56 protein-coding genes, 1 tRNA gene, 1 pseudogene and 3 riboswitches (1 of these 61 cut by a window edge) are annotated in these 56170 nt (G+C 71.7%); of the genes and pseudogenes, 32 read left to right on the top strand and 26 right to left on the bottom strand.

The annotated features are described in order from the left end of the window. The coding region (locus ACYVGD_RS02500; protein ID WP_460741399.1) for a hypothetical protein at window positions 1-399 on the bottom strand (399 nt) is incomplete at its 3' end. Between the two features lie 183 nt (window positions 400-582). Here ACYVGD_RS02500 and ACYVGD_RS02505 point away from each other — a divergent pair. After that, on the top strand, window positions 583-2472 hold the full coding sequence (locus ACYVGD_RS02505) for an acetate--CoA ligase (protein ID WP_460741400.1): 1890 nt from the start codon (window positions 583-585) through the stop codon (window positions 2470-2472). 54 nt (window positions 2473-2526) lie between these two features. On the opposite strand, the gene ACYVGD_RS02510 is transcribed toward ACYVGD_RS02505, so the two are convergent. The 3 genes from ACYVGD_RS02510 to ACYVGD_RS02520 form a co-directional block, all read right to left on the bottom strand. After that, complete coding sequence (locus ACYVGD_RS02510; RefSeq protein WP_460741402.1) at window positions 2527-3087, bottom strand: hypothetical protein; 561 nt, start codon at window positions 3085-3087, stop codon at window positions 2527-2529. A gap of 110 nt (window positions 3088-3197) precedes the next feature. Next, window positions 3198-3803, bottom strand: a complete 606-nt coding sequence (locus ACYVGD_RS02515) for a hypothetical protein (protein WP_460741403.1) — start codon at window positions 3801-3803, stop codon at window positions 3198-3200. An 83-nt stretch (window positions 3804-3886) separates the two neighbouring features. After that, a complete protein-coding gene (locus tag ACYVGD_RS02520) occupies window positions 3887-5500 on the bottom strand; it encodes an HNH endonuclease signature motif containing protein (protein WP_460741404.1) in 1614 nt (537 codons plus the stop codon). Window positions 5501-5702: 202 nt separating this feature from the next. Here ACYVGD_RS02520 and ACYVGD_RS02525 point away from each other — a divergent pair, with 202 nt between their 5' ends. Then, on the top strand, window positions 5703-6425 hold the full coding sequence (locus ACYVGD_RS02525; protein WP_460741405.1) for a DNA alkylation repair protein: 723 nt from the start codon (window positions 5703-5705) through the stop codon (window positions 6423-6425). A gap of 1 nt (window position 6426) precedes the next feature. On the opposite strand, the gene ACYVGD_RS02530 is transcribed toward ACYVGD_RS02525, so the two are convergent. Further along, the gene (locus ACYVGD_RS02530; RefSeq protein WP_460741406.1) at window positions 6427-7902 is read right to left on the bottom strand and encodes a DUF7059 domain-containing protein; all 1476 of its coding nucleotides are present in this window, start codon (window positions 7900-7902) and stop codon (window positions 6427-6429) included. A gap of 81 nt (window positions 7903-7983) precedes the next feature. Between ACYVGD_RS02530 and topA the strand changes: the two genes are divergently transcribed. The 9 genes from topA (at window position 7984) to ACYVGD_RS02575 (ending at window position 18361) form a co-directional block, all read left to right on the top strand. Beyond that, on the top strand, window positions 7984-10734 hold the full coding sequence (gene topA, locus ACYVGD_RS02535; protein ID WP_460741407.1) for a type I DNA topoisomerase: 2751 nt from the start codon (window positions 7984-7986) through the stop codon (window positions 10732-10734). 6 nt (window positions 10735-10740) lie between these two features. Continuing rightward, the gene (locus ACYVGD_RS02540) at window positions 10741-12147 is read left to right on the top strand and encodes a CYTH domain-containing protein (protein ID WP_460741408.1); all 1407 of its coding nucleotides are present in this window, start codon (window positions 10741-10743) and stop codon (window positions 12145-12147) included. Beyond that, window positions 12144-12794, top strand: coding sequence for a dTMP kinase (gene tmk, locus ACYVGD_RS02545; protein ID WP_460741409.1), 651 nt, complete (start codon window positions 12144-12146; stop codon window positions 12792-12794). Before ACYVGD_RS02540 ends, tmk begins: the two co-directional genes overlap by 4 nt. After that, on the top strand, window positions 12791-13951 hold the full coding sequence (locus tag ACYVGD_RS02550) for a DNA polymerase III subunit delta' (protein WP_460741411.1): 1161 nt from the start codon (window positions 12791-12793) through the stop codon (window positions 13949-13951). The genes tmk and ACYVGD_RS02550 overlap by 4 nt, the downstream gene beginning before the upstream one ends. A gap of 94 nt (window positions 13952-14045) precedes the next feature. Beyond that, on the top strand, window positions 14046-15062 hold the full coding sequence (locus ACYVGD_RS02555; protein ID WP_460741412.1) for a DoxX family protein: 1017 nt from the start codon (window positions 14046-14048) through the stop codon (window positions 15060-15062). Between the two features lie 136 nt (window positions 15063-15198). Further along, on the top strand, window positions 15199-16062 hold the full coding sequence (locus ACYVGD_RS02560; protein WP_460741413.1) for a PSP1 domain-containing protein: 864 nt from the start codon (window positions 15199-15201) through the stop codon (window positions 16060-16062). Then, on the top strand, window positions 16059-17678 hold the full coding sequence (locus ACYVGD_RS02565) for an alpha/beta hydrolase (RefSeq protein ID WP_460741414.1): 1620 nt from the start codon (window positions 16059-16061) through the stop codon (window positions 17676-17678). Before ACYVGD_RS02560 ends, ACYVGD_RS02565 begins: the two co-directional genes overlap by 4 nt. 59 nt (window positions 17679-17737) lie before the next feature. Then, a tRNA-Thr gene (locus ACYVGD_RS02570) sits at window positions 17738-17810 on the top strand. A gap of 53 nt (window positions 17811-17863) precedes the next feature. Beyond that, window positions 17864-18361, top strand: coding sequence for a copper chaperone PCu(A)C (locus tag ACYVGD_RS02575; protein ID WP_460741415.1), 498 nt, complete (start codon window positions 17864-17866; stop codon window positions 18359-18361). Between the two features lie 3 nt (window positions 18362-18364). Here ACYVGD_RS02575 and ACYVGD_RS02580 read toward each other — a convergent pair whose 3' ends face one another. Genes ACYVGD_RS02580 through ACYVGD_RS02605 form a run of 6 tightly spaced genes read right to left on the bottom strand, consistent with a single transcriptional unit; the run spans window position 18365 to window position 21763 of the window. Then, window positions 18365-18958 (bottom strand): histidine phosphatase family protein, encoded by a 594-nt coding sequence (locus ACYVGD_RS02580; RefSeq protein WP_460741416.1) that lies wholly within the window; start codon window positions 18956-18958, stop codon window positions 18365-18367. Window positions 18959-18976: 18 nt separating this feature from the next. Next, the gene (locus ACYVGD_RS02585) at window positions 18977-19459 is read right to left on the bottom strand and encodes a SixA phosphatase family protein (RefSeq protein WP_460741417.1); all 483 of its coding nucleotides are present in this window, start codon (window positions 19457-19459) and stop codon (window positions 18977-18979) included. Continuing rightward, window positions 19456-20469, bottom strand: coding sequence for a TRM11 family SAM-dependent methyltransferase (locus ACYVGD_RS02590; RefSeq protein ID WP_460741418.1), 1014 nt, complete (start codon window positions 20467-20469; stop codon window positions 19456-19458). The genes ACYVGD_RS02585 and ACYVGD_RS02590 overlap by 4 nt, the downstream gene beginning before the upstream one ends. A 13-nt stretch (window positions 20470-20482) precedes the next feature. Then, window positions 20483-20842 carry a fluoride efflux transporter FluC gene (locus ACYVGD_RS02595; protein ID WP_460741419.1) on the bottom strand — a complete coding sequence of 120 codons (360 nt, stop codon included), beginning with the start codon at window positions 20840-20842 and terminating at the stop codon, window positions 20483-20485. Then, window positions 20839-21216 (bottom strand): FluC/FEX family fluoride channel, encoded by a 378-nt coding sequence (locus ACYVGD_RS02600; RefSeq protein ID WP_460741420.1) that lies wholly within the window; start codon window positions 21214-21216, stop codon window positions 20839-20841. The genes ACYVGD_RS02595 and ACYVGD_RS02600 overlap by 4 nt, the downstream gene beginning before the upstream one ends. A gap of 4 nt (window positions 21217-21220) precedes the next feature. Continuing rightward, window positions 21221-21763: an inorganic diphosphatase gene (locus ACYVGD_RS02605; RefSeq protein ID WP_460741422.1), complete on the bottom strand. Its 543-nt coding sequence runs from the start codon at window positions 21761-21763 to the stop codon at window positions 21221-21223. A 207-nt stretch (window positions 21764-21970) separates the two neighbouring features. Here ACYVGD_RS02605 and dacB point away from each other — a divergent pair, with 207 nt between their 5' ends. The 9 genes from dacB to ACYVGD_RS02650 are packed head-to-tail and all read left to right on the top strand — an operon-like array spanning window position 21971 to window position 29472. Next, entirely contained in the window at window positions 21971-23407 is a 1437-nt protein-coding gene (dacB, locus tag ACYVGD_RS02610) for a D-alanyl-D-alanine carboxypeptidase/D-alanyl-D-alanine endopeptidase (protein ID WP_460741423.1), read from the top strand. Continuing rightward, window positions 23407-24339, top strand: a complete 933-nt coding sequence (gene tilS, locus ACYVGD_RS02615) for a tRNA lysidine(34) synthetase TilS (protein WP_460741424.1) — start codon at window positions 23407-23409, stop codon at window positions 24337-24339. Before dacB ends, tilS begins: the two co-directional genes overlap by 1 nt. Window positions 24340-24349: 10 nt before the next feature. Next, a complete protein-coding gene (hpt, locus tag ACYVGD_RS02620) occupies window positions 24350-24901 on the top strand; it encodes a hypoxanthine phosphoribosyltransferase (protein WP_460741425.1) in 552 nt (183 codons plus the stop codon). Window positions 24902-24923: 22 nt separating this feature from the next. Further along, entirely contained in the window at window positions 24924-25127 is a 204-nt protein-coding gene (locus ACYVGD_RS02625) for a hypothetical protein (RefSeq protein ID WP_460741426.1), read from the top strand. Window positions 25128-25134: 7 nt separating this feature from the next. Next, complete coding sequence (gene ftsH, locus ACYVGD_RS02630; protein ID WP_460741427.1) at window positions 25135-27204, top strand: ATP-dependent zinc metalloprotease FtsH; 2070 nt, start codon at window positions 25135-25137, stop codon at window positions 27202-27204. Between the two features lie 15 nt (window positions 27205-27219). Then, window positions 27220-27621 (top strand): TOBE domain-containing protein, encoded by a 402-nt coding sequence (locus ACYVGD_RS02635; RefSeq protein ID WP_460741428.1) that lies wholly within the window; start codon window positions 27220-27222, stop codon window positions 27619-27621. Then, a complete protein-coding gene (locus tag ACYVGD_RS02640; protein WP_460741429.1) occupies window positions 27618-28343 on the top strand; it encodes a cobalt-precorrin-6A reductase in 726 nt (241 codons plus the stop codon). Before ACYVGD_RS02635 ends, ACYVGD_RS02640 begins: the two co-directional genes overlap by 4 nt. Then, window positions 28340-28954 carry a mismatch-specific DNA-glycosylase gene (locus tag ACYVGD_RS02645; protein ID WP_460741430.1) on the top strand — a complete coding sequence of 205 codons (615 nt, stop codon included), beginning with the start codon at window positions 28340-28342 and terminating at the stop codon, window positions 28952-28954. Before ACYVGD_RS02640 ends, ACYVGD_RS02645 begins: the two co-directional genes overlap by 4 nt. Continuing rightward, window positions 28951-29472: a PadR family transcriptional regulator gene (locus ACYVGD_RS02650; RefSeq protein ID WP_460741432.1), complete on the top strand. Its 522-nt coding sequence runs from the start codon at window positions 28951-28953 to the stop codon at window positions 29470-29472. Before ACYVGD_RS02645 ends, ACYVGD_RS02650 begins: the two co-directional genes overlap by 4 nt. Here ACYVGD_RS02650 and ACYVGD_RS02655 read toward each other — a convergent pair. From ACYVGD_RS02655 to ACYVGD_RS02675, 5 genes and pseudogenes are all read right to left on the bottom strand, one after another. Next, window positions 29444-29818 (bottom strand): hypothetical protein, encoded by a 375-nt coding sequence (locus ACYVGD_RS02655; RefSeq protein WP_460741433.1) that lies wholly within the window; start codon window positions 29816-29818, stop codon window positions 29444-29446. The two genes, ACYVGD_RS02650 and ACYVGD_RS02655, sit on opposite strands and share 29 nt — an antisense overlap. 148 nt (window positions 29819-29966) lie before the next feature. Beyond that, entirely contained in the window at window positions 29967-30410 is a 444-nt protein-coding gene (locus tag ACYVGD_RS02660; RefSeq protein ID WP_460741478.1) for a GNAT family N-acetyltransferase, read from the bottom strand. 129 nt (window positions 30411-30539) lie between these two features. Continuing rightward, window positions 30540-31355: pseudogene (gene cobA / locus ACYVGD_RS02665) on the bottom strand (uroporphyrinogen-III C-methyltransferase); the annotation flags it as partial. Beyond that, the gene (locus ACYVGD_RS02670; protein WP_460741434.1) at window positions 31352-32782 is read right to left on the bottom strand and encodes a cobyrinate a,c-diamide synthase; all 1431 of its coding nucleotides are present in this window, start codon (window positions 32780-32782) and stop codon (window positions 31352-31354) included. The gene ACYVGD_RS02670 and the pseudogene cobA, both read right to left, overlap by 4 nt. Next, a complete protein-coding gene (locus tag ACYVGD_RS02675; protein WP_460741436.1) occupies window positions 32782-34890 on the bottom strand; it encodes a putative cobaltochelatase in 2109 nt (702 codons plus the stop codon). The genes ACYVGD_RS02670 and ACYVGD_RS02675 overlap by 1 nt, the downstream gene beginning before the upstream one ends. Window positions 34891-34932: 42 nt before the next feature. Then, window positions 34933-35019: riboswitch (adenosylcobalamin (AdoCbl) riboswitch) on the bottom strand. Between the two features lie 78 nt (window positions 35020-35097). On the opposite strand from ACYVGD_RS02675, the gene cbiT reads away from it, so the two are divergent. The 4 genes from cbiT to ACYVGD_RS02695 all read left to right on the top strand — a co-directional run bounded on the left by cbiT (window position 35098) and on the right by ACYVGD_RS02695 (window position 39139). Next, window positions 35098-36309 carry a precorrin-6Y C5,15-methyltransferase (decarboxylating) subunit CbiT gene (gene cbiT / locus ACYVGD_RS02680; RefSeq protein WP_460741437.1) on the top strand — a complete coding sequence of 404 codons (1212 nt, stop codon included), beginning with the start codon at window positions 35098-35100 and terminating at the stop codon, window positions 36307-36309. Then, window positions 36306-37082 carry a precorrin-4 C(11)-methyltransferase gene (cobM, locus tag ACYVGD_RS02685; RefSeq protein WP_460741439.1) on the top strand — a complete coding sequence of 259 codons (777 nt, stop codon included), beginning with the start codon at window positions 36306-36308 and terminating at the stop codon, window positions 37080-37082. Before cbiT ends, cobM begins: the two co-directional genes overlap by 4 nt. Window positions 37083-37270: 188 nt before the next feature. Next, the gene (locus tag ACYVGD_RS02690) at window positions 37271-38338 is read left to right on the top strand and encodes a winged helix DNA-binding domain-containing protein (protein ID WP_460741440.1); all 1068 of its coding nucleotides are present in this window, start codon (window positions 37271-37273) and stop codon (window positions 38336-38338) included. A 24-nt stretch (window positions 38339-38362) separates the two neighbouring features. Continuing rightward, entirely contained in the window at window positions 38363-39139 is a 777-nt protein-coding gene (locus tag ACYVGD_RS02695; RefSeq protein ID WP_460741441.1) for a potassium channel family protein, read from the top strand. On the opposite strand, the gene ACYVGD_RS02700 is transcribed toward ACYVGD_RS02695, so the two are convergent. The 8 genes from ACYVGD_RS02700 to ACYVGD_RS02735 form a co-directional block, all read right to left on the bottom strand. Next, window positions 39042-39656: a YdcF family protein gene (locus ACYVGD_RS02700; protein WP_460741443.1), complete on the bottom strand. Its 615-nt coding sequence runs from the start codon at window positions 39654-39656 to the stop codon at window positions 39042-39044. The genes ACYVGD_RS02695 and ACYVGD_RS02700 overlap by 98 nt on opposite strands. 101 nt (window positions 39657-39757) lie before the next feature. Continuing rightward, the gene (locus tag ACYVGD_RS02705; protein ID WP_460741444.1) at window positions 39758-40585 is read right to left on the bottom strand and encodes an energy-coupling factor ABC transporter ATP-binding protein; all 828 of its coding nucleotides are present in this window, start codon (window positions 40583-40585) and stop codon (window positions 39758-39760) included. Beyond that, window positions 40582-41355, bottom strand: a complete 774-nt coding sequence (cbiQ, locus tag ACYVGD_RS02710) for a cobalt ECF transporter T component CbiQ (RefSeq protein ID WP_460741445.1) — start codon at window positions 41353-41355, stop codon at window positions 40582-40584. The genes ACYVGD_RS02705 and cbiQ overlap by 4 nt, the downstream gene beginning before the upstream one ends. Continuing rightward, window positions 41355-41708, bottom strand: a complete 354-nt coding sequence (locus tag ACYVGD_RS02715; protein ID WP_460741446.1) for an energy-coupling factor ABC transporter substrate-binding protein — start codon at window positions 41706-41708, stop codon at window positions 41355-41357. Before ACYVGD_RS02715 ends, cbiQ begins: the two co-directional genes overlap by 1 nt. After that, window positions 41701-42396 (bottom strand): energy-coupling factor ABC transporter permease, encoded by a 696-nt coding sequence (locus tag ACYVGD_RS02720; RefSeq protein ID WP_460741447.1) that lies wholly within the window; start codon window positions 42394-42396, stop codon window positions 41701-41703. The genes ACYVGD_RS02715 and ACYVGD_RS02720 overlap by 8 nt, the downstream gene beginning before the upstream one ends. Before the next feature lie 56 nt (window positions 42397-42452). Then, window positions 42453-42527: riboswitch (cobalamin riboswitch) on the bottom strand. A 61-nt stretch (window positions 42528-42588) separates the two neighbouring features. Continuing rightward, window positions 42589-44112 (bottom strand): precorrin-3B C(17)-methyltransferase, encoded by a 1524-nt coding sequence (cobJ, locus tag ACYVGD_RS02725; RefSeq protein WP_460741448.1) that lies wholly within the window; start codon window positions 44110-44112, stop codon window positions 42589-42591. Then, complete coding sequence (locus tag ACYVGD_RS02730) at window positions 44109-44762, bottom strand: precorrin-8X methylmutase (RefSeq protein WP_460741449.1); 654 nt, start codon at window positions 44760-44762, stop codon at window positions 44109-44111. The genes cobJ and ACYVGD_RS02730 overlap by 4 nt, the downstream gene beginning before the upstream one ends. After that, window positions 44759-45877: a precorrin-3B synthase gene (locus ACYVGD_RS02735; protein WP_460741450.1), complete on the bottom strand. Its 1119-nt coding sequence runs from the start codon at window positions 45875-45877 to the stop codon at window positions 44759-44761. The genes ACYVGD_RS02730 and ACYVGD_RS02735 overlap by 4 nt, the downstream gene beginning before the upstream one ends. 83 nt (window positions 45878-45960) lie before the next feature. Next, window positions 45961-46028: riboswitch (cobalamin riboswitch) on the top strand. A 53-nt stretch (window positions 46029-46081) separates the two neighbouring features. On the opposite strand from ACYVGD_RS02735, the gene cobN reads away from it, so the two are divergent. Beyond that, window positions 46082-49912: a cobaltochelatase subunit CobN gene (gene cobN / locus ACYVGD_RS02740; protein WP_460741452.1), complete on the top strand. Its 3831-nt coding sequence runs from the start codon at window positions 46082-46084 to the stop codon at window positions 49910-49912. 6 nt (window positions 49913-49918) lie between these two features. On the opposite strand, the gene ACYVGD_RS02745 is transcribed toward cobN, so the two are convergent. Continuing rightward, the gene (locus tag ACYVGD_RS02745) at window positions 49919-50515 is read right to left on the bottom strand and encodes a TetR/AcrR family transcriptional regulator (RefSeq protein WP_460741453.1); all 597 of its coding nucleotides are present in this window, start codon (window positions 50513-50515) and stop codon (window positions 49919-49921) included. Between the two features lie 63 nt (window positions 50516-50578). Between ACYVGD_RS02745 and ACYVGD_RS02750 the strand changes: the two genes are divergently transcribed. Continuing rightward, window positions 50579-51712 (top strand): DUF418 domain-containing protein, encoded by a 1134-nt coding sequence (locus ACYVGD_RS02750; protein WP_460741454.1) that lies wholly within the window; start codon window positions 50579-50581, stop codon window positions 51710-51712. Between the two features lie 154 nt (window positions 51713-51866). Here the strand turns inward: ACYVGD_RS02750 and cobF are convergent, their stop codons facing one another. Continuing rightward, window positions 51867-52634, bottom strand: coding sequence for a precorrin-6A synthase (deacetylating) (gene cobF / locus ACYVGD_RS02755; RefSeq protein WP_460741456.1), 768 nt, complete (start codon window positions 52632-52634; stop codon window positions 51867-51869). A gap of 62 nt (window positions 52635-52696) precedes the next feature. On the opposite strand from cobF, the gene folE reads away from it, so the two are divergent. The 6 genes from folE to ACYVGD_RS02785 all read left to right on the top strand — a co-directional run. After that, window positions 52697-53266 (top strand): GTP cyclohydrolase I FolE, encoded by a 570-nt coding sequence (folE, locus tag ACYVGD_RS02760; protein ID WP_460741457.1) that lies wholly within the window; start codon window positions 52697-52699, stop codon window positions 53264-53266. Window positions 53267-53268: 2 nt separating this feature from the next. Continuing rightward, entirely contained in the window at window positions 53269-54108 is an 840-nt protein-coding gene (folP, locus tag ACYVGD_RS02765) for a dihydropteroate synthase (protein ID WP_460741479.1), read from the top strand. Window positions 54109-54167: 59 nt separating this feature from the next. After that, window positions 54168-54530, top strand: a complete 363-nt coding sequence (gene folB, locus ACYVGD_RS02770; protein ID WP_460741458.1) for a dihydroneopterin aldolase — start codon at window positions 54168-54170, stop codon at window positions 54528-54530. Beyond that, the gene (gene folK / locus ACYVGD_RS02775) at window positions 54527-55078 is read left to right on the top strand and encodes a 2-amino-4-hydroxy-6-hydroxymethyldihydropteridine diphosphokinase (protein ID WP_460741459.1); all 552 of its coding nucleotides are present in this window, start codon (window positions 54527-54529) and stop codon (window positions 55076-55078) included. The genes folB and folK overlap by 4 nt, the downstream gene beginning before the upstream one ends. Continuing rightward, complete coding sequence (locus ACYVGD_RS02780; RefSeq protein ID WP_460741461.1) at window positions 55079-55573, top strand: DUF3180 domain-containing protein; 495 nt, start codon at window positions 55079-55081, stop codon at window positions 55571-55573. It abuts the gene before it with no gap. A 67-nt stretch (window positions 55574-55640) separates the two neighbouring features. Further along, window positions 55641-56170, top strand: the 5' portion of a protein-coding gene (locus tag ACYVGD_RS02785; RefSeq protein WP_460741462.1) for a hypothetical protein. It continues 133 nt past the right edge of the window; only the first 530 of its 663 coding nucleotides appear in the window; the start codon lies at window positions 55641-55643; its stop codon lies off the right edge, out of view.

The following is a 56170-nucleotide window of genomic DNA, read 5'->3' on the forward strand; positions in this document are numbered from 1 at the left end:
CTGGACCCAGAGCTTCTCGTCGTTCCAGACGGGGGCGGGCATTTCGACGACCTCGGGGAAGCGGTGCTTCCAGGTCTGGGGGGCGGGGACGGGGTTGCCGTTGGTGCCGCGGGCGACGACGGTCTTGTTCTGGCCGCCGAAGGGGATCGTGTAGGTGTGGGTCCCCGGTGCGGTGACCACGCCGTCGACGACGTACTCCACGCCCAGCACCTCGGGGATCGTGATGGACGACTCGAGGTCGTTCCACGTGGGCTCGAGGACTCCGGCGGCGGCCGCGCGCGGTGCGGGCACGGGCTCCGGTGCCGGGGTGGGGGCAGCGTACGCCGACATCGGCGACACCAGCCACGCGAAGGTCAGGACGAGCGCCATCAACGAGGCCGACCGGTGTTGGATGGACATGTCAACTCCTGAGCAGGGGAAAGTTACGTTCGCACATCCAAACACTTTCCGATCACTTGTGGGAGTGATCCTTGACCCGTGGTTTAGGGTTGGCCGCGGTCAGACGGTTCCCGTAAGCCGGTCTGCGCCGTATCTTGGGCCGCGGAAGAGGCCAACGAGGGTCGCGCAGCGAAGGAGCGCACGATGGGCACCTGGTCGAAGGAGCACGCACGCAGCATCAGCGATCCCGAGGGTTACTGGGGTGAGCAGGCCGAGCGGATCCACTGGTTCCGCAAGCCCGACCGGATCCTCGACGGGGGCGACGCCCCGGCGTACCGCTGGTTCGCCGGCGGGGTGATGAACACCTCATACAACGCGCTCGACCGCCACGTCATCGATGGCCGCGGCGAGCAGCCCGCGCTGATCTTCCACTCCGCGATCACCGAGACCCGCAAGCAGTTCACGTACGCCGAGCTGCTCGACCACGTCGCCCGCCTCGGTGGCGCGCTGCAGGGCCTCGGCGTCGAGAAGGGTGACCGCGTGGTCATCTACATGCCGATGATCCCCGAGGCCGTCGTCGCGATGCTCGCGTGCGCCCGCATCGGCGCCGTCCACTCCGTCGTCTTCGGCGGCTTCGCGCCGGCCGAGCTGGCCGTACGCATCGACGACGCCCGGCCGAAGGTCGTCATCTCCGCCTCGTGCGGCCTCGAAGGCCAGCGCGTCATCGAGTACAAGCCGCTGCTCGACCGCGCCATCGAGCGTGCCGAGCACCAGCCCGAGCACTGCGTGATCGTCCAGCGCGAGCAGGTCACCGCCGAGCTCCAGGAGGGCCGCGACCTCGACTACAAGCAGGTCATGCGCCCCGGCGCGTTCGAACCCGCCACGCCCGTCGAGGTCGAGGCCACCGACCCGCTGTACATCCTCTACACGTCCGGCACCACGGGTAAGCCGAAGGGCATCGTCCGCGACCACGGTGGTCATGCGGTCGCGCTGTGCTTCGCGATGGACGAGATCTACGACGTCGGCCCGGGCGAGGTCATGTTCACCGCCTCCGACGTCGGCTGGGTCGTCGGCCACTCGTTCATCGTGTACGGCCCGCTGCTCGCCGGCGCCACGACCGTGCTGTTCGAGGGCAAGCCCGTGGGCACGCCCGACGCCGGCACGTTCTGGCGCGTCATCGCCGAGCACGGGGTCAAGGCACTGTTCACCGCACCCACCGCCATCCGCGCCATCCGCAAGGTCGACCCCGAGGCGGAGTTCGTCAAGGCGTCCGACCTGTCCAGCCTCAAAACGCTGTTCATGGCCGGCGAGCGGCTCGACCCCGACACCTACAGGTGGGCGAGCGAGAAGCTCGGCGTACCCGTCGTCGACAACTGGTGGCAGACCGAGACCGGCTGGCCGATCGCGGCCAACCTGCGCGGCATGGAGCCCATGCTCATCAAGGCCGGCTCGCCCAGCGTCCCCGTGCCCGGCTACGACGTCCAGGTGCTCGACCCCTCTGGCGAGCAGCTGCCCGCCGAGACCGAGGGTGCCATCGTCATGAAGCTCCCCATGCCGCCAGGCACGCTCGCCGGAATCTGGGGTGACCGTCAGCGTTTCGAGTCGTCCTACCTCAACGCGTTCCCCGGCTACTACCTGACCGGTGACGGCGGCTACCTCGACGGCGACGGCTACGTCTATGTCATGGGCCGCACCGACGACGTCATCAACGTCGCCGGCCACCGACTGTCGACCGGCGCCATGGAGGCCGTACTCGCCGGCCATCCCGCCGTCGCCGAGTGCGCCGTCATCGGTGTCGCCGATCCGCTCAAGGGACAGCTGCCGCGCGGTTTCGTCGTCCTCAAGGAGGGCAAGACCGACAACCCCGAGCAGGTCGTCGCCGAGCTCGTCCAGGCCGTCCGTGACGACATCGGTGCCGTCGCCGCCCTGCGGCAGATCGACGTCGTCGCCGCCCTGCCCAAGACCCGTTCGGGCAAGATCCTGCGCAAGACCATGCGCGAGATCGCCGACGGCCTGCCCGGCACCGTGCCGTCCACCATCGAGGACCCGCAGGTCATCGAAAACCTGCGCGGGGTCCTCAGCGGTCAGGGCTGAGGCGTTCGACGGCATACTCGATCGCCGGGCGCGGGCTCGACAGCACCGGCGCCCTCACGTCGTCGAGCAGGTCTGAGCGGCCGCCATGCTTGTCTGGGCGAGGACGACGACGTCGGCGGCGCGGGCGGCCTCGGCGATGGCTCGGTGGTACGCCGGTTGGTCCCCCTCCTCGAACAGCTGCCACGCGCCGGGGGCCTCGACGAGCTCGATGTGGGCGTCCCGGCCGGCCGACCGTGCCTCCTCACCGAGGAGCGCCTCGGTCGGGGTGAGCGTGGAGGTGACCGCCGCGATCACAGCGATGGCCCGGCCAGTCTCCACCGCGCGGCGCGCCATGGGACGGTCGACGCGGAACACGTCCGGCCCGCCGACGGCCTCGGCCTCGGCGCCGATCGACGAGCACGTGCAGCAGACCAGGTCAGCCCCGGCCTCGCGCAGCCGGTCGAGCGCGGCGACGACTCCGTCACTCGCGGCGTGGGCGCCTGCGACCCGCGCCTGCTCGAGGAGCCCGGGCTCGCTCAGGTGCACGGTGGCGACGAGGGGCCAATGCTCGTGGACGAGCGCGTCGAACGGCGCGACGTGCACGGGCGACGTGTGCAGGAACCCGAGTATCGACATGCGCCCATCCTCGTATCAGCGAACCAGAAGTGCACCCAGCAGCGACTGGAGGCGACGCTGAGTGCCCACGGTTCGTCGGTGTCCTGAGGCCCCCAAGGGATTCTTCTCGCTCACGCGCCGGGTGAGATCCCCATCTCCTCGAGCTCGGGCACGATGTCGTCCCAGTCGTTCTCGGGTGCGAGGACGGCGGCGTACGCCGGGGTCAGCGCCGCACCGCCGAAGATCGCGGCGACCGCCTCCTCCACGTCCGGCGTCACGTCGATCTCGTGGTAGTCGGCGGCGAAGTGCAGGTAGCGCTGCGTCCCCTCGGTCAGGAACGACAGCCACTCCTCGGCCGCAGGGGCGCCGTCGGGCGTGACCTCCCATGCGGTCCACTGCCCGTCGACGGTGTGCAGCCGCACGGTCGAGCCGACGGTCGGGATGGGCTCGACCTCGAAGAACCCGCGGGCCCAGTCGGTCGAGCCGAAGCCGCCCTCGAGCATTCCGTGGTCGGGGGACGCGATGTTGATCGCCGCGTCGCCGGCCCGCACGAGCACGTGCATCTCCTCGCCCGACCCGTCGCGCCCCTGCAACAGCTCCTCCTGGTCGGCCCAGGCCGGGTTCCACGAGAAGCGTCGGTCCTCCCAGTCGGGCGAGAGCGCCGCCTCCAGGGTTGCCAGGGCGATCGCCGTGGCGCGCAGCTCGGCGGGGGACGGCATGGGCAGCGGGGGCGTCATGGGTCCACTGTAGACGTGCGCCGGTCAACGACCAATGGCCGCGAGACCTGTGGTCTCGCGGCTGGGTCGGGTGTGGTGAACGGTCAGAAGGGTGGTGGGGTGTCCGACCCCACGACGGGGAGTCTCGGGTCGAGGCGGCCGGTGAGCACCGCGCCGGGATCGGCCTGCAACGTTGCCCGGCCGACCTCGTCGCGTGCGGCTTCCAGCCGCTCCTGCCGTTGTGCCTCGCGGGCCCGGGTGGTGGCTTGTGTGGTGATGCGGTCGCGGTGGCGGGCGATGATCGCCAGTGCGGTGGTGAGCATGACGGTGGTGGTCTGGTCGGGGTCGTTGGTGCGGGTGCGGTCGGGTGGGGGTTGGGTGTGGGTGCCGTGGGCGTTGGTCCACAGCTGTTGTCCGGTGGGGGTGGTGAGCTTGAGGGTGCCGGGGGTGGTCTGTTCGACCTGGAAACCGGCGTGGGTGATGGCGCGGTGGGCCTTGCGGGACAGCGCGGCGAGGTTGTCGGTGGTGGTCTGGCCGCCTCGGTGCCAGGGGATGGTGTGGTCGAGGTCGATGTGTCGGGATCGTGCGGTGCGGTTGGAGTAGGGGTAGAGCTCTCGTTGGTCGCGTTCGGTGATGATCCAGCGGAGCTCGGGGCTGGGTTTGTACTGGCTGATGGTCACGGGCTGGGTGAGGTCGATGACGGGCCGAACGGTGACCTGTGGCGCGGAGGCCAGGAGCTCGTGGAGGGCTTGGCGGGTGAGTGGGGCGAGGTGGTTGAGGGTGCCTCCGCCGTCGTGTCGGAGGTCGTGGTCGGAGACGCGTACGACGAGCTCGACCCCGTGCGTGCAGGATGTGCCGCTGCCTGGGGTGGTGGTGATCTCTCCGGTGTCGGGGTCGATGGTGACGGGGATGTGCTGCCCGGATGGTGTGGTGTCGAAGGGGAGCCCCTGGTCGAGGATGAGGTGGGCGCGCGTGGGATGGGCGAGCAGCTCCAGCGCCTGGGCGCGCAGGCTGTTCCGCGTGCCTTCGACGCCTCCCACGGCGAGCGTCCGCGCACCGTGGTCGAGGGTCTGGTCGAGGACGACGGCGGCAGCCACGTCGAGCCGGGCATCGACCTGGGCGGTGCCGTCGCTGCCGGTGAACACGTGGGCGTACCGGTGTGAGAGTGCTTCTTCGCGCCGCCTCTCGCGATCGGTGTCGAACAGGATCGCCATCCGGTCGAACTCCGCAAGGGCTTTCGCGTCGGTCATGCCGTCGACCAGCGGGGAGAGGTGCGTGTCGATCGTTCGGGCGACGTCGAGGGGGAGCGCCGCGGTGTTGCGCGCCACGCGGCGGGCGACCCACTCGCGCACGGCTCCCGACAGCGCCTTCTCCCACAGGATCGGCAGCCGGTGCTTGAGGTTGAGGACGTCGCTCACCAGCCCGTAGGCCGAGTCGGGGGAGATGCCGAGGGCCGGCCCGATCTCGAGCGTGGCGAACTCGGCGACCTCGGGGGTGCCCGCGCCGCCCATGGCGACCATGCGTTCGCCGAAGAGGACCGCGGGTTCGGTGCGGGTCTGGGAGTCGAAAGGGGAGTCGTCGACCATCGACCACGCCTCGCACGCCAGCGCGATCGTCGCCAGCCGGGCCGCACCCAGCCGCCGCTCGTCCTCACGCAGCTCGACGAGCGCGGCGACGACCTCGGTGCGGGTCGGGGTGATCTCGCTGGGTGCTCTCATGACGACCTCCTCCTTCACCTCAACTATAGAACAGGTATACGAATAGATGGAAGGTTTGGCGGTGAACATCAGGTGAACGTGGATATGAGGCGCGCGAGCGGAGGGGAGGGGCGGGCAGTCCATGCGGTGACAAGCGTGTCGTCGATCGGCATGGGCCTGGCGGCTCGTACCACCCTCATCCAGCGGTCCCTAGGCTGACGCCATGACCGCGGACGCCATCGCTGCACGCCTCATCGCGCTCGGCAACCCCGACGACGCCATTGCCAAGACCCGCTTCTTCAAGGCCGGTCCCGGCGGCTACGCCGACGGCGACCAGTTCGCCGGTGTCAGCGTCCCGAAGACGCGCGCGCTGGCCAAGCAGGTGCGCGACGACGTCACGCTCGACGACATCGAGGACCTCCTCGACCACCCCGTCCACGAGGTACGCCTCCTCGCGGCCATCCTGCTGGCAGACCTCAGCAAGCCCCGGCGTACCCCGCAGCACACGAAGGACGCCATCGTCGCCCTGGTGATCCGGCGCGCCGACGACCTCGACAACTGGGACCTCGTCGACACCGTCGCGCCGCACACGCTCGGGCCCTGGCTGGTGGTCCAGGACGACGCCACGCGACGCGCGACGCTCGACCCGCTCATCTCCTCGGAGAACCTGTGGCGCCGTCGCCTGGCGATGGTGGCGATGCTCGGCCCGATCCGCGCGGGGGAGAGCGAGCTGCCGCTCGACACTGCCCACCGCCTGCTCGGCGACGAGCACGACCTCATCCACAGGGCCACGGGCTGGATGCTGCGCGAGATCGGCCTGCGCGACCGGGCAGCGCTCGACGACTTCCTCGAGCGGTACGCCGACACCATGCCGCGCACGGCCCTGCGGTACGCGCTCGAGAAGCACACGCCCGACGAGCGCCGGGCGTTCATGGGTCGCCGCTGAGTCAGCGCGTACGCAACATCCCGTCGGCGACGAGCTCGCGGACGCGCGGCAGAACCTCGGTGCGCAGGGAAGCGGCGTCGACCTCCAGCAGGCCGGCGACGACGTCGACGATCACGCCCAGCGGCAGGTCACCGTCGCACGCGCCGAGCACGCCGCCCAGGCCGGTGTCGACCTCGACCGCGCGCCGGAACCCGCGCTGGGAGCGCAGCACGATGTGCGAGGGGTCCTCCGCGCCGGGCGCCCCGATCGTCTCCTGCACGATGTCGTCGGCCAGTGCCCAGGGTGTCGCCCACAGCACGTCGTCGCTGCACCGCGCCGCGGCCACGCCCTCCTGCTGCTCGCGGAACGCGTCACCGACGGGCTGCTCCACCGCATGCGGCCACGACTCGACGCGCAGGTCGGGGTGGGACGAGTCGGTGCGGTGCACCGACAGCCAGCCCATGCCGACGCCGACGATCCCGAGCTGGTCGAAGTAGTCGAGCCACTCGCGATATCGCGCGGCGTACGCGTCCGTCCCGACCAGACCGGCATCGGCCAGCCAGATCTCGATGTACTCGTACGGATCGAGCCGCTCACGCTCCATCACCAGCGCGTCGTGCCCGGCCGGGATCCACGACCGTAGCCGCTCCTCCCAGCCGCCGTCGCGCAGGATCGCCCAGTTGCCGAGCACCTGCAGCGTCCCGCCGGGGTTCAGACGCCCGTCGATGCCGCGGACGACCGCCTCCATGAGCCCGTCGGCGGTGAACGAGCCCTCGCGGTAGGTCAGGCGGTGCTCGTCGGGCGGCGACATGACGTACGGCGGGTTGGTCACGACCAGGTCGAACCGCTCGTCGTCGACGGGCTCGTAGAGGGACCCCAGGCGCTGGTCGACGTCGAGACCGTTCAGCGCGAAGGTCCACGACGCCAACCGGTTGGCGCGCGGGTTGAGGTCGCTCGCGACGACCCGCCCGCAGTGACGGGCCAGGTGGAGGCTCTGCACGCCGCAGCCGGAGCCGAGGTCCAGGGCGCTTCCGAACGGTCGGCGGATGGTCATCTGCGCCAACGACGTGGACGCCGGCGAGACTCCCAGCACGTAGTCCTCGCGCGGCGGCTGCTGCGGTCCGTCGAGCCCGTTGGTCAGGTCGGAGACGATCCAGCCCGACGCCCCGTCGTCGCTGGCGTACGGGCGCACGTCGACCGCGGCACGCGTGTCGCCGACCAGCAGCCCCGCCGCCACCATGGGCCCGACGAGTCCCGGGAGGGCGGCCTCGACCTGCGTACGCGGGACCTCCTGCTGCAGGACGAACAGGCGGACGAGCGTGGCCAACGGGTCGGACGCGACGGCGAGGTGGCGTTCGGCGGCGACGGTCGAGTTGCGCCCGAGGGCACGCTGCCCCTCCTCGCCGATGCGCTCGAGGACGGCGTCGACGGTGTAGTCGGCGTCGTGGAACGCGTCACGGATGCGGTGGGCGAGGTCGAGATCAGCCATGGGGGCCATTCTGTCGGACTGCGCTGGCTAGGATCGGGGGATGTACGCTCCCGGCGTACGCCCCCTGCAAGCTCGTTCGAAGGACCCACGTTGGCCACCAAGACCGCCACCCGCACGCTCGTGATCGTCGAGTCGCCGACCAAGGCGACCAAGATCGCGGGCTATCTCGGTGACGGATATGTCGTCCGCTCCAGCCGCGGGCACGTCCGCGACCTGCCGGAACGCGGCAGCGACGTGCCGGCGAAATACAAGGGTGAGAAGTGGGCGCGCACGGGTGTGAACATCGCCAATGACTTCGAGCCGGTCTACGTCGTTTCAGCCGACAAGCGCGCCACGATCCGCGAGCTGAAGGCCCTGCTGTCCGACGCCGACGAGCTGCTGCTGGCCACCGACGGTGACCGCGAGGGCGAGGCCATCGCGTGGCACCTGCTCGAGGAGCTCAAGCCGAAGGTGCCGGCGAAGCGCATGGTGTTCCACGAGATCACCGAGTCGGCGATCCAGGAGGCGGTCAAGAACACCCGCGAGCTCGACACCGACCTCGTCGACGCCCAGGAAACCCGCCGCATCCTCGACCGCCTGTTCGGCTTCGAGGTCTCTCCGGTCCTGTGGCGCAAGATCATGCAGGGCCTGTCCGCGGGTCGTGTCCAGTCGGTCGCCACGCGTCTGGTCGTCGACCGCGAGAAGGAGCGCATCGCTTTCCGCACCGCCTCCTACTGGGACCTTGACGCGGTCCTCGATGCCGGCTCGAAGGCCGAGCCGCCGAAGTTCCCGGCGCGCCTGACGCAGGTCAACGGCACCGCCATCGCGCAAGGCCGCGACTTCGACTCCCGCGGCAACCCGACGAAGAAGAACCTCGTCCACCTCGACGAGACGACGGCCCAGAAGCTCGCCGTCGAGCTGCGCGAGGCCACGTTCACCGTCGGCAACGTCGAATCGAAGCCCTACACCCGCAAGCCGTACGCGCCGTTCCGCACCACGACGATGCAGCAGGAGGCCGGCCGCAAGCTCGGCTTCTCGGCCCAGCGCGCGATGTCGGTCGCCCAGGACCTCTACGAGCAGGGCCACATCACCTACATGCGTACCGACTCGGTGACGCTGTCGACGTCGGCCATCAAGGCCGCCCGCGACCAGGTGACACAGCTGTTCGGCGCCCAGTTCCTGCCGCCCCAGCCGCGCGTCTACACCTCGAAGGTCAAGAACGCCCAGGAGGCCCACGAGGCGATCCGTCCCGCGGGTGAGACGTTCGCGACGCCCGCCCAGACGGGCCTGCGCGGCGACCACTTCCGCCTCTATGAACTCATCTGGATGCGTACGCTGGCCTCGCAGATGAAGGACGCCGTTGGCGAGTCGATCTCGGTGCGCATCGACGCCCAGCCGAAACAGGGCGACCCGTGCACGTTCGTCGCGTCGGGCCGCACCATCACCTTCCACGGCTTCCTCAAGGCCTATGTCGAGGCCGTCGACGAGTCCTCGGGTGCGACGACCGACGACCAGCAGGCCCGCCTGCCCCAGCTGACGGTCGGCCAGACGCTGAGCGCCGACGAGGTCACCGCCTCCGGCCACACGACCAAGCCCCCGGCCCGCTACACCGAGCCGTCGCTCGTGGCGAAGCTCGAGGAGCTCGAGATCGGTCGCCCGTCGACGTACGCGTCGATCATCCGCACCATCACCTCGCGCGACTACGTGTTCAAGAAGGGCTCGGCGCTCGTGCCGACGTGGCTGGCGTTCGCCGTCACCCGCCTGCTCGAGGAGCACTTCCCGAAGCTCGTCGACTACAAGTTCACCGCCTCCATGGAGGAAGACCTCGACGAGGTCGCCAAGGGGGACCTCGAGCGGCTCGAGGTGCTCAAGCAGTTCTGGTACGGCAACGAGGAGAAGGGGCTGCAGGGTCTGGAACACCTGGTCAACAACTTGGGCGAGATCGATGCCCGTGGCGTGTCCACGTTCCCGATCGGCGACCTCGACTCGGGCCTGAGCGTCCGCGTCGGCCGCTTCGGCACCCGCGTCATGAAGGGCGACGAGGAGGCGTACGCCGCCGTCGACGACGACCTGCCGCCCGACGAGCTCACCGTCGAGAAGGCCCGCGAGCTGCTGGAGAACCCGATCGGCAAGGAGCTCGAGATCGGCGTCGATCCCGAGACCGGTCACCGGGTCGTTGGCAAGACCGGCCGCTACGGCCCCTACGTCACCGAGGTCCTACCCGAGGACGCTCCGAAGTCCCAGAAGCCGCGTACGGGATCGCTGTTCGCGTCCATGGACCTCGACACGCTCACGATCGACGACGCGCTGAAGCTGCTCAGCCTGCCGCGCGTGATCGGCACCGATGCCGACGGCAACGAGATCACCGCCCAGAACGGGCGCTACGGGCCCTACCTGAAGAAGGGGACCGACTCACGCTCGCTGGCCAGCCAGGACCAGATCTTCACGGTCACGCTCGACGAAGCGTTGGCGCTGTACGCCCAGCCCAAGCAGCGTGGCCGGGCTGCGGCCAAGCCGCCGCTGGCCGAGCTCGGCGAAGACCCGAACAGCGGCAAGAAGCTGGTCATCAAGGACGGCCGGTTCGGCCCCTATGTGACCGATGGCGAATACAATGCGACGCTGCGCCGCGGTGACGAGCCCGCCACGATGACCCTCGAGCGCGGTGTCGAGCTCATCGCCGAGAAGCGGGCGAAGGGCCCGGCGAAGAAGGCCGCCAAGAAGACCACGAAGACGACGGCCAAGAAGACGACGGCGAAGAAGTCCACCGCCAAGAAGACGACTACCAAGAAGGCCGCGGCGAAGAAGACGACCACGGCGAAGAAGGCGACCGCCAAGAAGGCGGCGAACAAGACAGAGGGCTGATCGGCGATGGCCAGGCGGAAGGCTCCCCAACCCAAGGTTCGGCGTTTCGAGGTCCCCTTCACCGCCGAGGTCGGCCGGCTCGTCAACGGTGCCATCGGCATCCGCTCCGTGGTCCAGCGTGCGGGGGCGTACGCGCCGTACCGCATGGACGTGACCGTCCTCGACGCGCCCGACCACCGGCTCATCCGCGCCGGGATCTGGCTGGCCCACCGCGTTCTCGACGGTCGCGGCGAGTGGTATCTGGCCGCGCCCCAGTGGTCGCCGTGGCTGCCCCAGGAGCAGGTCGAGCTCATGGGCCACGCCGACGTGCCCGACACGTTCGCCGACCTCTTGCGTCCCTTCCGACGTGGTGCGGCGCTCGGTCCGGTGGCGGCCCTGCGGTGCCGCCGCTCCGAATACCTGCTGCGTGGTGAGGCAGGGGCGGTGCTCGCGGCCATCCGCAACGAGCAGGTCACCGTTCGCAGCGGCGGCATTGTCACCGCCCGCTACCGAGAGGTGACGATCACGTCGGTCGACGACGCGCTCACGCCCGCCCAGTGGGCCTTCCTCGGCGAGGTGCTCGCCGCAGCGGGTGCCACGCGGGTGACCGAGTTCCCCGACCTCGCCCAGCGTCTTGGCGCCCCCGCCACGGGGCTCGCCGACATCCGTCGTCGCCCGGGCGGGGAGCGGCCCGACGTCCTCGAAGAGTATGTCCAGGACCTTGTGGCCCGCCGGCTGCGCCGCATCACCCACGCCGACCTCGCGCTGCGCGGCGGCCTCGAGGGGGCAGCGGGCCAGTTGCGCGGCCACCTGGTCCGCCTGCGCTCCGACCTGCACGGGCTCGTCCCGCTGCTGGACCGCACCTGGGCGACCGAGACCGAGGCCGACCTCGACGCCGCCATCTCCGGCCTCGACGACCACCCCGGGCCGGGCGTACCGCCCGCGCTGAACTCCCAGCGCTACCTGTTCCTGCTCGACCACCTCGTCACCGCCTCACGCGCCCCGCGCCTGGGCGACCACGCGGCGCGCCCGGCGGCCGAGGCGCTGGGTGAGATACTCGCCGAGGGCGTCGCCGACCTGTGCGCCGTGATGGACCACATCTCCGCCGACAGCCGCGACGAGGTGTGGAAGCTCGCCCACGACGCGGCCGCGCGCGTGGTCGCGACCTGCGGCGTCCAGCCCGACCGCACCAAGGCCGTACGCCGGCTGGCGCGCCGCGCCGACACGCTGACGGCCATGCTGACCGCGTGCGTCCAGGTCAACGAGGACGAGCACGTGCGCGACCTCGAGTGCATGGGGCCGCAGGAGGCCTTCGAGCTCGGCCGGTCGTTCGAGCGGGCCTGGTCGGAGCAGCACATCGCCCGTCTGGACGCGGTCGACCACTGGGAGCGCCGGGGCGACCGGCTACGCGGACCCCGCCGGGAGGCCCGATGAGGGGCGTGTTCGTCGTCTTCGAGGGCGGCGACGGTGCCGGCAAGTCGACACAGGTGGGTCGGCTCGCTGCCTGGCTCGAGGAGCAGGGGCACGAGGTCGTCGTCACGCGGCAGCCGGGCGGGTCACCGCTGGGTGACCGCATCCGCACGCTCGTGCTCGATCCTGCCACCGGTGACGTCGACCCCCACGCCGAGGCGCTGCTGTATGCGGCCGACAAGGCCCAGCACGTCCATGAGGTGGTGCTCCCTGCGCTGGAGCGCGGTGCCGTCGTGGTGTGCGACCGCTACGTCGACTCGATGGTCGCCTACCAGGGTGCGGGTCGCGTCCTGGCGGAGGAGGACGTGGATGCCATCGCCGGGTGGGCGACGGGCCACCTGCTGCCAGACGTGACGGTCGTCCTCGACGTCGATCCCGCCGAGGCCGTCCACCGCAAGCACGAGAAGGACCGGCTCGAGGGCGCCGGTGCCGAGTTCCACGAGCGTGTGCGCCGGGGCTTTCTCCGGCTCGCCGGGCGCGACCCCGACCGCTATCTCGTGCTCCCGGGCAGGGACGCGCGCGAGTCGCTGGCCGAGCGCATCCGCGAGCGCGTGGGCGCGCTCCTGGCCGATCGGAAGATGTCGGACGCGGACGGCAGGATGTCCTCGTGAGCGAGACACGTGCCGGGGTGTGGGCCGACCTCATCGGCCAGGACAGGGCGATCGAGACCCTGCGTCGTGCCGTCGACGCCGAGGCCCATGCCATGTCCCACGCATGGCTCGTCACGGGGCCGCCGGGGTCGGGACGCTCCAACGCCGCGCGCGCCTTCGCCGCCGCCCTCCAATGCCCGCGCGGGGGGTGCGGCGAGTGCAACGAGTGCCGCACGTCACTTTCGGGCGCCCATCCCGACGTGACGCTGGTGCGCACCGAGATGCTGTCGATCGGCGTCGACGAGGTCCGCGACCTCGTCCGCCGTGCCGCGATGAGCCCGACCTTGGGCCGTCACCAGGTGCTCGTCGTCGAGGACGCCGACCGCGTCACCGAGCGCGGTGCCGACGCGCTGCTGAAGTCGATCGAGGAGCCCGCGCCCAAGACGGTGTGGATCCTGTGTGCGCCCACCCCCGACGACGTCGTGGCGACGATCCGCTCTCGTTGCCGCCTGCTGCGCCTGGCGACGCCGACGACGGCGGCGGTCACCGAGCTGCTCGAGGTCCGCGACGGCGTCGACCCGTCGATGGCCGCGTTCGCCGCGCGTGCGGCCCAGGGCCACGTGGGTCGCGCCCGTGCGCTGGCCCGCAGCGACGAGGCCCGCAACCTCCGGCGCGACGTGTTGAAGATCCCCGGCCGGCTCACCGATCTAGGCGCCTGCCTGACCGCGGCGGCCAACCTCGTCGATACCAGCCGCGAGGAGGCGAAGGCGGCGATGGCCGAGATCGACGCCAAGGAGCGGGCGGCGCTCGAGGAGGCGCTCGGGTTCGGCACGAAGGGCACGCGACCCAAGAACGCCGCGGGTGCGCTGAAAGACCTTGAGGACCAGCAGAAGGCGCGCGCCAAGCGGCGCGAGCGCGACGGGCTCGACCGGGCGCTCACCGAGCTGACGACCTACTACCGCGACGTGCTGACGGTCCAGACGGGTGCGGGGGCCGAGCTCGTCAACGCCGAGATCGCCGCCGAGATCGAGCGCGCGGCTCGCTCGTCGACGCCCGAGATGACGCTGCGGCGCATCGACGCGATCCTCGCCTGCCGCACCGCCTTGGAGACCAACGTCGCGCCGCTACTGGCGATGGAGGCCATGATGATCGGCCTCGTCCAGGCCGGAAGGGGCTGATCCGCGGCCCGTCGAGTGTCGGTCACACGTTCGAACGCCGATCAGGTGGAGGATGACAGGCGTACCGATGTCGACAAAAGAGGGGTCCCGCCCAATGAGCATGTTCGGAAAGAAGAAGTCCGACGCCGGGGACGCCCGCGCCGAGGAACTCGGCGACGCCGAACCCACGCAGCAGATCGACGCCCCGCGCGACCGCGACGTGGTCGATGCCGACAAGACCCAGCCCATGGACACGGTCGCCGCCGGCAACTCCGGCGACGCCGACCGCACGCGTACCAACCCCGTCTCGAAGCCGTCCGCAGCGACCACCGGCGGCGGATCGTCCTCGGCCGCGTCCGTGCTGGAGGACCCAGACCGCACCGCGACCGCGAAGAAGGTCCCCGCGTCGAAGACCCGCAGCTCCCACGGTGAGGACGACGACGCCGAGCCGACGCGCGTCGAGCCGATCCCGGCCAACCCGCTCGCCGGTGGCACGGGCGCTAAGACAGCTGCCGCGACTGGTGCCGGCACCGCCGCGGCCGCGACGACGACCCGGCGGGACGACGAGCGTGACGGGGCGAGGGTCGACCCCGAGGCCGAGCGCGCCGCAGAGCGTGAGCGCCGCCGTGCCGAACGCGACCAGGCTCTCGGCACGCGCCGCAAGGCCGTCGAGGAGCCGGAGGCCGCAGCGGTCGTCAAGCCCAAGCGCACCACCGACAAGTTCTTCGGCTCGCTCGGCCTGTTCCTGCTGCGCCTCGTGACGGCCGCGATCATGGGCCTCCACGGCCTGTGGAAGGTCATGAACCTCGGCGACGTCGAGACCATGCTCAACCAGACCGTCATCCCCGAGCCCAAGATCATGGCGATGGTCCTCGCCGGCTCCGAGATCGCCATCGCCGTCGCGCTGCTGTTCGGCATGCTGACCCGCTTCGCCGGTCTCGGCGTTGCCCTCATCGGCATCGGCGCGCTGGTGTTCGTCAAGTGGGTCCAGAACCCGTTCAAGGGCTACTCGCTGTCGGGCGAGCTCGAGCTGCTGCTCGGCGCCGTCGGCCTGTTGTTCCTGCTGCTGGGTGGGGGCGGCTGGTCCGTCGACGCGGCCTTCCGCCGCGGTCGCGCCGCCAGCAAGAAGTGAGCTGATCCCCTCGAAGCCCGCCGGTCCGCCGGCGGGCTTCGTCGTTCCCGCCCCTGCGCCCCTCACGACATCTGCGATCCGTGCGACATCTGCGGTCCGCGGCGAGGTGGTTGTCCCGCCGGTTAGGGTTGGCGACATGCGCGTCATGGCAGTCACCTTCACCAAGCACGGGCGGCTGCACCACGTCACGGCCGACGACGGCGCGTACGCAGTTGGGGATGCCGTGCTCGTCGAGACCGACGGTGGCCCCGAGGTCGCGACAGTCATGTGGGCGCCGGAGGAGGCGTACGAGGACCCGGGCGAGATCCCGCGCTGCGTGGGCCTTGCCACCCGGGCCGACCTCGACCGAGATGAGCACAACAGGCGTCGCCGGGCCGAGGCGCGGGTGCTGGCGAACCGGCTGATCCGGCTGCACAGGCTGCCCATGAAGGTCGTCGGTGTCGACTGGCTCGACCGCAGCGACGACTATGACCAGATGGCCGTCATCTACTTCACCGCGCCCGGACGCGTAGACTTCCGGGCGCTCGTCGGCGAGCTCGCGCGCGGGCTGCGGGCCCGCATCGACCTGCGCCACGTGGGTGCCCGCGACGAGACACGCATCAGCGGCGGCATCGGCTCGTGCGGGCGTGACCTGTGCTGCTCGACGTTCCTGCGGGAGTTCGAGCCGATCTCGGCCCGCATGGCCAAGGATCAGGGGCTGCCGACCAACCCGCTGCGCATCGCCGGCGCGTGCGGCAAGCTCATGTGCTGCCTGAAGTATGAGCACCCCCTCTACCAGGAGTTCGCGAAGACCGCGCCGGCCGTGGGGGAGAGAGTCGTCGTCGACGGCGAGGAGGCCACCGTCGTCGGTCACGTCGTCCCCGCCGACGAGGTCGTGCTGCGGATGTCGGCCACCGGTGAGGTCGCCCCGTGCAGCCACGCCGACGCCTGCTCGGCGCGACGCGCGTACGAGACCCGCGGGGAGCGCCGCAAGCCGCGCCACAAGAGGGGCCAGGCGTGAGACGGCTGGTCGCCCTGGCGGGAGTCCTGGCTCTGAGCGCGTGCGACCTGGGTACGCGCGGTCCCGTGGTCTCCCAGGCCCCCAGCCCGCCCGCGACCACGTCGACCGCCACTACCAGCGAGCCGACGGCGGCGCCGAGCCCCTCGCGTACGCCGGTGGACCGATCCAGCCCCGACCGTCCTCGCACGCGGGCACCCGACGTGAAGCCCCCTGGCTTCGTCGACCCGCCCGCGGGAATGGGCCTGCAGCGCTATCTGGGGCAGACCATCGACTGGGGCGACTGCGAACCGGGGCAGGACCGCCCCGAGGGGACGCGCTGCGCCACGATCGCCGCACCGCTAGACCACGGCGACCCGGACGGCCAGGCGATCACGCTCGCCCTGACGCGCGTCCCCGCTACCCGGCAGCCGAGCCGCGGCTCGATCTTCGTCAACCCCGGCGGCCCCGGCGCCGGTGGCCGAGAGCTCGCGTGGCGGTTCGCCCACGGGGGTCTCGAGGACTACGACATCGTCGGCTGGGACCCGCGCGGCACCGCCGGTTCGACCCCCGTGCGCTGTGACGACGGCCCCGGCCTGGACGCCTTCCTCGCGACCGACCAGACCCCTGACGACGAGGCGGAGCGCACCACCTACCTGGAGGTGAGCCGCGCGTTCGGCGCATCGTGCCAGGCCCGCAGCGGGCGTCTCCTCGAGCATGTCTCCACCGTCGACACCGTCCGCGACCTCGACCTGATGCGCCAGCTCGTGGGCGACGAGAAGCTGAACTACCTCGGCTACTCCTACGGCACCGACGTCGGCTCCCGGTACGCGCACATGTTCCCCGGCCGGGTCGGCCACGTCGTCCTCGACTCCAACATCAACCCCGATCCCGACGACCGCTCGATCATCCAGGCGCAGGGCTTCGACCGGGCGCTGGAGGCGTACGCCGACTGGTGCGTCAAGGAGTCGTGCGGGCTGGGCTCCGACCGGAACGCCGTCGTCGGCGCCGTGCTGGGGCTCATCGACGGGCTCGACCGCTTCCCGATCCCGGTCGGGAAGCGCCTGCTGACCCAGTCCCTCGGCGTGACCGGGGTGATCCTGCCGCTATACGGCACGGCCGAGTCGTTCCCCATGCTGACCCGCGCGGTGACCGCCGCACGCGAGGGGAAGGGGGAGTACCTCCTGTCGCTGGCCGACTCCTACAACAACCGCAACCGCGACGGGTCCTACGACCCGATGACCGGCGCGTTCTACGCCATCCGGTGCCTCGACCGCGGTGACGGCGGCGTGGCCGCCGAGGAGCGGGAGACCCAGCAGGAGGCCGCCGCCGCCCCGCTGATGGGCCCACGCTTCGGCGCCGACCTCGTGTGCCCGTTGTGGCCCGTCGCGCCGCGCCCGCCGGAGCCGATGGTGCGCGCCGAGGGGGCCGCACAGATCCTGGTGATCGGCACGACCGGCGACTCGGCGACGCCGTACGAGTACGCCGAACGCATGGCCCGCCAGCTCGCGTCGGGCGTGCTCGTGACCCGCGTCGGGGAGGGACACGCCGCCTACGGCCACGGCAACTCGTGCATCGACGGGGCCGTCGTCGACTACTTCCACGACAGGGTCCCCGCCAACGGGCTGCGCTGCGGCTGACGAGTTGGTCGTGCGCGCTGCGGGCGGCTATAGTCTGTCCTCGGCCGTACCGCGGCCACGCCGCCTTAGCTCAGTTGGTAGAGCAACGCACTCGTAATGCGTAGGTCAGCGGTTCGAATCCGCTAGGCGGCTCTCTTCATGCCCGTGACCGGGAACTCGTCCCGCCCCCGCCGCGTTCACCGATCGTGATCACCCGCCACGTCTCCCCGCCGCTCGCCCTGACCCTCGCGGTCTGTGGGCTGAGCGCGTGCGGTGCGGCACCGCGCAGCGACAGCTCAGCGGCGGCCCCCGCGGCGATCGCGACGCCCGCGACGATGGTCGTCGAGAAGCCGTGGGTGCGCTCGACCGAGGGCTCGGCCGACCCGGCACGCACAGCGGCATACATGAACCTCGCCAACCGCGGTGACGTCGAGGTCGCGGTGGTCGCCGCGGACGCCGACGTGGCCCAGTGCTCCGAGATCCACCTGATGTGGCCCGACAAGAGCATGTATGTCGCACCGGACGGCGTACGCGTCAGGGCCCGCGACGACGTGCACCTCGCGCCCGGCGGACCCCACATCATGCTGATCGGGCTCACGCGACCGCTGCCCGTGGGAGACGAGGTCACGTTCACCGTCCGCTTCTCCGACGGCACCCAGCAGGTGGTCCGGGCGCCGGTGAAGCGGTTCACCGCCGACGGGTGAGGATCACAACTCCACGTCGTTCCAGCGCCGGCACACCCACCCGTCCCCATCGACGTCGACCACCACGCCGCCGGCCACCGGCAGGGGGTTCTCGCGGACGAGGTCGGTGGTGACGTTGCTGCACAGGTGGCGCAGCCCGGTCTGGATGATGCCGCCGTGGCTGACGAGCACGACCACCTCACCACGGTGCAGGTCGGCGGCGTCCTCGCCGACCGTGCGCAGCCGCTCCACGACCTGACGGCCGGTCTCACGGTAGAGCTGGAGGTCGAGCCGCCCGTCCAGCCACCACTGGAACGTCTCGTCGAGCTCGGTCGGCGGCACCGGACAGGTCAGCATCTCCTCCTCCGGTATGAGGAACTCACGCAGACGGTCGTCGTCACGCACCTCGAGCTTCAGCTCGTGACCGATGATCGCCGCGGTCTGGGTGGCTCGAGGCATCGTCGACGACCACAGACCGGCCACGCGGTCGCCACGCAGCCCGTCGGCGATGGCCCCGGACTGACCGCGGCCGGCCAGCGTCAGGGTGCGGGGGAGGTCGTCCCCCGCCTCGCCGTGGCGGACGAAGACGAGCCGGGCGGGGCACTGGAGGTCGGACATGGGTCCAACCTACGGTGCTCAGGCGCCGAGGCGGACGAAAGCGGGCACACCGATCGGCGCGCCCCAGGCGTCGACGGCCAGGCCAACGAGCGAGGCGGTCGGGAACGAGTACGCCAACCGCTGCGCCTCGGGGTGGCCGGACAGGTCGCCGAGGTCGAGAACGGTCTGGTGGATGCCGGGGTTGTGCGCCACCACCAGCAGCGTGCGGGCCTCTTCGGGGGCCTCCGAGATCGCCTGCCGGATCGTGTCGGGGTCGGCGTTGTAGAGCCCGTCGACGTGCTCGACGACATCGCCGAGGGCCAGGTCTGCGGCGGTCTGTCGCGTACGCAGCGCCCCAGACACCAGTGCGTGGTCGACGCGTACGCGCTGCTGGGCGAGGAAGCGTCCCACGGCACGGGCCTGGTCGTGGCCTCGGTCGGTCAGCGGCCGCTCGCGGTCGCCGCGTCCCGGCGCGTAGTCGGCGGCCTGGGCATGACGCATGAGGATCAGCAGGCGGCTCATCGCGGCTTCACCGCCACGAGGATGTCACGGTTGATCGAGGAGTCGACGCGGTGGGCGAGCTCGAGCCACGGGCCCTCCTCACGGACGCCGAGACCGGCGGCCGCGCAGTGGGTGGCGACGTCCTCGCGCGGGACGCCGAGGGTGTTCCACGACAGGCCGAGCGCACCACCGGGTGTCAGCTGGCTGGCCCAGACCTTGATCGACTCGCCCAGCAGGCCGGCGGGCGAGCGGTCGCGCTTGCCGGAGACGCCGCGTACGTCGGTCTGCTGCGAGCCGTGCACCACGCCGTAGGGCGCGTCCGCGACGACGAGCTCGAACTTCCGCTTGCCGTACAGCGCCGCCGACTGGCGCGTGTCGCCGGTGAAGACCGTCGCAGTGAGCTGGCCGCCGTCGGCGAGGTTGACCTTGGCGTCGAACCGCTTGCCGAGCGACTTGCCCTCACGCCGCACCGGAGTCATGGCGGCGGTGTGCTTGAGGCGCTTGCGGCGCAGCCAGGTCTTGTAGAAGGCCGCCATCTGCTCCACGGCCTTCACATCGGCCTCGACGCCTGCGCCGTCGAGACCCAGCAGCCACGCCTGGCCGAGCGTCGTGCCGCGGCCGCACAGCGGGTCGAGCACCGTCCACGCCCGCGAGTCGTCGGCGTCGACCGCCGCGAGCGTCACGTTCAGCAGCAGGCGGGTGAACTGCTCGTTGGTCTTGCCTGGATATTTCGGGATCGTCACCAGGTCGTCGTCGAGGACGTCGACGGTCGGCACCTCGACCGGGCGCAGCACGTCGCCCTCGCGCTGGAACAGGGCGAGGTACGCCGACTGACGCGCGACCGCCGCCAGCAGGTCGTCGCTCGGCTCCGCGGAGAAGCCCAGGTAGTCGACACCGGCGACCGTCACGGGGGCGACGTCGTCGAGCTCCGCGGTGATCGCCAGCTCCGCGGCCGCGAGCCGGGCGGCGTGGCCGGCGTACACGCGGTTGCTGGAGGGGTTGACGAGCATGAGGTGATCCATGGGGGCCATCCTCCCAGAGTCGTCAGGCGCCGAGCACGATCCCGGCCGCCCAGCCCGCGTACGCCGCCGCCGGGCCGACCGCCAGGCTCACCGCGATGTAAGCCAGCCCGCGCTCGGGGCGGCGCCGGAGGAGGCGCACGGCGTCGACGGCGAACGTCGACCAAGTGGTGAGCGCACCACAGAACCCGGTGCCGACGAACGCGAGGCGGGCGTCGTGCCCGAGCAGGGCTACCGCGGCCCCAAGCACGAACGACCCCAGCACGTTGGCGACGACCACACCCCACGGCCAGGCCCCGTCGTCGGCGGGGGCGAGCCACCAGCCCAGCACGAAGCGGGCCGCGCCGCCGAGCGCGCCGCCCAGCGCGACCGCGAGCCAGGTCATCGCCGCCCCCTGCCGGCGAGGGCCCACGCGGCCCACGCGGCGGCGACCGCGCCACCGAGGTCCAGCACGACCCAGCCCGCGCCGGGCCAGCCGTCTTGGACCGCCATGAGGGCGACGGTCGAGAACGTGGTGAGGCCGCCGCAGAAACCGGTGCCGACCAGGGCCTGGAGGTGCTTGGGGGCACGGGCGACGAGCAGCCCGAGCACGAAAGTGCCGACGATGTTGATGATTGCCACGACCGCGTGGGGGTCGCCGGCCCGCAGCGCGGCCTCGCGCGCAAGAGCCCCGGCGGCCGCCCCGATTGCGACGAGCCCGAGCGTGCGCAGCGGGAAGGGCTCCCGTCGGCGCGCACCCGGGCTCGGACGTGTCGTCAATCGCTCAGTAGAGGTTCACGTGCTTGTGCTCGAACGACGTGCCCTTGGCGCGCTCGAACGAGGCCTCGATCTCCTTCTCGGTCTCGTCGCGGCCGACCCAGGTCGCGCCCTCGACCGACTTGCCCGGCTCGAGGTCCTTGTACACGGTGAAGAAGTGCTCGATCTCCATCACGGTGTGGGTGGGGATGTCGTCGAGGTCCTGCAGGTAGTCGAGGCGGTGGTCGTCGGTCGGGACGCAGATGACCTTGTCGTCGCCACCGGCCTCGTCGGTCATGCGGAACATGCCGATGGCGCGGCACTCGATGAGGCAGCCGGGAAACGTCGGCTCGGGCACGAGGCACAGCGCGTCGAGCGGGTCGCCGTCCTGGCCCAGGGTGCCCTCGATAAAGCCGTAGTCCGACGGGTACTGCGTCGACGTGAACAGCGTGCGGTCCAGACGGATGCGGCCCGTCTCGTGGTCCAGCTCGTACTTGTTCTTCGTGCCCTTGGGGATCTCGACGGTGATGTCGAAGTGGATGCCCTTCGGCTCGGCGTTGCTCTCGGTCACCTGTGACTCTCCTCGTTCCGAATGCTCCCGCGCGGACTGGCGCGGTCATCGGGTCGAGCCTACCGCCCACGCCCGGCTGTCGCAGCGCGTCGCGGCGAGGTTCTGACCTGTGGTTCCCACGCGGGCGCGCGGTTCACGGCACGCCTGCCCCCGGCTCCTATGATGGTCGGGGCCCGAGCGGGCCGGGGTTCTGGGATGGGGGAGCAGATGGCGTCACGCCGCACGAGCACGATCATGGAGCTGCTGGTCGTGGTCGCGCTCGTCGTCGCGATCGTCCTGGGCAGCGTCAGCGGCTTGTTCGGCTCGGTGGGCCGCAAAGCCCTGTATGCCACCGGGTTGTGGGTCGATGGCGGGTCGTCGACGTTCGACCCGTCGGTGCTCGACGAGCACGATGCGGCGGCCAGGCCGCTGCCGGCCGCCCCGACGCGCCCGGTCCTCGCTGCGGCCGGCCGTGAAAGCGGTACGCGGGCCCAGACGGTCGCCGACCGCGTACGCGCCGTCGGTCCGCGCGGCGGCCAGTGGTGGGGCCACGTCGTCGATGCGAGCACCGGGGACACCCTGTTCGCCAACAACGAGGCCGGCGACGGCGTACCTGCGTCCACCAACAAGGTGCTGACCTGCCTCTCCGCGCTCGAGGTGTACGGGCCCGACCACCGCTTCGCCACCACCGTGGTCACCGACCCCGCCCAGCCGGGCACGGTCTACGTCGTCGGCGGCGGCGACCCCTACCTCGCGAAGGACGACGCGCCCCGCTACCCTGCGCGCGCGTCCATCCTCCAGCTCGCCGGACAGGCCGTCGAGGCGCTGAAGGAGCAGGGCATCACCGGCCCGGTGAAGGTCGTGGCCGACTCGTCCTACTTCTCCGGCCCGGGCTGGAACAACGACTGGCTGCCCGGCTACCGCGACTACGCGACCGAAACGTCCGCGCTGTGGATCGGCGAGGGCCAGACCGTCGGACCCATCGGCCCGCGCGACCCGCAGCCTGCATTGTCGGCGGCGAAGGCGTTCGGCGACGAGCTGAGGCGACTGGGCGTACCCACCGGCGAGGTCGCGCCGGGCACGGCCCCGCAGGGCGCAACCCAGGTCGCGCGCGTCGAGTCGATGCCGCTGGAGAACATCGTCGAGCAGGTCCTCATCCACTCCGACAACGACGCCGCCGAGGTGCTGTTCCGCCACGTCGGCCGCGACGGCGGCCGCTCCGGCTCGATCGCCGACGCCCAGACCGCCCACCGCGAGGTGCTGCAGAAGCTCGGCGTGTGGACCGACGGGATGCGCATCGTCGACGGCTCCGGGCTGTCGCGCGCCAACCTCGTGTCTCCCCGCTCGCTCACCAAGGCCGTCTTGATCGCGGTCGCCCCCGACAACCAGCGGGAGCGCTCCATCGCGACGGGCATGTCCGTCGCTGGCGTCGAGGGCACGCTGGCCTCGCGGTTCGTCGAGGACGGCACCGAGCCCGGCCGCGGACTCGTGCGCGCGAAGACCGGCACCCTCACCGAGGTCCACTCGCTCGCCGGCTACGTGCGGGACGCCGACGGCGCGCTGCTGGTCTATTCCTTCATCGTCAACGGCGACAAGGACGAGTACGAGACCCGCGTCTGGCTCGACCGTGTGACGTCGACGCTCGCCGGGTGCGGGTGCCGCTGATGAGCAGGAAGGCGTTGGGCCCGGCCACCCTCGCGGTCGTGGCGGCAGTCGAGGCCGCGGTCGCCGTGCGCCCCCTGGTGGTCGGCGTCTCCGGCGGTGCCGACTCGCTCGCGCTCGCCGCCGCCACGGTCGTCGTCGCCGGCCGACGCGGGCTCCTGGCCCGCGGCCTTGTCATCGACCACGGGCTGCAGGACGACTCCGCCGAGGTCGCCGCCAAGGCCGCCAAGCGGGCCGGACGCCTCGGGCTCGAGTGCGACGTCGTGCCGGTCGAGGTCGCACCCGCCGGCGATGGTGTCGAGGCCGCCGCCCGCACCGCCCGCCGCGAGGCGCTCGAGCTCGTCGCCGGCTCGCTCGACGCCGACATCCTGCTCGGCCACACGCTCGACGACCAGGCCGAGTCGGTCCTGCTCGGACTCGCCCGCGGGTCCGGCGCCCGGTCACTGTCCGGCATGCCCGTACGCCGCGGGCGCGTCGTGCGCCCGCTGCTCGGCCTGCGCCGGGCCACCACCGAGGCGGCCTGCGCCGAGCTCGGCACGAAGTTCTGGGCCGACCCCCACAACGCCGACCCGGCGTACGCCCGCTCCCGGGTACGCCACCGGGTGCTGCCCGTGCTGGAGGACGAGCTCGGCCCCGGCATCGCCGAGGCGCTGGCCCGCACCGCTGACCTGCTGCGCGACGACGCCGACCTGCTCGACGACCTCGCCGGCGCCCACACCACCGAGCACGAGCTCGACATCGACGCACTGCCGAAGGAGCGGGCGCTGCGCGGGCGCGTGCTGCGCCGCTGGCTCGTCGACCAGGGTGCGAGCGAGCCGACCATGGGTCACGTCCACGCTGTCGAGGAGCTCGTCACCCGCTGGCACGGCCAGAAATGGGTCGACGTGCCCGGCGTACGCGTCGCCCGGCGTGCGAACCGGCTGTGCGTCCTGTAAGACTGGACCCGTGGACGACGCGCACATCTCCGATGACCTGACCAACGTGCTCTACACCAAGGAGCAGGTGGCCGAGCGGCTGGCCGAGCTCGCGGGGGAGATCGACGCCGAGTATGACGGCAAGGACCTGCTGCTCGTCGGCGTGCTGAACGGCGCCGTCATGGTGATGGCCGACCTGTCCCGAGCCATGCGCATCCACTGCGAGATGGACTGGATGGCCATCTCCTCCTACGGCTCCGGCACGCAGTCCTCCGGCGTCGTCCGCATCCTCAAGGACCTCAACACCGACATCCACCACCGTCACGTGCTGGTCGTCGAGGACATCATCGACACCGGCCTGACGCTGTCCTACCTCATCTCCAACCTGAAGTCGCGCGAGCCCGCGAGCCTCGAGATCATGACGATGTTCCGCAAGCCGGAGGCCGCCCAGAACGCGGTCGACGTGAAGTGGGTCGGCTTCGACATCCCCAACGAGTTCGTCGTCGGCTACGGCCTCGACTACGCGGGCCGTTACCGCAACCTGACGTCCGTCGGCACCCTGGCGCCGCACGTCTACAGCTGACGCACTCCTGACCGGGGATGCCGTGAAGATCCACGACGCCAACCTGTTCGACGGCCGGGACGTCGGCTCCTCCTGCAGCTCGACCCACTCCACGTCGGCAGCCACAGACCGCAGCGGCACCTGGGCGAAGAAGCTGGGATTCGAGGTGTTCGCGGCGGAGACACCCGAGGCCGGAGCGGTGATTGTCCTCGCTGGTAAGGTCGGGTTGCCCACATTCGCTCATTAGGTAGGTCATGAACGCATCCCGCATCTTTCGCGGCCCACTGCTCTGGATCATCCTTGGCCTGTTCATGGCCTTGATCATCTTCGACATGGTAGGCAAGGGGGTCGACGGCTTCGAGGAGAAGCCGACCTCCGAGGTCGTGTCGGTCATCAACGGCAACGACAGGATCAAGTCGGTCGAACTCGTCGAGGGTGAGCAACTCATCAAGGTCACCATCGACGACAAGTCGAAGATCAAGGGCTACTGGGTCGGCAGCCAGTCGGGCGCGATCGCCGATCGCCTGCAGCAGCGCACGGTCGACAAGACCATCGAGAACTGGTCGGTGAAGGTGCCGCAGCCGTCGGTGCTGACCTTCCTGCTGACGTCGCTGCTTCCGTTCCTGCTCATCGGCCTGGTGTTCTTCTTCCTGCTCAACTCGATGCAGGGCGGTGGATCCCGCGTCATGCAGTTCGGCAAGTCCAAGGCGAAGGTCACGTCCAAGGACACCCCGAAAACGACGTTCGGCGACGTGGCCGGCTGCGAGGAGGCCATCGAGGAGCTCCAAGAGATCAAGGAGTTCCTGGCCGAGCCTGCGAAGTTCCAGCAGGTGGGTGCCAAGATCCCCAAGGGTGTGCTCCTCTACGGTCCGCCCGGAACCGGCAAGACACTGCTCGCGCGCGCCGTCGCCGGTGAGGCCGGCGTACCGTTCTTCTCCATCTCCGGCTCCGACTTCGTCGAGATGTTCGTCGGTGTGGGTGCGTCCCGCGTACGCGACCTTTTCGAGCAGGCCAAGGAGAACGCGCCCGCCATCGTCTTCATCGACGAGATCGACGCAGTCGGTCGCCACCGCGGCGCCGGCATGGGCGGCGGTCACGACGAGCGCGAGCAGACCCTGAACCAGCTGCTCGTCGAGATGGACGGCTTCGACGTCCGCGGCGGCGTCATCCTCATCGCCGCGACCAACCGACCCGACGTGCTCGACCCGGCCCTGCTGCGTCCCGGGCGCTTCGACCGTCAGATCGCCGTCGAGGCCCCCGATCTCAAGGGCCGCTTCCAGATCCTCAAGGTCCACGCCCAGGGCAAGCCGATGGGCCCCGACGCCGACCTCGAGTCGGTGGCCCGGCGTACGCCCGGCTTCACCGGCGCCGACCTGGCCAACGTGCTCAACGAGGCCGCGCTGCTCACCGCGCGGTCAGACCAGAAGGTCATCTCGATGGCCTTCCTGGACGAGGCGATCGACCGCGTCATCGCCGGCCCCCAGAAGCGCACGCGCCTGATGAACGAGAAGGAGCGCCTCGTCACCGCCTACCACGAGGGCGGCCACGCGCTCGTCGCCGCGGCCATGCACGGCACCGATCCCGTCCAGAAGATCACGATCCTGCCGCGCGGTCGCGCGCTGGGCTATGCGATGATCATGCCGGACGAGGACAAGTACTCCCAGACCCGTGGCGAGCTGCTCGACCAGATGGCCTACATGATGGGTGGTCGCGCGGCCGAGGAGCTGATCTTCCACGACCCGTCGACCGGAGCTTCGAACGACATCGAGAAGGCCACGAAGGTCGCCCGTGCGATGGTCACCCAGTATGGCCTGTCGCCGCGCATCGGCACCGTCCAGCTCGGCTCGGGCGACTCCGAGCCGTTCCTCGGCATGGCCGCCGGCGGCGGTCGCTCGATCGACTACTCCGACGAGACCGCGAAGATCGTCGACGAGGAGGTCCGCCTGCTCCTCGAGAACGCCCACCAGGAGGCGTTCGACGTGCTCGACGCGAACCGCGAGGTGCTCGACACCCTCGTCCGCGAGCTGTTCGCCAAGGAGACGCTGCTGCGTCACGAGGTCGAGGCCCTGTTCCGGGGCATCGTCCGCGGCCCGATCCGCGGTGCCTACACCGGCTCGGAGCGTCGTCGCCCGTCGGCGATCCCGCCGGTCGACCCGCCGCCCGCGCCGAGCGTCCCCGAGGAGCACCCGGCCGGTGGCTTGCAGCTGCCGCCCGGCCAGACCGGTGGCACCGAGCCCCCGATGCCTCCCCACCGCCCCGGCGACGGCCAGGGCTGGGGTCGCCCCGGCGAGGGTGGCCCGATGGGCCCGGGCATCACCGGCTGACCCCAGGAGGTCTCTGTGCCCCACCTACGCATCAGCGAGGCCGCCATCCTGCTCGGCGTCAGCGACGACACCGTGCGCCGCTGGATCGAGCAGGATCGGCTGAGCGTCGGGACCGACACGTCGGGGCGCAAGGTCGTGGACGGCGCCGAGCTCGCCGGTCTCGCCCAGCACCAGGCCGAGCAGTCGCGCCGCGACGAGCTCGACCGCATGGGCGGACGGTCGGCCCGCAACCACTTCACCGGCCTCGTCACGCGCATCGTCTCCGACACCGTGATGTCGCAGATCGAGCTCCAGGCCGGCCCGTTCCGCGTCGTGTCGCTGATCTCCACCGAGGCCGTCGACGAGCTCGGCCTGGAGGTCGGCTCCATCGCGACTGGCGTGGTGAAGGCCACCAACGTCACCATCGAGCGCGCATGAGCGTCCTCGTCCTCGGCGGTACGCGGGAGGCGCGCGACCTCGCCGCCCGCCTGGCCGACTCCGGCGTACGCGTCGTCTCGTCGCTGGCCGGCCGGGTCTCCAACCCGGCCCTGCCCGTCGGCGAGGTCCGCGTCGGCGGTTTCGGCGGCGTCGAGGGGATGCGTACCTATCTCGAGGCCGAGGGGGTCAGCGCCGTCGCCGACGCGACCCACCCGTTCGCCGCGACCATCTCCGCCAACGCCGTCGCCGCCTGCGGGGAGGCCGGCGTGCCCCTGGTCAGGCTCGTGCGTCCCGGCTGGGAGACCCGCGACGACGCGCGCGACTGGTTGTGGGTCGATGACATCTCGCAGGCGTGCGCGGCGATGGAGATGATGGGGGAGAGGCCCTTCCTCACCTCGGGGCGCCAGGGGCTCGAACACTTCGCCGCCTGGCGCGACCGGTGGGCGCTCGTCCGTGTCGTCGAGCCCCTGCCCGCGGACGCGTGGCCGGCGTGGACCGTGCTCACGACGCGCGGCCCGTTCGACTTCCAGTCGGAGCTGAAGCTCATGCGCGACCACGACATCGAGGTGCTGGTCACGAAGAACTCCGGGGGATCACTCACCGAGCCCAAGCTCGACGCGGCGGCCCGCCTCGGTGTGGGCGTGGTGATGGTACGCCGGCCCGTCGAGACGGCCGACGTGGTGGTGGGCACCGTCGACGAGGCCGTCACGAGGCTCGCGTGACGTTCTCCCGCCGGTCCCCGCTGGGCGGACGCCGCCCCACCCGCGACGAGCTCGCCGACTTCGTCGACGGCGGCATCGACGACGTCATCGCAGACGACGTGAAGCTGCTGGTCGTCGGCATCAACCCCGGCCTGTGGACCGCCGCGGTCAACGCGCCGTTCGCCCACCCCGGCAACCGGTTCTGGCCGTCGCTGGCCATGTCGGGGCTCATGCCCCACCGCGTGGACGCCTCCTGCGGCCTGTCCGACGAGGACCTGGCGGTGTTCACCGGCCGCGGGCTCGGCCTGACCAACCTCGTCGACCGGGCCACCGCCCGCGCCGACGAGCTGTCGGCCGACGAGCTGAGGGATGGGCGTAGGCGCCTCGAAGCCCTCGCCGCCGAGGTGAGGCCGAAGGTCATCGCGATCGTCGGCATCACGGCCTACCGCACGGCGTTCGGTGAGAAGAAGGCCGTGATGGGCAGGCAGGAACGGACGATCGCGGGTGCCGAGGTGTGGGTGCTCCCGCAGCCCAGCGGGCTCAACGCGCATGCGCCGCTGCCGGTGCTCGCCGACTGGTGGCGTCAGGTCGGGCAGGCGGCCGGGATCCCCCTGGAGGAGACCCAGCCGTGATCCACGTCGTCCTGGGGCTGCTGATGGTCCGCCCCATGAGCCAGTACGACCTGTTGAAGGCCTTCGAGCAGACGATCTCGTTGTTCTACAGCGCCAGCCCCGGCAGCATCCGTCGGGCCCTCGACCAGCTCGCCGCCGACGGGGCCATCGAGCCGCACGACGCCGAGGGTGGCCGGGGACGGCGGCCGTGGCGGATCACCGACGTCGGGCGCGCCCGGTTCCATGCGTGGATGTCCGCCGACGTGGGGGACGCGGGCGACCGGGAGGTCCTGGCCCGCCTGTTCTTCCTCGGTCACCTGGCGGCGGGGGAGCGCGCCATGGTCGCCGCCCGGGTCGTCACCGGCCTCGAGCGTGACCTCGCGCGCCTCGAGGCGCTCGCCCGGGAGGCGGATGCGCGCGAGGTCCCCGCCGAGCAGCAGGCGGTCTTCCGGTACCAGCGTGCGACGCTCGAGCTCGGCCTGCGCCAGGCGCGCGAGGCCGTGGCGTACGTCAGCGGTCTCGCCGAGCAGGACGGCTGAGCCACGCACCGAGCGCGATCAGCGCGCAGACCGGTGACCACACCCGCTCCGGCGCCGACGGGCTGATCGCATTCAGCACGGTGCCGCCGGCCATCAGCGCGGCGAGGGCGGTCAGCCCCACTCGGCGTACGCGGTCGCTGCCCACGTCGGTCGCCACGCCCAGGGTGAGCGCTGCGTACACACCTGCCGCTATGCCACTGGCGACGCGGAGGTGGGTGGGGAGGGTGCCGGGATGGGCGCCCCCGTACGAGGCCGCGCCCCACGGGGCGCCAGCCGCCAGGCCGAGCTGGAAGAGGCCGAGAGCGCCGCAGCCGCAGACGGCCGCACCACGCAGGATCGTTCGCATGTCTCAACTGTAGCAAAGACATGTCTATTAGACATATATGGTCGAGGGGGCGTGCTGAATCATCCGCGATCTGGCATCAGCCGACGGATTTCTGCGCCAAGGAGCGATCTGAGGATGATTCGGCACGCATCCCAGGGGTGTCAGCCCTTCAGCCGAGCGACTTCTTCATCCCCACGTGGCTCGGCACCCAGCCCGCACGCTCGTAGAACCGCTGCGCGTCCTCGCGCTGGCGGTCGGTCGTGAGCTGGGCCAGCGTGGCACCGTGCGAGGTGGCGTACTCCTCAGCCCATGCCAGGAACGCGCCACCCAGACCGCCGCCTCGGTGGGAGGCGGCCACGCGTACGCCCTCGATCTGCGCGCGCAGCGCGCCGCCGCGGGACATGTTCGGGATGAGCGAGACCTGCATCGTCGCGACGACCTCGTCGCCGTCGCGGACCACCGCCAGCGTCTGGCCCGGGTCGCGCTCGATGGCGCGGAACGCCCGCTCGTACGGGGCGAGGTCCGCCGACTCACGCCCCGCGCCCAGCGCGTCGTCGGTGAGCAGCGCGACGATCGCCGGGACGTCTTCGGCGGTCGCCTCTTCGACGGGCAGCTCGCGATCGCCGTGGGGGAGGGTGGCGAGTCTTCTGGCTCCTCGTCTCGCTGGCGCTCGCTCGGAGAGCGGGGTGGGGTCGGGCGCTCGCTCGGAGAGTGGGGTGGGGTCGGGCGCTCGCTGGGGGAGCGGGGTGGGGCGCGGGGTGCCGAGGTCGAGGGCGGCGACGGCCCCGATGATCGTCGTCGCGGGCGCCTCGATGCCGGCCTCCGCGCAGCGGTCGGCCAGGTCGGCCAAGGTGCCGCGGACCTCGCGCTGGTCGGGGTGGTCGGCGTTCTCTATGGTGATCGCGGGGGTGGCCGGGTCCATGCCCGCCTCCATCAGACGGGCGCACACCTCGGGCAGGCGCAGCACGCCCATCATGACCACCAACGTGGTCCGCGTACGCGCCAGCGCGTCCCAGTCCAGGTCGCAGCCCGGGTGCCCCGGTGCGAGATGGCCGGACACGACGGTGAAGCCCTGCGACAGGCCGCGGTGGGTGACGGGTACGCCGCCAGCGGCGGCCGCCGCGATCGACGACGAGATGCCGGGGATCTCACGAACCCGTACGCCCGCCTCCGCGCACGCCAGTGCCTCCTCGCCGCCGCGGCCGAAGACGTAGGGGTCGCCGCCCTTGAGCCGGACCACGTGGCGGCCGTGCCGGGCGTGCTCGACGAGCAGTGCGTTGATGGTGTCCTGCGGGGTGAACTCGCCGCGGGGGATCTTGCCGACCTCGATGAGCTCGCAGCCCGGGCGCGCGGCATCCAGCACCGACAGCGGTGCCAGCCGGTCGTAGAGGATCACGTCCGCGCGCCGGATCTCACGGAGCGCCTCGAGCGTGAGCAGTCGCTCGTCGCCCGGGCCGCCGCCGACGAGGACGACTTCGCCCTCCTCGTCTCGCTGGCGTTCGCTCGCAGAGCGGTGGTCGTGCTCGGGCTCGCTCGGACAGCGGTCGCTCGGGTTCATCGTGGTTCCTTCCCGGCCACGGCTGCGGCGAACCGTTGCGCGATCTGGGGGCACCCTGCCCAGTGCAGGTGCAGATAGCTGGCGTGGAGCGTCGACGAGCCTTGGGAGGACAGGGCATATCCGTCGGCGCGGCCGTCGAGCAGCCAGGCCGGGATATCGCCGGCGGCGGGCTCGATGGTGGTGCGGTGGAACTCGTGACCGACCACCCGCGTACCCGCCGGGCCGAGTAGCGTGTCCTGCGGGGCGACGGCCGTGCGGTAGCCGAGCGTGAGTCGAGCGCCCATGGCGCCGGTCGAGGGGAGCACGCCGGCCATGGCTTGGTCACCGAGGGCCCGGCCGAGATAGAGCATGCCCGCGCACTCGGCGACGGTGGGCAGGCCCGCGTGGATGCGGCTGCGGATGGAGGTGGTCAGGGCTGTGTTCGCGGCGAGCGCCTCGGCGTACACCTCGGGGAATCCGCCGCCCAGGTAGAGGCCCGCCGTGCCGTCGGGGAGGGCGCTGTCGGTCAGCGGGTCGAACTCGACGACCTCGCAGCCGGCGGCGCGCAGGAGTTCCTCGTTCTCGGCGTAGCGGAACGTGAACGCCCGACCGCCGGCGACTGCCACGACCGGCGCGCTGTCGGTCACGCGCGTCACCTCGGCGGTCGGACGCCACGGCTCGGTCACCAGCGGGGCGGCACGGCAAGCCAGCGCCTCAACCGCGGCCAAGTCGACCTCGGCGGCGATCTGGTCGGCGAGGTGGGTCATCACGTCGGCGGCTTCATCGCGCTCGGCGACGGGCACCAGGCCCAGGTGGCGAGAGGGTGCTGAGACGCCGGAGTCACGCGACAGGACGCCCAGGACGGGGACACCCACAGCCTCCATCGCGCTCGTCGCCTCGGCCGCGTGGCGTGGTGAGGCGGCCTTGTTCAGGATCACGCCCACGACCTCGACGTCTGGCTGGAACGTCGCCAGCCCATGCACCCATGCGGCCACCGTGCGGGATGTGTGGGAGATGTCGACCACGAGCAGGACCGGCGTACGCGTCAGCGTGGCCACGTGGGCCGTCGAGCCGAAGCCCTCACGCCCCAGCTGGCCGTCGAACAGGCCCATCACGCCCTCGATGATCGCGATGTCGGCGAGCTCGTCGTGCCGGTCCTCGACGCCGGCGTGGCAGGCCTGGTGTTCGAGTCGCGCGCCGTGCGCGAGCAGGGGGGCGATGCGGTCCTCGCCGCACATGACGGGGTCGAGGTTGCGGCCCGGACGACCGGTTGCGAGGCGGTGGTAACCCGGGTCGATGTAGTCCGGGCCGACCTTGAACCCGGCCACCTCGCTTCCGCGGCGCGCGAGTGCCGCCATGAGTCCCGACGCGATGGTCGTCTTGCCGTGGCCCGACGCGGGTGCGGCGACGACGAGCCGGGGGAGGTGCACCTCGTCGTGGGAGGCCATCAAGCGGCCTCGCGGTGCGTCCGCACGGCGTCGACCAGGCGATCGGCGGCGACCTCGTCGAGCGCGACGTGCTCGGCGGCGAGATGGGTGGCGAGCTGCCGCGCCAGACCCATGCGGAAGCGGCCGGTCTCGCAGTCGATCACCAGGCAGTCCACGTCCGTCTCACGCAGGTGGTCGGCGACCTGCTGGGCGCGCCTGACGGCGTCCGGGCCCGAGGTGGCCCGCCCGTCGGTGATCACGACGAGCAGCGCGCGGCGGCGCGGGTCACGGATGCGCTCCAGGCGCAGCGTCTCGGCGGCGGTCCACAGGCCTTCGGCCAGCGGCGTACGCCCACCGTGCGGCAGCTCCTCCAGCCGGCGCGCCGCCGCGTCGACCGACGACGTCGGCGGCAGCGCCAGCGTCGCCTCGTGGCCGCGGAACGTCACCAGGCCGATCTTGTCGCGGCGCTGATAAGCGTCCAGCAGCAGGCTCAACGTGGCCGTCTTCACCGCCTCCATGCGGGCGCGGGCCGCCATCGAGCCCGACGCGTCCACGCAGAACAGCACGAGGTTCGACTCGCGCCCCTCCGTGATCGCCCGGCGCAGGTCGGAGCGCCGGAACAGCAGGTGGGACGAGCGGCCGCGCGCGTACTGCTGTGGGGCCGCCGCCCGGATCGTCGCCGGCAGGTGCACCGGGCCCGAGCCCGGGGCGTCGGTGGAGCCGATGCGGCGCCCGCGCGAGGTGATCGCCCGGCTGCGGCGGCCCGCCTCGCCCTCGCCCACGCCGCGGGCGGTGAACAGGCGCGTGCGGAACGGCTGGTCGGCCCGGGCGACGCCCGCCGGGGCGATGATGGGTTGGTCGTCGCCCTGCGGCTGCGGCTCCGCGTCTTGACTGCGCTCCGCGTCTTGCCATGAGCTCGGCTCCTCGTCGCGCTGGCGCTGGCTCGGAGAGCGGGAAGGTTCGGTGTCCCTCGGCTCCTCGTCGCGCCGGCGCTCGCTCGGAGAGCGGGAAGGTTCGGTGTCGCTCGGCTCCTCGTCGCGCTGGCCCTCGCTGGGAGAGCGGTCGTCGTCGGGGGCGGGCGGATCGGGCTCGGGCTCGTCGTCCCCGAGAATCTGGTCGAGCAGGTCCTCGTCGAGGCCCGGGGCGTCGAACGGGTTGCGGCGACGGCGGTGCGGCAGCGACAGGCGGGCCGCCGCGCGGATGTCCTCGCGCGTCACGTCGGTGCGGCCGTGCCAGGCGGCGTGGGCCACGGCGGCGCGGGCGGTGACGATGTCGGCGCGCATTCCGTCCACGTCGAACGCCGCGCACACCTCGGCGATCTTGGTCAGCGCGGCGGCGGACAAGCGTACCGAAGCCAGCGTCTCCTGCGCGGCGACGATCCGCGTACGCAGGTCCTCCTGCTCGGCGGCGAAGCGTGCCGCGAAGCCCGCCGGATCGGCGTCGAAGGCGAGCCGGCGGCGTACCACTTCGGCACGCAGCCCGGGGTCGCGCGGCGCGGCGACCTCGACGGTCAGGCCGAATCGGTCAAGCAGCTGCGGGCGCAGCTCGCCCTCCTCGGGGTTCATGGTGCCGACCAGCACCATGCGGGCGGCGTGGGAGACCGAGACACCGTCACGCTCGACGGTCGCGCGCCCCATCGCGGCCGCGTCGAGGAGCAGGTCGACCAGGTGGTCGTGGAGGAGGTTCACCTCGTCGACGTAGAGGATGCCGCGGTTCGCACCCGCCAGCAGTCCCGGATCGAACGCCGTCTGGCCGGAGCCCAGCGCCTTCTCGAGGTCGAGCGAGCCGATGACGCGGTCCTCCGTGGCGCCGACGGGCAGCTCGACCAGGCGCGCGGCACGCGTCGCCGTCCTGCCGTCGGAGGGGTGGGGTCCGTCCGGGCAGCTCGGGTCGGGTCGCGTCGGGTCGCAGCCGAACCGGCACCCGGCCACGACGCGCTGCTCGGGCAGCAGCTCGGCCAGCGCGCGGACCATGGTCGACTTCGCGGTGCCCTTCTCGCCGCGGACGAGCACGCCGCCCACCTCGGGGGAGACCGTGGTCAGGACCAGGGCCAGGGCCATGTCGTCGGATCCGACGACGGCGGCGAACGGGAAACCGACGGTCTTGGTCGGCGTCTCGGCAGTGCTCACAGTGTCCTCCTCACGGGTCCGCGCCCGAGGTAGTCGGTCGGTGAGGGCAGGAGACGACCTGGCTTCGGGCTGACGCCCTTCACAGTGGCGGGACCGCTCCGGATTCGCACCGGATTCCTCCCCGTCCTCGTCCGCGATCATCCCACCGTGGTGGGCAGGCTGTCGACCACGAGCGAGCCGCGGGCACGAACGGCTATCGTCTGCCGCGTGATCGATGTCGTGGGAGTGGGGGCCGACGGGCTGTCAGGGCTCCCTGCCCCCACCCGCGCCCTGGTCGACTCGGCGGAGGTCGTCATCGCCGCCGAACGCCTCGCCGAGGGTCTGCCCGCCCACGTCGACGTACGCCCCTGGCCGTCGCCGATGCGCACCGGGCTGCCGGCGCTGCTGGCCGAGCTCGCCGGTCGTCGCGTCGTAGCGCTCGCCTCGGGCGACCCGTTCGTCGCCGGTGCCGGCGGCACGCTCGTCGACCTGCTTGGCCCCGAGGGTGTACGCGTCCACCCGGCTGTGTCGTCGGTGGCGCTGGCCCGGGCCCGCATGGGCTGGCCGTCCGACAGCTGCACCGTCGTCCGCCTCCGTGGCCGCGACCTCACGCCGCTGCGCCGCGAGATGGCCCCCGGCGTACGCCTCATCGTGCTGTCGGGCGACGCGGAGTCGCCGTCGGAGGTCGCCGCGATCCTGACCGTCGCCGGCTTCGGTGGGTCGACCCTGACCCTGCTCGGCGACCTGGGCGCCAACACCGAGAGCCGCGCGACCTGTCGCGCCGACGAATTCGCGCTCGCCGCCCCGCGGCTCAACCTGGTCTGCGTCGAGGTCGCGGGCCGTCCCGCGCCGGTGGGATCGCGTACGCCGGGCCTGCCCGACGACGCCTACAGCACGACCCGCGGCCAGCTCACCAAGCGGCACGTACGCGCGACCGCGCTGGCGATGCTCGCCCCGCAGCCCGGCGAGCTGTTGTGGGATCTCGGCACCGGGTCGGGATCCGTCGCGATCGAGTGGGCCCGCTCCCACCCGACGTGCCGGGCGCTCGCCGTCGAGCGCGACCCGCAGCGCGCCGCGCTCGCCCACGACAACGCCGCCCGCCTCGGCGCGGTCGGCGTGGAGGTCGTCGAGGGTGAGTCCGCCGAGGTCGTCGGCGGGCTGGCCACCCCAGATGCCGTGTTCATCGGCGGGGGCGTGACGCGTGACCTCATCGACGCCACCTGGGCGGCGCTTCGCCCCGGCGGCCGGATCGTCGTCCACGCGGTGACCCTCGAGACCCAGGCCCTGCTCCTCGCCGCCCGCAGCGACCTCGGCGGCGACATGTTCGAGATCGCGGTCCGCGAGGCCGAGCCCATCGGCCGCTACACCGGGTGGGCGAGCGCCCGTCCCGTCCACCAGTGGGTCGCCCACAAGCCCATCACCTCACAGGAGTCGCAGTGACCGTCCACTTCATCGGCGCCGGGCCCGGCGCGGCCGACCTCATCACGGTGCGTGCGGCCAGGCTCATCAGCGAGTCGCAGGTGTGCGTCTACGCCGGCACCTATCTCGACGACGAGGTCCTCTCGCACTGCCCCGAGGGCGTCGAGCTCGTCGACTCCCAGAAGCTCGACCTCGACCAGATCACCGAGGTCCTCGTCCGTGCCCATGCCCAGGGCAAGGATGTCGCCCGCCTGTGCTCGGGCGACCCGTCGATCTATTCCGCCGTCGCCGAGCAGTCCCGCCGCCTCGATCGGGCCGGTGTCCCGTGGGACGTCACACCGGGCGTGCCAGCGTACGCCGCCGCCGCGGCCCTGGTCGGGCGCGAGTTGACCGTGCCCGAGGTGGCCCAATCGATCGTGCTGACACGCGCCCAGGCCGCGTCGACGAAGATGCCCGACACCGAGGCGCTGGAGAACTTCGCGGCGACGCGGGCGACGCTGGTGCTGCACCTAGCGATCCGGCGTACGCGCGAGCTCGCCGAGCGGCTTGTGCAGTTCTACGGCGAGGCCTGCCCGGTGGTCGTCGTCGCCAACGCCTCGCAGCCGACGCAGCAGATCTTGCGCGGCACGCTCGCCGACATCGGTGCCCAGGTCGAGGACGCCGGCCTGCGCCAGGCTGCGGTGATCATGGTCGGTGAGGCGCTGCGCGCCGAGGACTTCGTCGAGTCCCATCTGTACGGCAAGCGCTGCAGGCCCGCACCCCCGCGCTCGGCCAGCGGGGCAGCCGCCCCTTGAGACCGCGCAGCTGTTCCGGGGTTGGGCAAGGGTCCGGGCTGGGTCATCGGGAAGTCTTCCAGGAACAGTTCGAGTCATCTTTGGGCCGTGCTGAATCAGCTGAAAGTTGGTGTGAACCACCCGGATTCGACGGGTTCCGCGCAACTTTTTGTTGATTAGGCACGCCGCCAGTTGGCTAGGGTGCAGGTGTGGACGTCGACGAGGTGCTGGCGTTGCGGCTCGCCGCGCAGGGACTGACCGGACCGGACTTCGGCTCGGTGACCGAGGCGGTGCAGGCATCGCTCGCGCGGCAGGCCCAGGACGCCCCGCTGGCGCGGTGGTCGCTGGCCCAGCGCGTGGAGGGGACCCCGACCGACTCCCAGGTGCTCGACGCGCTGTCGACGGGTGAGGTGGTGCGGACGCACGTGCTGCGACCCACGTGGCACTGGGTGGCTGCCGCCGACCTGCGCTGGCTGATCGCCCTGACGGGACCAAAGATCGTGTCCGGCAACCGCACCCGGCACCGCCAGCTCGGCGTCGACGACCAGGTCCGTGCGGCGTCCGCGCAGGTGTTGCGCCGGGCACTGGCCGGCGCACAGCTGACCCGCAAGGAGCTCGCGCCGCTGCTGCCCACGACCGACTTCCCCCAGCAGGGCCAGGTCGTCGGCCACCTGCTGATGCTCGCCGAGGTCGAGGGGGTCATCTGCTCCGGTGCCCCGCGCGCCGGTGAGCACACGTACGCGCTGGTCGACGACGTCGTCGCGGAGTCGAGCGGACCCGAGGACCCGGTTGCCGAGCTGGTGAGCCGCTTCGTCCACGGGCACGGGCCCACGTCGGTCAAGGACCTCACGCGCTGGTGCAACGTCGCCGCCGGACCGCTGCGGAAGGCGCTCGACAACGGCGGATTCGCCACCGCGACCGTCGACGGCGTGGACCTGTGGTGGGACGCGGGTCTCCAGACACACGGGTTGGAGGGGGAGTGGCTCCTGCCGACCTTCGACGAGGCGTACCTGTCCCACGACCGGCCACGGTTCGCCCGGCTGCAGGGGCACCGGATGGACGACAGACACTTCAACGCGGCCGAGGCCGGCTGGGGGTATGTGGTGGTCGACGGCATCGACGTGGGCATGTTCCGCCGGCGCGCGACGAGGACGCGGGCGACGGTCGAGCTCCACCTGGGCACCGGCATCGGCAGGGCGCGCCGCGAGCGTGCCCTTGCCGCGGCCGAGCGGCTGGGGGACTTCCTCGAGCGGCCCACCGAGGTGACCGTGTCCTGATACCGGGCGTGGGACGATCTCTGGATGGGCACACGTGTTGGGAGCCGACTCGAGCGATGGGACCGGTTGGCGGCCGCCCCACTCATGGCGGCAGCGCTGGCGTTCCTCGTCGCGTATGCGGTACCGATCATCCGGCCGGACCTCGCCCACCCGGTGTGGGAGTGGCTGACCTGGGGGACGTGGGCGCTGTTCGCACTCGACTACCTAGTGCGTCTGGCGTTGGCCCAGGACCGCAGGCAGTTCGTGCGTACCCATCCGCTCGACCTGGTCCTCATCGTCCTCCCGCTGCTGAGGCCGCTGCGCATGCTGCGGATGGTCACCCTGCTGGTCTTCCTGCAGCGCCACGCGGCTGTCCACCTGCGCGGCAAGGTGGTCATCTACCTCGTCGGTGCCTCGACGCTGCTGGGATTCTGTGCCTCGCTGGCGGTGCTCGATGCCGAACGCGGCCACCCCGACGCGACGATCCTGAACCTCGGTGACGCCCTGTGGTGGGCCCTCACGACGATGACGACCGTCGGCTACGGAGATCTCCATCCGGTCACGGGGGTGGGCCGGCTCGTCGGCGCGACGCTGATGGTCGGCGGCATCGCCATCCTCGGCACGGTGACGGCGACGATCGGGTCGTGGCTCGTCGACCGCGTCCGCGAGGAGAACGAGCGCGAGAACGTGCGCGACGACCGGCTGCGTGCCGAGCTGGTCGAGATCAACCGGAGGCTCGACGACCTGGACCGGGATCGGGCACGAACCAGCCGAAGCGGTGATGCATCGTGCGGATGCCGATCAACGACAGGGCTGGCTTGATCCAGATGTGGGGGCCGAACCGGTAGTCGTCGCCGCGGACGAGCCGCTCGGCGAGATCGGGCCGGTAGCGCCACAGGTAGCGGCGTCCCATCTCGGCGTGGACCGAGTTCGACACGATCTTGATCCGGTCGACGTCCTCGAGGAACGGGATGGCGTTGCGGATGTTCTCGCCGGTGTCGAGGCTCGTGCGGTCGCGGAACACCGGGCCCGTGTGGCCAAGCTTCACGAGGTAGTCGGCCATCAGGTCCGCCTCGGGGATCGGATAGCCGGTCGGGCCGCCGCACAGCACCAGCCGCGTGTCCGGGCCGGACATCGACCGCAGGCCAGCGCGTACGCGCGCCTTCATGACCGGGTTGATGACCCGGCGGCGGTTCTTGAACCCCAGGACCACCACCGCCTCGGCGTCCCCGGGGCCGGGGTTGTTCCCGAGGAAGCGACGGGACGCGCGCCAGTGGACCCACTCGCCCCACGCCATCACCCCGGCGTACGCCGCCGCCAGCACCAGTGGACGCCTCATGCGCCCCACCCCTTCCTGTTGCGGACCCAAGATGTCGACGCGGACCGTGCACGGCCCGCAGCAACATTCTCGGTCGGCAACGCGGCGGCGGGGGAGGCGGGTCACTCCGCGACGGCGTCGTCGATGGCGGCGAAGACCTCGTCGAGGTCGCGTGGACGCAGGTCGGGCGGCAGGATCCCGCGGGCGGCCAGGCGCACGCCGAGCTCGAGCGGCCACGGGCGGTGCAGGCGCGCGGCGGTCAGCAGGTCGGCCCGGTTGAGCACGTCGGTCGCCTCGCCGACCACGACACCGCCCCCGTGCACGACGGCGACGTGCGTCGCCCACGACAACGCGAGGTCGACGTCATGCGTGGACATGACCACGGTGGTGCCGAAGGTCTCCAGTCGGCGCAGCGCCTCCACGACCTCTCGTACGCCGGCCGGGTCGAGCCCGGAGGTGGGCTCGTCCAGCAGGAGTACGCCCGGCCGCATCGCCACCGCCCCGGCGATCGCCGCACGCTTGCGCTCGCCGTAGGACAGCTGGTGGGTGGGGCGCCCGCGCAGGTGCTCGATCGCCAGCGCGGCGAGCGCCTCGTCGACGCGGTTCTGCACCTCGGCCTCGGGCAGGCCGAGGTTCAGCGGCCCGAACGACACGTCGGCCGCCACGTCGGCGGAGAACAGTTGGTCGTCGGGGTCCTGCAGCACGAGCTGGACGCGGCGGCGGTGCTCGCGCAGGCCCCTGCGGTCGTACGCCACCGGCTGACCGTCGACCAGCACCCGCCCGCCCGACGGGCGGTGTGCGCCGGACAGCACGCGCAGGAGGGTGGTCTTGCCCGACCCGTTGGCTCCGACGAGGGCCACACGCTGTCCGGGCTCGATCGCCAGCGTCGCCCCGCCGAGCACCCGGTGGTCGTCGTAGACGGCCTCGACGGCTTCGGCCTCCAACCTCATGGGGCCACCGCCGGCACGCAGGCGACGGCGGCCAGCGCCACGACGATCGCGACAGCCGTCGCTTCGAACAGCGCGGAACGGGGGTGGGGCACGGCGAGCGTACGCAACGCCCCGTCGAACCCGCGGCCGGCGAGCCCGTCCTCCATGCGGCGGGCGCGGTCCCACGACCGGACGAGCACGGCCGAGGCCAGCAGTCCGGTGCTGTGCCACGAGCAGGCGAACCCGTCGTAGCCGAGGCGGCCGGCCTGCGAGGCCCGCACGGTGTCGGCGACGTCGGCGAGCACGAACAGCAGCCGGTAGGTCAACGACGCGACCTCGACGAGCGGGTCGGGTATGCGCGCCCGGCGCAGCGCCTCCAGCAGGTCGACCATCGGCGTCGTGCAGGCCAGCAGCAGCACCGCCGCGGTGCCCGCGAGCGCACGGGCGGCGACGTGCATGGCGGACGCCAGCGTCGCGGGTGTCACCGAGAACAACCAGGCCGACCACAGCGCGTCCGGGCCGGGGCGGCCCACCGAGACCGCGATCGAGGCCACGCCGATGGCTATGAACACCAGCGGCGCGGCCATCGCCCGCGCGTACAGGGGGGCGGGCACGCGCGCCCAGACCAGCGCCGCCACCAGGGTGACGGCGAGGACGGCCAGCGCACCCGGCCAGTGCGGCGCGGCCAGCGCCACGCTGAGGAGGCCCAGGCAGAGCAGGGCCTTGTCGCCGACCGAACGGGTACGCCAGGGGCTGGACCAGGCCGCCCGGTCGACGGCGGGTGCGGCCATCAGTCCTCGACGCGCTCGGCCACGGGCGCCTCGTCCTCGCGGCGGGTGGTGATGCTGCGCTGCTGCAGGCGGCCGATGACGTAGCCGAAGGCGCCGGCACCCAACGCCGCCTGGAGGGCGAAGAGGCCCGACTCGACCTCGCTGCTGCCCGGTTCGAAGATCGGCTCGAACCAGGCCGTCGCGCCGTGGTCGGTCTCGAGGACCTCGACGGCCTTGGCGTCGGTGCCGCCGAAGGCCTCGTCGCCCTCGCCGGTCGGGCGGGGCGCGATGTAGAGCGGGATGACGAAGATCGCGACGAGCGCGGCGATCAGCAGGCCCGTGACCCACGGGTTCAGGCGGCGCGGCTCAGACATGGGCGTCCTCCTTGGCCTCGGTCTTCGGCTGCGGCAGGAAGCCCAGCGCCTTCAGCTCGGGGCGGGCGATCTGGCCGAGCGCGCGGAACAGCAGCACGCCGAGCACACCCTCGGCCAGCGCCAGTGGGATCTGCGTCAGCGCGAACAGCGACAGGAACTTCACCAGGGAGCCGGCCAGGCCGGTCGTCGGATCGGGGTACGCCAGCGCGAGCTGGAACGAGGTCATGCAGTAGGTCGCGAGGTCGGCGACCGCCATGGTGACGAAGATGCCGACCATCTCGGGAGCGCGCAGCGTCCGGCACAGCCTCCAGACGGCATAGCCGGCCCAGGGGCCGGCCACGCCCATGGAGAACAGGTTGGCGCCGAGCGTGGTCAGGCCGCCATGGGCGAGCAGCAGGGCCTGGAACAGCAGCACGATCGTGCACAGGAACGCCATGACGGGCGGCCGGAACAGGATCGCGCCGGCACCGGTGCCGGTCGGGTGGCTCGACGAGCCGGTGACCGACGGCATCTTGATGGCCGACAGCACGAACGTGAACGCCCCCGCGGCGCCCAGCAGCAGGCGCGACTCGGGGTGCTCCTTCGACAGGCGGATGACGTCACGGGCGCCGTGGATGACGAACGGGGCCGACGCGACGGCCCAGGCGGCGGCGTGGAGCGGGGGAAGGAACCCCTCGGCGATGTGCATGGTGCACGGTCCTTCCTCGGGATTGCGCGTCCCGATCGAACGGTTCCCGACGGGTCGAGTTCCTGACTCACGTCCCTGGCGTCGGGGCGTTCACAGTGGCGCGACCGTGCCGGACTCTCACCGGCTTCCTCGCGTCCCGTCGGGGTTGGTCCTGTCATCCTGCCACGGGGAGGCCGTCGGCGCACGTGCCCGTCAGAGGACGAACCGCGGCGTCCACACCTGTCCGGCGCCCGTGATCCGGGTCGCGGACGCGCCGATCATCACCAGGCACTTCATGTCGACCGTCTCTGGGTCGAGGTCGGCCAGCGTGGTGACAGTCAGCGACTCCTCGGCCCTGCCGACGTCGCGGCCGACGACGACCACGGTGTCGGGGTCGCGCACCTCGAGCAGGACGGCCCGCGCGTCGGCCAGCTGGGTGGGGCGTGCCCGCGAGCGCGGGTTGTAGATCGCGATCACCAGGTCGGCGAGCGCGGCGTGGCGCAACCGGTCGGCGACGACGTCCCACGGCTTGAGCCGGTCCGACAGCGAGATGACGGCGAAGTCGGCACCCATCGGGGCGCCGGCCTTCGCCGCGACGACCTGGAACGCCGACAGGCCGGGCAGGACGTGGACGTCGACCTCGGCGTACGCCGCGTCCTCGGCGACGGCGGCCTCGTGGGCCTCGAAGACCGCGGATGCCATGCCGAACACGCCGGCGTCACCGCCCGACACCACCGCGACCCGGGCGCCCGTGCGGGCCAGGTCGAGGGCCTCCCGGGCGCGGTCGACCTCGACGGTGTTGCCGGAGGGGTGGCGCTCGAGGCCGGGTCGCTGCGGGACCCGCTCGACGTAGGGGGCGTAGCCGAAGACGTGCTCGACCTGGGCGAGCTCCTGGGCGACCTCGGGGGTGATCCAGCGGTCGGGGCCGGGGCCGAGCCCGATGACGGTGAGGGCTCCTCTTCTCGCTGCGCTCGCTCGGAGAGCGGGGGTGGGGGAGTCGCTCGCTCGGCCCGCGGCGTCCGCGCGGCGGTCCCGGCCGGGGACGACGATCATGGAGAAGTACGGGACGTCGGCCGGGTCGATCCCGGCCACCGGCAGGACGCGCTCGGCGTCCCACGTGGCGCGCTCGACGTAGACCGCGTCGTCGAGGCGACCCGCCTGGTGCAGGGCCTCGCGTACGCCGGGGAACGTGCGACCGAGCTTCATGATCACCGCGGCATCGCTCTGGGCCAGGCGCCAGGCGAGCTCGGGCACCGGCAGCGTGCCTGGCAGGATCGTGACGACGTCCTCGTGGCGTGACAGCGCCGTGGCCGCGGCGGCGGTGGCGCCCTGGACCGACGTCACCCCGGCGACGACCTGCGGGTCGTGGGCGGCCAGCCGGTCGTGCAGGTACATCGAGGTGGAGTAGAACAGCGGGTCGCCCTCAGCGAGCACGACGACCGAGCGGCCGGCCTCGAGATGGGCGGACAGCCGCGCGGCGGAGGTGTCGTAGAACTCGTCCATCGCGCCGTAGTAGCCGCCGGGATGGTCGGTCGTGCCCGTCGTCACCGGGTACTGCAGCAGCTCCTCGGTCACTCCTTCGGAGAACAGCCCGGCGGCGATCTCGCGCGCGTTGGATCGGCCCTTCGGCCCGGCGAAGAAGGCCACGACGTCGGCCGCGCCGATCAGGCGGGCGGCCTTGAGCGTGACGAGCTCGGGGTCGCCGGGGCCGACACCGACGAACGCCAGCCGGCTCACGCCGGCATCTCGTTCTCGCGGGCGAGCGCGTTGATCGCCGAGGCGGCCATGGCCGAGCCGCCGCGGCGGCCGCGTACGACGAGCCAGGGCAGGTCGAGGTCGTTGGCGGCGAGCGCCTCCTTCGACTCGGCCGAACCGACGAAGCCGACGGGTACGCCGATCACCGCTGCCGGGCGGGGACCGCCGTCGGCGACGAGCTCGAGGAGGTGGAACAGGGCGGTGGGGGCGTTGCCGATGGCGACGACCGAACCCTCGATCGCCTCGCCCCACAGCGACACGGCGGCGGCGGAGCGGGTCGTGCCCCACTTCTTCGCCAGCTCGGGTACGCGGGGGTCGCCGAGGAGGTTGCGCACCTCGTTGTCGGCGGGGAGGCGCTTGCGCGTGATGCCGGAGGTGATCATGGTCGCGTCGGTGAGGATCGGCGCGCCCGCCCGCAGCGCCTCGCGTGCGGCGGGGACCAGGCGCGGGTGCATGACGATCTCGGACGCGATCGCCGGGTCGCCCGCCGCGTGGATGATGCGGACCGCCACCGTGGCCTGGTCGGGGTCGAAGGCCGACAGGTCGGCCTCCTCGCGGATCATCGCGAACGAACGCCGATAGATTTCGGCGCCGTCGGTCTCGTACTCAAAGCGACGGGTCGGGCGGTTCATGCCTCGGATTGTTCCACGGCGGCGAGCACCGCGTCGGCATCCCGCGGTGCCACGAGGTCGTGGTGGTCGCGGCGGGGTGCGCCGCAGCGGCGGTCGCAGCCCGACAGGTGAATCGGCAGGCGCGGGGCACGACCGAGCCGTTCGACGACCTCGCGGGCCATCGGCAACGTCGCGATCGCCGACCGGCGGCAGCCGGGCAGGCCCGTGCACGCCGAGATGGACGACCACGGGTCGCACGCCTCGACCGCGAACCCGGCGGCGGCCAGCGCGGCGGTGCGGCGCGCGCCGTCGGGGACGACCAGCGAGCGCCACGGGGTGACGACGACCTCGTCGGTCGCCGCGTCGAGCGCGTCCAGCATCGGCAGCGTGAGATGGGCCAGCGGGACGCCGACCACGAGGTGGCCGTCGACCTCGCCCGGGCGCGGCTGGGGGCCGGCGACCACGGCATCGAGCTTGTCGAGGTCGGGGTGCTGCAGCGGCTCGGGCAGCTCGCGGACGTGCCAGGGTGTCGGGCTGAGGAGTACGCGGGTCTGCTGGAACGCGCGGGCCAGCGCGATCACCGCGGCGGGGGCGTCGTGCAGCGCGACGCGCAGGCCGAGGTCGTGGCCGCGCTGGCGTATCTCGGCCCGGGTGGGCGAGGCGACGACGACGGCGAGGTCGAACGGTTCGGTGACCATGTCGCCGCGGCCGTCGTCGACGGCGAACAGCATGCGGCCGGGCAGCCCGGCGAGCAGGGGGTCGGCGCACAGCAGGCGATCGATCTCGGCGACGACCGGGCGCACGTCGGCCAGCCCGCCCGAGAGGCCGGTCAGCGGCGAGCACACGATGTTGCGCACGCGCTCGTGGCTCGTGGAGGGGACCAGGCCCGTCGCGAGGACTGCGGCCTCGACGGCGGCGGGCACGGGGTCGGGCAGCGCGCGGACCTGCAGGTTGCCGCGCGAGGTGAGCTGGACGAAGCCGCTGGGCGACAGCGAGGCGAGCGTACGCAGCACCGCGACGGAGACACGCCCGCCGGGCGCGCGCAGCCGGATGATGGCGCCGTCCTCGGCGGAGAAGGGCTTCAGGATGCCTGGGCACAGGTCGTCGCGACCGCGGTCGATGGACGGTTCGGGCATGAGCGGCACTCTACGACGCAGAGTCGTAGCAAGGTCAACCCCGCACAGCTTCACCTGCCCGCTAGGGTGACGCACGTCGTCGGCAGGAACCCGGTGAGAGCCCGGGACGGTCCCGCCACTGTGACCCGCGTACGCGGGGAGTCAGGAACTGCAGCGACACCTTCCATCCGCCCACCACGGGACGAGGATCCCGCGAGGAGAGCCATGACGAACATCTGCCTGCTGTCGACCTCCGACACCGACCTGCTGTCGGCCCGCGCGTCCGACGCCGACTTCACGTACGCCAACCCCACCCGGGTCGGCCCCGAGAAGCTCGCCACGCTGCTCGAGGGTGCCGACCTCGTGGTGTTCCGCTTCCTCGGGTCGGTGCAGGCGCTGCCCGAGACGTTCCAGCAGGTCAAGGAGTCCGGTCGCCCGCTGGTCGTGCTCGGCGGCGAGCAGCTGCCCGATGCGTCGCTCATGGAGCTGTCGACCGTGCCGGTGAACGTGGCCGCCCAGGCCCATCTCTACCTCGCGCAGGGCGGTCAGGAGAACCTCCGCAACGTCCACGCGTTCCTGTCCGACACGGTGCTGCTCACCGGCGATGGCTTCGAGCCGGTCGCGGAGCAGCCGCTGTGGGGCGTGCTGGGGGATGCGCCTGCGGCGCAGGGCCCTGGGGCTGGGTCCGCGGCTGGGGCTGAGGCCCCCCAGCTCGCCTCGGGCCAACCGCCCGCCCTCCGCAAGCTCCGGGCGGGGGCCGGGCCCATCCACGGCCCTTCGGCGACCGGTGGGCCTCAGCCCCAGTCGCTCACCGAGGAAGCGCCAGCTCCTGCCACCACTGACGTCCGGCCGCGTGTGGCCGTGCTTTTCTACCGGGCGCAGCACTCGGCGGGGAACACCGCGTACGTCGAGGCGCTCGCCGACGCTATCGACGCCGCCGGGGGAGTGGGCGTACCCGTCTTCGCGACCTCGCTGCGTGATGCGCCCGAGGACCTCCTGGAGCACCTGGGCACCTACGACGCGCTCGTGACGACAGTGCTGGCCGCGGGCGGCACGAAGCCCGCATCGGCACAGGCCGGCGGCGACGACGAGGGCTGGGACGTCCGCGCGCTCGCCGCGCTCGATGTGCCGATCCTGCAGGCGCTGTGCCTGACGTGGGACCGCGCGTCGTGGGAGGAGTCCGACGACGGCATGAGCCCGCTCGACGTCGCCACGCAGGTCGCCGTGCCCGAGTTCGACGGGCGCATCATCGGCGTACCCATCTCGTTCAAGGAGACCGACGCCGACGGGCTGCCGCACTACGAGCCGGATGCCGAGCGCTGCCGCCGCATGGCCGAGCTCGCCGTCAACCACGCGCGCCTGCGCCACGTCCCCGCCGCGGAGCGGAAGATTGCGATCGTCCTGTCGGCCTATCCGACCAAGCACTCCCGCATCGGCAACGCCGTGGGCCTCGACACGCCCGTGTCGCTGATCCGCCTGCTGCGCGCGATGCGTGAGGCCGGCTACGACCTCGGCGAGCCCGGTGACATCCCCGGCACCGGGGACATCGACCCGGTCGAGGGTGAGGCAGAGGACACGACCCGGGGCAACGCCCTCATCCACGGCCTCATCGAGGCCGGCGGCCAGGACCCCGAATGGCTCACGTCGGGCCAACTCGCGGGCCAGCCCGTCCGCATCCCCGCCGCGACCTACCGCGAGTGGCTCGCCGAGCTGCCCGCCGACCTCGTGGAGGCCGTGACCGAGGCGTGGGGCGAGGCCCCCGGCGAGCTGTTCGTCGACACCACCCACGAACCGGCGGGCGAGATCGTCGCCGCGACCCTGCGTGCCGGCAACGTCGTCATCCTCGTGCAGCCGCCCCGCGGCTTCGGCGAGAACCCGATCGCGATCTACCACGACCCCGACCTGGCGCCCACGCACCATTACCTCGCGACCTACCGCTGGATCGAGAAGGAGTTCGGCGCCCACGCGATCGTCCACATGGGCAAGCACGGCAACCTCGAGTGGCTGCCCGGCAAGAACCTCGCCATGTCCGCCGGCTGCGGCACCGACGCCGCCCTCGGCTCCGTCCCGCTGGTCTATCCCTTCCTCATCAACGACCCGGGCGAGGGCACGCAGGCCAAGCGCCGCGCCCACGCGACGATCGTCGACCACCTCGTCCCGCCGATGGCGCGCGCCGAGTCCTACGGCGACATGAACCGGCTGGAGCAGCTGCTCGACGAGTACGGCAACGTGTCGGCGATGGACCCGGCCAAGGCGCCGGCGCTGCGGCAGGAGATCTGGACGCTGATCCAGGCCGCGAAGATGGACCACGACCTCGGTCTGTCGGAGCGTCCCGACGACGAGGAGTTCGACGAGTTCATCATGCACGTCGACGGCTGGCTCTGCGAAGTCAAGGACGTCCAGATCCGCGACGGCCTGCACGTGCTCGCCCAGGCCCCCGAGGGCGACGAGCTGGTCAACCTCGTGCTCGCGATCCTGCGCTCGAACCAGGTCTTCGGCGGTTCGTCCGACGGCATCCCCGGCCTGCGTGCGGCGCTCGGCCTGAACGAGGGAACCGGTCTTCGAGCGAGCGCCAGCGAGACGAGGAGCACGGTCGACACCGACGCCATCGAGGAGCAGGCCCGCGCACTGGTCGAGGCTCTCGCCGCCCGCGGCTTCGACCCTGCCGCCGTCGACGAGGTGTGCGCCGACCTGCCCGACGGGGCCGACGGGGCCGGTGTACGCGCGTCCCTGACGTTTGCCTGCACCGAGGTCGTGCCGCGCCTGAAGAAGACCTCCGACGAGCTGGCGGCGGTGCTGCACGCGCTCGACGGCGGCTACATCCCGGCCGGGCCATCGGGCTCGCCGCTGCGCGGTCTGGTCAACGTGCTGCCGTCGGGTCGCAACTTCTACTCGGTCGACCCCAAGGCGATCCCGTCGCGGCTGGCGTACGAGACCGGCCGCGCGATGGCCGACTCGCTCGTCGCGCGCTACGTGGAGGAGACCGGTGAACACCCGCGCTCGGTCGGCCTGTCGGTCTGGGGCACGTCGGCGATGCGTACCTCCGGCGACGACATCGCCGAGGTGCTGGCCCTCATGGGTGTCGTTCCCGTGTGGGACGAGGCGTCGCGCCGCATCACCGGCCTGGAGGTCGTCCCGCTCACCGAACTCGGCCGCCCGCGCATCGACGTGACCGTGCGCATCTCGGGCTTCTTCCGCGACGCGTTCCCGCACGTGCTGACGCTGCTCGACGACGCCGTACGCCTGGTCGCCGGCCTCGACGAGCCCGCCGACCAGAACTTCGTGCGCGCCAATGCGCAGGCCGACCTCGCCGAGCACGGCGACGAACGCCGCTCCACCACGCGCATCTTCGGCTCCAAGCCGGGCTCCTACGGGGCAGGCATCCTGCCGCTGGTCGAGGCCGGGAACTGGCGTACCGACGCCGACCTCGCCGAGGTGTACGCCACGTGGGGCGGCTTCGCGTACGGCCGTGACCTCGACGGCGTGCCCGCCCGCGAGACGATGGAGCACAACTACAGGCGCATTCAGGTCGCGGCGAAGAACATCGACACCCGCGAGCACGACATCGCCGACTCTGACGACTACTACCAGTACCACGGCGGCATGGTCGCGATGGTGCGCTCGCTGACCGGCGAGGCGCCCAAGGCGTACGTGGGTGACTCGACCACGCCCGACGCGGTGAAGACGCGCACGCTGCAGGAGGAGACCAACCGCGTCTTCCGTGCGCGCGTGGTGAACCCGCGCTGGATCGCGGCGATGCAGAAGCACGGCTACAAGGGCGCGTTCGAGCTCGCCGCGACCGTCGACTATCTGTTCGGGTTCGACGCCACGACCGGCGTGGTGCCCGACTGGATGTACGAGCAGCTCGCCCAGTCGTATGTGCTCGACGAAACAAACCAGCAGTTCATGAAGGACGCCAACCCGTGGGCACTGCGCGGCATCATCGAGAAGCTCCACGAGGCCGCCGAGCGCGAGCTGTGGGAGCAGCCTGACCCCGAGCTGATGGCGCAGATGCAGCAGGTCTACCTCGACGTCGAGGGCGATCTGGAGGAGTGAGAACGATCACGCCCTCAGCGTCGAGGCCAGCGCGCGGCCCAGCACCCCGCGCTGGCGCTCCGGCGGGTAGTCCTCCGGGCGGTGGACGGCGGCCAGTGTGAGCCCGTCGACCGCGGCGGCCAGCACCTCGGCGGCGTCGTGGTCGGCGCCGACGTGCCGGGTGACGAGCCGGGCCAGTTCGCGCGGCCCCTCGAGGAGCTCGGTCGCATAGGGACGCAGGTGCGGCTGCGTGCGCGACCGCTCCATGAACGCCAGCCAGACGATTGTCTCGCTGCGCCGCTCCTCGTCCAGCGGCAGGAACTGCTCGAACAGGTGCATCGTCGCGGCCAGGGCGGCGGCGGAGTCGTCAGAGGTGAGTGCCCCGTCCAACGCCGCAAGCTCGGCCCGGATCCTCCGCTCCACCCGATCGGCCATCTCGCGGGCCGCGGCTTCGAAGAGTGCGTCGACGTCGGGGAAGTAGTGGCGGACCGAGCCGATGTTCAGCCCCGCCTCGTCGGCGATGTGGCGCAGCGACGCGGCCGCCATGCCGTCGCGCACGACGAGCCGGAACACGGCGTCGATGATCTCGCGACGCCGCTCGACGGGATCCACCACCTTGGGCATGTACGCGTTCTATCACACCTATGCTAACTTATTTATCACGAATGAGATAAATAAGGAGCTGAGTTGTCCTTTCGCCTCGCCACCATCGACATCGCCCGTGGCATCGCCATCCTCGGCACCCTCGCCACGAACGTCTGGGTGTTCAGCCACCCCGCCGGTCTGCCCGGCGTCCTCACCCACCCCACGACGCCCGGGGCGGGGGAGGGGCAGCAACTTGTCGAGAGGGTGCTCGCAGCGATCCCCAACGGGAAGTTCCTCGGCATGCTGACGCTGCTGTTCGGCGCCGGGCTGGCCATCCAGGCCCGGTCCGCCCAGCGCCGCGGCAACCCGTGGCCCGGCACCTATCCGGTTCGCGCGCTCCTGCTCCTGGTGGAGGGCTTCCTGCACTTCCTGCTGATCGCGGAGTTCGACGTCCTGATGGGGTACGCCGTCACCGGCCTGGTCGTCAGCTTCCTGGTGCTGCGCAGCGACCGCGTGTGTGTGGGCGTTTCTGTCGTCTGTGTCGCCCTGCATGTGGCCCTCATGGGCCTGTTCACCTGGCTGCTGGTGGCCTTCGATGACGGCCGAGGCATGGCGACCACCACCGTCTACCGCGACGGCAGCTGGTGGGACCTCGTCGCCTTCCGTATCGACAACGGGGCGATGTTCCGCGCCGAGCCGGTGCTGATCGGCGCGATGTCGGTCGCGATGTTCCTCATCGGCGCGATCATGCTCGACCGTGGACTGTTCGACGACCGGGGTGGCCGCGTACGCCGGATCCTCATCGCGGTCGGCGCGGTCGCGTTCGCCGCCGACATGGTGCTGGCGGTCTGGTGGCCCGCCGGCATCCTGCTCAACCGCTACGTTCTCGGGCCGGTCGTGGCCGCGGGCCTGCTGTCGTTGGTCGTCGAGTTCTGGCACGCCCGTCCGGTGGGGTGGCTGGGCGCGAACCTGTCGAACGTCGGCCGGATGGCGCTGTCCTGCTACATGCTGCAGAACCTCGTCTGCTCGGCGATCTTCTACGGCTGGGGTTTTGGACTCAACGGCATGGCCGCCGGACTGCGCGTACCCGTGACGCTGGCCGTGTACGCCGGCGTCTGTGTCCTCATGGTGACGGTCTCCCGCCTGTGGCTGTCACGCTTCTCCCGCGGCCCGGTCGAGTGGGTGTGGCACCGCGGGGTGGACGCGCTCACCCGCCCGCGGGCGGCCGTGGCCTGAGGCTCGTCCGGCGCGGGGTCAGACCACGTCCGGGCCGTCCAGCTGGCGTGCGGCCCCGCCGTACAGCCGGAATCAGCCGTGGTCGGCGACGGACGCACGCCGGGTCTGGTACGGCGGCCAGTTCGTCGACGTCACGCATCGGTCCTCGGCCCTGTCAGTCGGTCGGACGCAGAAGATAGGTGTCCATCACCCAGCCGTGTTCGGTACGCAGTTCTTCGCGTACCCGGGTGACCTCGTCGATCGTCCCATCCAGCGGGCCGGAGATGAGACGCTCCCGCGGGTCGCCGAGCAGGGCGCCCCAGAAGATCTGCAGCCCGCGGCCGACGAGCGCGCGACACATGAGGTGGCCGTCGAGCATGACGACCACGTCGCCGAGCTCTGGCGTCCACTCGTCGAGCAGCCGGCGGCCGGTGGTGATGTGGATGGGGGAGCCGACGCGGTTCAGCGCGATGCCGTGGCGGGCGGCCAGGAGTTGCGGCGCGGAGATGCCGGGCAGGACCTCGAGCTCGAATTCCTCCCCCGCCTCCCGCAGTCGGTCCACGATCCGCAGCGTCGAGTCGTAGAACGCCGGGTCGCCCCACACCAGCAGCCCGGTCACACCGTCGGCGAGGCGCTCGGCGTACGCGGCGGTGCGTGCCGCATGCCAGGCGTCGACGTTCTCGCGGTACGCGCCGTCGCTGCCGCCGGGGCGTTCGGCCGACCGGTCGCGCGGCGGGTCGGGAACCACGACCACCTCGGCGCCCGGCGCGTGGCGCTCGACCACCTCGGTGCGGAAGCGCACCAGGTCGGACGTCGCGTCGCCCTTGTCGGCGACCAGGAAGCGGTCGACCTCGCCCAGCGCACGCACCGCGGCGAGGGTGAGCTGGTCGTGCCCGCCCGGGCCGATGCCGATGACCTTGAGGCGTCGCGTCACTGCTGTCATGCAGGACATCGTGTCACCGATCGCACTGCGACGGCCCGCAGTGCGACGGCTAGTCTTCGCCCATGCACCAGTTCGACCACGCGCGGATCGAAGCCGCAGTCCGCGAGATCCTGATCGGCATCGGTGAGGACCCCGACCGTGACGGCCTGAAGGGTACGCCCGAGCGGGTGGCCCGGGCGTACGAGGAGTTCACCGTCGGTCTGCGGCAGGACCCGGCCGAGCTGTTGGCGACGACGTTCGACATCGCCCACGACGAGATGGTCCTGGTCAAGGACATCGAGGTCTGGTCGATGTGCGAGCACCACCTGGTGCCGTTCACCGGCGTGGCGCACGTCGGCTACATCCCCGGACCCGAGGGGCGCGTGACCGGCCTGTCGAAGCTCGCGCGCCTTGTCGACGTGTACGCCAAGCGCCCGCAGGTCCAGGAACGCATGACCACCCAGATCGCCGACGCGCTGGTCGAACACCTCCACCCGCGCGGGGCGATCGTCGTCGTGCAGTGCGAGCACCTGTGCATGACCATGCGCGGCGTCCGCAAGCCCGGTTCGAAGACCATCACCAGTGCCGTACGCGGCCAGCTGCGCGATCCCGCGACGCGCAACGAGGCCATGGCCCTCATCATCGGACGGTGACCATGAACTCCCCGCACCCCCTGCTGACGCCCGGCCCCACCCGCGTGATGGGCATCCTCAACGTCACCCCCGACTCGTTCTCCGACGGCGGTGACTGGTACGACCACGACAGGGCCGTCGCGCACGGCCTCGAGATGGTGGCCCGCGGCGCGGTCATGGTCGACGTCGGCGGCGAGTCGACGCGCCCCGGCATCGCCCGGACCACCGAGGAGGAGGAGCTGCGCCGCGTCCTGCCCGTGGTCACCGCGCTCGCGCAGGAGGGGGTCGCCGTGTCCATCGACACCATGCGCGCCGAGGTCGCCCGGCGCTGCGTCGAGGCCGGCGTGGTGATCGTCAACGACGTCTCCGGCGGCCTCGCCGACGAGGCGATGCTGCCGGTGGTCGCCGAGCTCGGCGTACCGTTCGTAGCCATGCACTGGCGCGCCCACTCCACCGAGATGCAGCAGCTCGCCAACTATCGCGACGTCGTCGCCGAGGTCCGCGCCGAGCTCGCCGGGCGCGCCGAGGCCGCCTTCGCCGCCGGCATCGCCGAGGACCGCCTCGTGCTCGATCCTGGGCTGGGCTTCGCCAAGGACCCCGACCACAACTGGGAGCTGCTCCGCCGCCTTGACGAGATCGAGTCACTCGGCTTCCCCGTGCTCGTCGGGGCGTCCCGCAAACGGTTCCTCGGTGAGCTCCTCGCCCGCGACGGCGTCGATCGCGCCCCCAAGCTGCGCGACGCCGCCACCGCCGCCATCACCACCTGGTGCGCACAGCGCCGCATCTGGGCCGTCCGCACCCACTCCGTGCGCAGCCAGCGCGACGCCGTCGAGGTCGTCGAGCGGCTCCGCCCCGATGCCTGATCTGACAGGTTGTCCGCCCCATTCGCTAGAGTCCCCTGCGACGAAGGGAGGTGGACACCGTGGCGGACCGCATCACGCTCACCGGCCTCAGGGCCAGAGGCCGACACGGGGTCTTCGACCACGAGCGGTGCGACGGCCAGGAGTTCGTGGTGGACGTCACCTTGTGGCTCGACCTCGCCCCGGCGACGACGTCCGACACGCTGCGTGACACCGTCGACTACGGCGTCCTCGCGAACGCGATCGTCGGCCACATCCAGGGCGAACCCCTCGACCTGATCGAGGCGCTCGCCGGCCGCATCGCCGACACCTGCCTCGAGGACCCCCGCGTACGCCAGGTCGAGGTGACCGTCCACAAGCCCCAGGCGCCCATCGACGTCCCCTTCGGCGACGTCGCAGTCACCATCGCAAGGAGCCGCACATGACCCACCCCTACGCCATCGACGCCGACACCATCAGCGGCATGCGCCCGCTGCGCAAGGTCGTCTTCGCCCTCGGATCGAACCTGGGTGACCGCCTCGAGAACCTCCAGGGTGCCGTCGATTCCCTCCGCGCCACCCCCGACCTCGTCGTCGTCGACGTCTCGCCGGTCTACGAGACCGAGCCCGTCGGCGGGCCCGCCGATGCGCCGGAATTCCTCAACGCCGTCGTCGTCGCCGAGACCACCTTGGGCAGCCGCACCCTCCTCGAGCGCGCCAACGCCATCGAGGACGCGTACGGCCGCGTACGCGACCAGCAGGACGACCCCCGCACGCTCGACGTCGACGTCGTCATCGTCGGCAAGGCCGAGCGCCAGATGCCCGACCTCGTGCTCCCGCACCCCCGCGCCCACGAGCGCGCCTTCGTCCTCCAGCCCTGGGCCGACGTCGACCCCATCGGCGAGATCCCCGGCCAAGGCAAGATCGTCGACCTCCTCGCCGGGCTCGACACCTCCGGCATCCGCCGCCGCGACGACCTTTCGTTGGAGGACTGAGTGGCCCGACCCACGATCACCCCGACCAGCGCCCTCGACCTCGGCGCCGCCGCACTCGTCGGGGGTGTCGGGTCGTGGATGCTCACCAAGACCCTCGAACGCGTCAACGGCGAGCCGCCGACGCTGACGTGGGTCGGCGTCGGCTTCCTCGCCGCGCTCGCCGCCGCGGTCGTCGTCTACGCGATCCGCATGCCCAAGGAGATCGCCGACGAGGGTGGGCACGTCCCCGGCGACCCCCGCCCCGCGCTGGTTCGACTCGCGCTCGGCAAGTCCGCACTGCTCGGCGGGGCCGCCCTGACGGCCGGCTATCTCGTCTTCGCGTGGCTCTTCGTCGACTTCCTCGACGTCCCCGCCTCCCGCGAACGCGTCATCCACGGCGTGCTCTCCGGGCTGCTCGCCCTCGTCGTCACCGGCGCCGGCTGGTGGATCGAGCGCAGCTGCCGCGGCCGGTGGGACTCCGGCGCCGACGACGACGCAGCCGGCCGCCCCGACTGAGCGGGTGGCGACGAGGTCCCCGCGTGTACGCCCGGGAATCCCGCGTCGTCCCCGTTATGCTTGCCGCGTGAACACCTCCCGCGGCCATTCCGCCTCCCCGCTCCGCCGCGCGTCGCAGTACGCGATCTGCGTCGGCATCGTCCTCGCCGTCGCCTCGGCGTTCGGTCCCATCTGGGTCGTCCGCGCGGGCATCCTCGCCGCCGTCGTCGGCGGCGTCCTCGCCCTCCGGTTCGCCTGGCGCGAGATGCGCGAGCAGCACATCGAGCACGGCCGCGAGATCAACCGCCATGCCCACGCCCAGGGCGCCCAGCTCGCCACCGAGCGTCAGCGCAACAGCGAGGTCCTCGAGGCCATGCGCGCCCACAATGCCGACGCCGACAAGACCGTCAAGCGCCTGCGCGCCGAGATCGGCACCCTCAACGACGAGCTCAACGGGCTCCGCGGCGAGAACGCGCACCTCAAGGTCGACCTCATCGAGCGTGAGCACCGCATCGAGCGCCTGCGCGCCGACCTCGCCACCCGCGAGGCCGAGCTCCGCGCCCTGCAGGAGATCGAGGACGACGCCGAGGTGCTGGCCATGCCGCGCCACGCCGCCGG

The organism is Mariniluteicoccus endophyticus (assembly GCF_054780035.1).

Bases quoted from the DNA above. Each gene is read 5' to 3' on its own strand.
- ACYVGD_RS02730 (WP_460741449.1), bottom strand. From the start codon at position 44,762: ATGAACCGCCCGACCCGTCGCTTTGAGTACGAGACCGACGGCGCCGAA.
- ACYVGD_RS02640 (WP_460741429.1), top strand. From the start codon at position 27,618: ATGAGCGTCCTCGTCCTCGGCGGTACGCGGGAGGCGCGCGACCTCGCC.
- ACYVGD_RS02580 (WP_460741416.1), bottom strand. From the start codon at position 18,958: ATGTCCGACCTCCAGTGCCCCGCCCGGCTCGTCTTCGTCCGCCACGGC.
- ACYVGD_RS02670 (WP_460741434.1), bottom strand. From the start codon at position 32,782: ATGGCCTCCCACGACGAGGTGCACCTCCCCCGGCTCGTCGTCGCCGCA.
- ACYVGD_RS02705 (WP_460741444.1), bottom strand. From the start codon at position 40,585: ATGAGGTTGGAGGCCGAAGCCGTCGAGGCCGTCTACGACGACCACCGG.
- folK (WP_460741459.1), top strand. From the start codon at position 54,527: ATGACCCACCCCTACGCCATCGACGCCGACACCATCAGCGGCATGCGC.
- ACYVGD_RS02525 (WP_460741405.1), top strand. From the start codon at position 5,703: ATGACCGCGGACGCCATCGCTGCACGCCTCATCGCGCTCGGCAACCCC.
- folP (WP_460741479.1), top strand. From the start codon at position 53,269: ATGAACTCCCCGCACCCCCTGCTGACGCCCGGCCCCACCCGCGTGATG.
- ACYVGD_RS02595 (WP_460741419.1), bottom strand. From the start codon at position 20,842: ATGACCTGGCTCGCGGTCGCGCTGGGCGGCGCGCTCGGCGGCGCGGCC.
- cbiQ (WP_460741445.1), bottom strand. From the start codon at position 41,355: ATGGCCGCACCCGCCGTCGACCGGGCGGCCTGGTCCAGCCCCTGGCGT.
- cobN (WP_460741452.1), top strand. From the start codon at position 46,082: ATGACGAACATCTGCCTGCTGTCGACCTCCGACACCGACCTGCTGTCG.
- ACYVGD_RS02590 (WP_460741418.1), bottom strand. From the start codon at position 20,469: ATGGCCCCCATGGATCACCTCATGCTCGTCAACCCCTCCAGCAACCGC.
- ACYVGD_RS02540 (WP_460741408.1), top strand. From the start codon at position 10,741: ATGGCCAGGCGGAAGGCTCCCCAACCCAAGGTTCGGCGTTTCGAGGTC.
- ftsH (WP_460741427.1), top strand. From the start codon at position 25,135: ATGAACGCATCCCGCATCTTTCGCGGCCCACTGCTCTGGATCATCCTT.
- ACYVGD_RS02515 (WP_460741403.1), bottom strand. From the start codon at position 3,803: ATGACGCCCCCGCTGCCCATGCCGTCCCCCGCCGAGCTGCGCGCCACG.
- folE (WP_460741457.1), top strand. From the start codon at position 52,697: ATGCACCAGTTCGACCACGCGCGGATCGAAGCCGCAGTCCGCGAGATC.
- ACYVGD_RS02695 (WP_460741441.1), top strand. From the start codon at position 38,363: ATGGGCACACGTGTTGGGAGCCGACTCGAGCGATGGGACCGGTTGGCG.
- ACYVGD_RS02715 (WP_460741446.1), bottom strand. From the start codon at position 41,708: ATGTCTGAGCCGCGCCGCCTGAACCCGTGGGTCACGGGCCTGCTGATC.
- ACYVGD_RS02745 (WP_460741453.1), bottom strand. From the start codon at position 50,515: ATGCCCAAGGTGGTGGATCCCGTCGAGCGGCGTCGCGAGATCATCGAC.
- cobF (WP_460741456.1), bottom strand. From the start codon at position 52,634: ATGACAGCAGTGACGCGACGCCTCAAGGTCATCGGCATCGGCCCGGGC.
- ACYVGD_RS02560 (WP_460741413.1), top strand. From the start codon at position 15,199: ATGCGCGTCATGGCAGTCACCTTCACCAAGCACGGGCGGCTGCACCAC.
- dacB (WP_460741423.1), top strand. From the start codon at position 21,971: ATGGCGTCACGCCGCACGAGCACGATCATGGAGCTGCTGGTCGTGGTC.
- ACYVGD_RS02700 (WP_460741443.1), bottom strand. From the start codon at position 39,656: ATGAGGCGTCCACTGGTGCTGGCGGCGGCGTACGCCGGGGTGATGGCG.
- tmk (WP_460741409.1), top strand. From the start codon at position 12,144: ATGAGGGGCGTGTTCGTCGTCTTCGAGGGCGGCGACGGTGCCGGCAAG.
- ACYVGD_RS02735 (WP_460741450.1), bottom strand. From the start codon at position 45,877: ATGCCCGAACCGTCCATCGACCGCGGTCGCGACGACCTGTGCCCAGGC.
- ACYVGD_RS02720 (WP_460741447.1), bottom strand. From the start codon at position 42,396: ATGCACATCGCCGAGGGGTTCCTTCCCCCGCTCCACGCCGCCGCCTGG.
- ACYVGD_RS02530 (WP_460741406.1), bottom strand. From the start codon at position 7,902: ATGGCCCCCATGGCTGATCTCGACCTCGCCCACCGCATCCGTGACGCG.
- ACYVGD_RS02555 (WP_460741412.1), top strand. From the start codon at position 14,046: ATGAGCATGTTCGGAAAGAAGAAGTCCGACGCCGGGGACGCCCGCGCC.
- ACYVGD_RS02505 (WP_460741400.1), top strand. From the start codon at position 583: ATGGGCACCTGGTCGAAGGAGCACGCACGCAGCATCAGCGATCCCGAG.
- tilS (WP_460741424.1), top strand. From the start codon at position 23,407: ATGAGCAGGAAGGCGTTGGGCCCGGCCACCCTCGCGGTCGTGGCGGCA.
- ACYVGD_RS02510 (WP_460741402.1), bottom strand. From the start codon at position 3,087: ATGTCGATACTCGGGTTCCTGCACACGTCGCCCGTGCACGTCGCGCCG.
- ACYVGD_RS02520 (WP_460741404.1), bottom strand. From the start codon at position 5,500: ATGAGAGCACCCAGCGAGATCACCCCGACCCGCACCGAGGTCGTCGCC.
- ACYVGD_RS02585 (WP_460741417.1), bottom strand. From the start codon at position 19,459: ATGAGCCGCCTGCTGATCCTCATGCGTCATGCCCAGGCCGCCGACTAC.
- ACYVGD_RS02655 (WP_460741433.1), bottom strand. From the start codon at position 29,818: ATGCGAACGATCCTGCGTGGTGCGGCCGTCTGCGGCTGCGGCGCTCTC.